We start from the raw sequence: 57671 nt of genomic DNA, 5'->3' as shown, positions 1-57671 counted from the left end.
ATGGCTCATGATGCGGTGTTCCCTTCGAGATACCGCTCAGCGGGTTGCAGGATTCCGCTCCACCATGCGTCGAAAATGTCGAGCGCCCATATATCCCCGCGAGTGCCGCCGTTGTAGTTGTCCTATTCTGCACTCGATGCGGGCGCCTGGTCCATCACGCCCGCTCCGGGTTTCAAACGTCCGATGAAACGGCGCGCCCAGTGGCCTCACAGCCGCCGCTTACGTGCCTGGAAGCAGTTGCGCGCCTGGCCGGCGTTGCCGTTCGCTAGTGCGGCACCTCGGCCGCCACCGCGATCAGTCGGACCGTGCGCGGCAAGGTCAGTTCGTCGATGAGGTCGGCCACCTCGCACAGCGCGCGAAAGTCATACTCGTCGATCTGGTCCGCGTGATTGCGCCGCAACTCGCGCATGGTTTCGCCCAGGCGCCTGAGCGCGTTGGTCGTGCTGTCTATCAATGGCCAGCAGTGCATCAAATACGCAAGCGATGTCACGCTGCGCGTCTCGCACCAGGTGTCGAACAGTCGCAGACATATCGCGTCGATTTGCTCGATGACGTTTTCCCGCTCCGATAGATAGCCGATCATGTTGCATCAATTCGACATTGCATTTCGATGGCTCATCATCTACGAGCAGAATGTGTGTCGCATTCAGCGCAAGCTGGAAAATCAGGGTGTGACTTCCTGATTCGCGTGTCAGGAAATCCTTAGTGCCATTCATGGCGAAAGCCCCCCAGATGGGTAAGAACCCTTAAATGCCGTTCTACATGCTCTTCCGGTTCAGGAAGTCCTGACGGCTGAAACCAGCGATTCCTGAAACGACATTCCGGCCGGCGCCGATTGGACGCACGCACCGATCGCCATAGCATCGAATCATCGTGCATCGCGGGGAAAATCATGGCGGGGAACACATCGCTGCGTTCTCAGGTCGAAAAACTCGTTGGCCCGACGGGGCTCCGAGGGGCGCGCATGCGTCTGCTGAACCGCTCGCGCTCGGGTGGAACATGCCGGGTGTGCATTCGAATCGATCTGCCGACCGGGGCGTTTTCACTCTTCTTCTTTCGCCATGCCGACGGCACATGGCACGTGTTTCCGCCGGGCCAGCGCCGTCCGGAAATGGGGATAGGCCGCATGGCGGCCTGATCGTTCAGCCAGCCGGGGAAACGCACATGCACGACGATGCTTCGAACACACTGCCGCAGGACGTGATAGAACTGCGCGCGTGGCTCAACGACTGGTACGACCATGCATTCGCCGTAGGCTACGTCCATCCGCCCTTCACGCTCGATGAAGCGACAGCCGACCGGCTCGAAGGCTACTTCAAGGCGGGCCTGACGCCGGCCGAAGGCGCAATTCTGTTCTTTGGCGTCGTGCATTGAGAGACGAGCGATGAAGGCGAAAGACGGTGAAGTCAATCAATGAAACATCACATTGTCGGGCGTTATCGCGGATTCGTCATCGAAGCGCACATGGAGCCGCGGACGGCCCGTTTGTCCGATGGAATCGCGCTGACATATCGCGTCACGTGGTCGTTGCGTAGAAGGACACGAAAACAGCACGTCACCGGTGACTTAGCCGATGCCGTTACCTACGAGTCGGAAAGTGTTGCTCTCACGTGCGTCGATCGCAAGGCTCGCGCTCTCATCGATGCCATGCTAGCGAATCTGGAAGCGTTAAAAACCGTGGGGCTGTAACCCTGATGCCTGGAAGGCCCGCGCCTCGCGCAGCATCACGCGGACTCGAACGGGCATGCAAGAAAAACGGCTCGACTAGCCGCAGACATCCCTGCCGAGATACGCAGCGACCGCGCTTGTTACGGCGAAGCCAGGCAATTCCTCCGGCGACGCCAGATGCGCGGCGACGATCTCGCGATTATCGAGCCGCAGTTCGGGTAGGCAATCGAGGCGCAGTTCGAAGAAATGCACCCGGTCTCTTCGCCCGTCCCACATGCCGGCGGCGCTGCCTGCCGGCAGTAAGGGGTGAGACGCAAGTCCGATCTCCTCTTCCATCTCGCGCAGCGCCGCAGCAGCAGGTGTCTCACCGGCCCGGATACTGCCGCCCGGGAACCCCCATTCGGCGCGGTACGACGACTTCAGCAGCAACAGCGACCGACCGACGTAGATTGCTACTAACGCGCCCTCATGGCGAGGGCGTCGAAGGCGCCACCACGCGCGGGCCAGCGGAAATCCGAGGCGAAGCGCCATGCGCCAAACAGAGTCGATCAGCGCAGCCACCCGGGCGCGCTCAACGCTCGGCATGAGGTTTATCCTTTCCTTTCATTGTCAACGGAGCTTCCGATTCGCCAGCACACCCCCCATTTCGCTGCCGGCCGCCGCCGGTCCCACGGCGGGCGACCAGCCTCGTCCCGGCTTCAGATATCGCCGATCGAGAGTGGCAATTGCGGTTCGCTGACGCCCCCGGCGTTGATGAGCCTGACGTAGGTCACATATCTCGACTCAGCGAGCGTCTGAACAGCAGCCAAACTTCCGGGAAGCGGCGAAAGGCTTCGCGAACCGGGCGTGAATCGCTGCGCCTTTAACACGGAGACGATCGGTCAGGTGATGTTCACGCCTGGATACAGTTGTGGAGTTCGAATGGTCGCGCGATTTCGCAACGAACTCGCTCATTTCTATTCCCATCAAAGCTGTTGCGGGGACTGGGCGGCGACCTCCTCGAGTCGCCGCCGCTTGTGCTTATGGCAATGTGATCTGACGGGTGAATTCGGCTGTCACGTTGGGACCTGTGGCAATGCCGAATACCGGGTACACGGTCGTGGGCCCGCTAGCAGTCAGGCCCATGTAATCGCCGAGGAAATGGCCACGCGCCACGGGAGCGTTAAGTATGTTGAACGAGTCTGTGGTCAGGCGCTGCTCTTTGTCTTTGCTCCAGTTGGCGGGTTTCGTGCACGCGGTGGAGGGAGTGCAGAAGACCGCGAAATAGTCGGTGCCCTCGAAGCCGGCAGGTGTGTTCGTGTCGTGACGAAAATCGTAGTAGGTCACCACGATCGTCTTGCCATCGCCCGACGCCACCACCGCAGGGATGAAGGCCTGCTGTCGGCACGGGTTCGCGGCATTCGCCGGCGTCTGGTTGATCATCACCGGCGTCGACCAGGTGGCCCCGCCGTTATCCGACTCGCTGAAGACGATCCCGTCGATCGGGATTTTCCCAGTGGGCGTGGTGCACATGGCTGTCGAAAAGCGATCGTCCTGCCAGGCGAGATAGATTGCCCCCGTGACTGGATTCACAGCGACACTGTAGAGAATGGCGGCATCGCGTACCGCCTGGCCGGTGTCCGGAGTGACCACTCCGGAGTTATTAAAAACCTGAATATCGTTGGCGAACGCCGGCCCGCTCCAGCTCGCTCCCTTATCCGTGGACTTGATATAGCCGATGCTGAGACCCGACGGTGTGACATTGATCCCGGTGAAGAAATCGAGCAGGGTCCCATCAGGCAACACCTGCACGATGTTGTCGATCGTCTGTTTGTTCGTGCCCGGCTGGTAGATCGGGGCGGCCGTGCTCCAGGTCACACCATTGTCAGTGGATCGCGAGAAGAAGCTCGGGCCGGTAAAATTGAACTTGAAGACCGGGGCACCGCCCGCCGTAGCGTTGCGCAAATTGCGCGCGATTACGACACCATCGTTTTCCGCGAGCAACTGGGCGCCGTCCTTGGTGGGCGGGAAAACGCTCAGCTGATCCCACACCGCATACACGTAACCGTTCGCGGTCGGATCGGCCGTGAGCGAGTTCTTGTCATTTAGCACGTGCGGCGAGTTGTTGCGGACCAGCGTCACGGGAGCCTGCCAGCTCGCGCCGTGGTCGACTGAGCGGCTGACCAGCAAGCCGCTATTGCGCGCCCCAAACGGAGTCGTCGGCTTCATCGGGTCCAACACCAACGAGAAGAAGAACGCGGTTCCGTCTTGCGCGAAGTCTACCCACGGATCGGAGGCGCGACGAAATTTGCCCCCGGTGCAATCGGTAACGCCGGATGGGATCGTATTGGTCCATGTGCTGCCCGCATCGGTGGAGACGACGCCGACGAGTCCGCGTGAGCCACCGTCGTCCCAGCGGTCCTGCTGATGGCCGACGAGTAGGCGGGACGGGTTGGTCGGATCGGCCGCCACCCATGGCTCAATCGACGTGGCCGGAAACAGCACGCTCCCGAATGCGGACTCCTGTGCGTTAAGCTGGTCCGCAGTGCATCCGCTGAATGGATCGCCCGCGGCCACCGTGACGAGCGGGCCGACCACTTGCGCCTCGGCACCTGGGACGATCGCGCACGTAAGCGCGATGACGCTGCCACCTGCAAAGCCGCGGGAAGCAGAACGGGATAGCCGTCTGAAAATCGATGTCATGTCATGCCTCGCGAAAAGGGTAATACGCTTGCGCATTGGCGGGCATCCGTCACCGGCACCCATGTGAAAACCGATTGTTCTTGCTACCGCCCCTCGAGAGTTGCATCGATGCACGTCCGATGCCCAACCATGGAGACACACTAGGACGCGGGCGCCGGGTTTGTGTGAAAATTTCCTGACGGATGCTATTTGGGAGGCCCCATCCTTATTTATATTGATGTGGTATGGGGCTTGCAGAAGGACGATGGAAGCATGTATGCGCTTGTAGAAGCAGCATGACGCCTCAAATCAGATTCGATGGCACAACTGCCGCCGACCAGGTTCATGGCAGGAAGGAGGTCACTGCATTGGCGCCCTGGTTTTAGATGACCGGGCCGGACGACATTGACGAGGTGAACTGGCGAGATGTGTCTGACCGGAACGAGCGCCGCAAGGCGGTACTATCGGCGCACGGCGCGTGCCTCGATCCGGGTCCGGCTTCGCCGTTATCAGGTTGGGGAACCCGCAGAGCTTTCGAGCCTGTTTAGAGGCCCGGCAGTCCACGTGTGCGCGATACTTCGAAGAGTCGCAGATGAAATGGCCATTGAGATGGATCGGCGCGATCATGGCAGCCTTCGCGGCCGCTGTCCTGCTTGCTCTACCGCTGCCTGAGTCCGTCGACCTGACGACGAAGATTGTCACCGTGATCTTGATCGAGCAACCGGATTTGGTCGTTTTCGATTACGTGACGACACCGGCGCACTGGCCCGATTGGCACCCGTCTTCACTATCGGTAAGGGGGGCGACCGACCACCCGTTGAGCGTTGGCGAACAGGTCGTGGAAGAATTTCGCGTGGCGGGTCGGCGGGGAAGCGTCGTGTGGACGGTTGCGGTGCGGGACCGTCCGCGCAAATGGGTCATCGTCGGCACGATAGATGGCAAGTCCGCCGGCGTGGTGAGCTACTCCCTGAGGCCCGTAGCGTCCGGGACGCGATTTGAGCGTGAGTTCGTGTACCGCTCCCCGTCACTATGGTTTGCAGCGGTGAATGTCTTGTTCGTGCGCGCGCGAATCCAGCAGGAGTCCGAAGAGGCAGTCGCGCGGCTGAAGAAAACGTTGGAAACGATGCCGTAGACCGGAGTGCACCGGCAATCGGATGGCTCGCCCGCTTCCCGACATGGCAGACGCAGCGCTGGTGCATCGATGGCTTGCCAACAGGTTGGCGGATGGCATGGAAAGGGACGAAAGACAGCCCGCGGGCCTTGCAGCGCCGAGCCGACGCAGGACTGTCTCGTGGTCGAAGTAGACCTTTTCGCAGACCCGATCGGCGCCGTCGAAGACGTGAATCAATGCGCTCTGTACTTCCATCGGCTTGCTCGTATCGCGGTTTGTGGAACGTGGCTAATGCGGCCTTGACGTCATGGCGGACGGCTTCCGCTTCGATGTGATCGTTGACACCCATTAGCGGGCCCGGTGTCAAGTGAGCAAACAAGACCCTCGACTGCCTGAGCGGCCGATTTCGATTGCACTGGCGGATTCAACCGGTCGATGCAACGCAATGAACGCCGGATGAGCGGCTCACGGTGCAAAGGAAAACATGAGCCGACCTACGAGTAGGCGATGGACCTGCTCATGGCCGCGGACTTCGATGTGAAGCTAGTCAGGAAGATTGGCAAGCAATTGGTCGCGCTGGCCAAACGTATCGTTGCAGCTCGCTCCGACCGGTCGGCAAGTTACGATCCACATACGTTTTCGCCCCGGCGCCCGCGTACGAGAGAAAGAGCAGCTTCATCATCGGTTGTGAGCAGGTTTGCTCCCACGAGCTTTTCCCTACACACGGCTTTAGCCAGGCTCTGACCTCGCTTCTGCATGAGCCATCGGATAGGCCACACCCGCGCGGTCTGATCCGCGGACGCAGTTACCACCCGCTGGCCGTCCGGGCTGAAGGTGGCGGAGCTTACCGGTCCCTGGTGCCCGCGGAGCTGCGCGATCACCTGGCCAGTCGCCATGTCCCACACCCGAGCGGTCCTGTCCGCGGACGCGGTCACCACGCGCTGGCCGTCCGGGCTGAAGGCGGCGGAGAAAACCGGTCCCTGATGTCCGGTGAGCTTCGCGATCACCTCGCCGGTCGCCGCGTCCCACACCCGCGCGGTCCCGTCCGCGGACGCGGTCACCACGCGCTGGCCGTCCGGGCTGAAGGCGGCAGAGAAAACCGATCCCTGATGCCCACCGAGCTGGGCGATCTGTTTGCCGGTGGCCGCGTCCCACACCCGCGCGGTCCCGTCCGCGGACGCGGTCACCACGCGCCGATCGTCCGGGCTGAAGGCGGCGGAATGAACCCGATCCTGGTGCCCGCTGAGCTGCGCGATCTGTTTGCCCGTGCTCGCGTCCCACACCCGCGCGGTCCCGTCCCGGGACGCGGTCACCACCCGCTGGCCGTCCGGGCTGTAGGCGATCGAATCAACCGGGCCCTGATGCCCGCTGAGGAGCAAGATCTGTTTGCCGGTGGCTGCGTCCCACACCCGCGCGGTCCCATCCCAGGACACGGTCACCACCCGCTGGCTGTCCGGGCTGAAGGCGGCGAAGCAAACCCATCCCTGATGCCCGCCGAGCTGAGCGACCTGTTTGCCCGTAGCCGCGTCCCACACTCGCGCGGTCCCGTCCCGGGACGCGGTCACCACCCGTTGGCCGTCCGGGCCGTAGGCGACAGAATCAACCGGGCCCTGATGCCCGCTGAGGAGCAAGATCTGTTTGCCGGTGGCCGCGTCCCACACCCGCGCGGTCCTATCACGGGACGCGGTCACCACCCGCTGGCCGTCCGGGCTGAAGGCGGCGGAAATAACTGAGCCTTGATGCCCTCTGAGCAGCAAGATGCCCATCGCCGCGTCCCATGCGCGCGCGGTCCTATCACGGGACGCAGTCACTACCCGCTCACCGTCCGGGCTGAAGGCGGCGGAATTCACCGGCCCCTCGTGTCCGGTGAGCTGCACGATCACCTGGCCGGTCGCCGCATCCCACACTCGCGCCGTCTTGTCATCGGACACGGTCACCACGCGCTGGCCGTCCGGGCTGAAGGCGGCGGCGCTCACCGGTCCGCGATGCCCAGTGAGCTGCACGATCGCCTGGCCGGTCGCCGCGTTCCACACCCGCGCGGTGTTGTCATCGGACGCTGTCGCCACGCGCTGGCCGTCCGGGCTGAAGACCGCGGAGAAAACCGGTCCCCGATGCCCGGTGAGCTGCGCGATCACCTGGCCGGTCGCCGCATCCCACACCCGCGCCGTCTTGTCATCGGACGCTGTCACCACGCGCCGGCCGTCCGGGCTGAAGACCGCGGAGCTTACCGGTTCCCGATGCCCGGTGAGCTGTGCGATCACGTGGCCGGTCGCCGCATTCCACACCCGCGCGGTCCTGTCCGCGGACGCGGTCACCACGCGCCGGCCGTCCGGGCTGAAGGCGGCGGAGAAAACCGGTTTCTGATGCCCGCTGAGCTGCGCAATCTGTTTGCCCGTAGCCGCGTCCCACACCCGCGCGGTCCTGTCCGCGGACGCAGTCACCACGCGCCGGCCGTGCGGGCTGAAGGCGGCGGAATAAACCAGATCCTGATGCCCGCTGAGCTGCGCAATCTGTTTGCCCGTAGCCGCGTCCCATACCCGCGCGGTCCTGTCCGCGGACGCAGTCACCACCCGCCGGCCGTCCGGGCTGAAGGCGGCAGAATAGACCAGATTCTGATGGCCACTGAGCTGCGCAATCTGTTTACCCGTGGCCAGGTCCCACACCCGCGCTGTCCCATCCCAGGACGCGGTCACCACCCGCTTACCGTCCGGGCTGAAGACGGCGGAATCAACCGCATTCTGATGGCCGCCGAGCAACGCAATCTGCACTGATGCTTGCGCGCCACGCATAAGCTCAAGCTCTGCTTCTACCGATCCCGGGGAGAGCCAACCGTTGCCCATCCCCAGCATCGCGAAGCGCATTGCGCGGTCATAAATTCCCGCGTCGTTCGCCGTCGTCGCGGCCGACGCCAACGCAAGGGAAGTCTGGCGTGCGACCGTCCGAGTCTGGTGAATGATCCACCCGGAAGTCACAATTAGAATGAATACGATTGCGCCAATCAGTACCTGGATGCGTCGCTGCGCGCCCTGTCCGTGCCCGCTCTTGCTTGACATGGGCTTGATCCTCAACGATTTGTTGCAACTGCGACTTGCGCTCCGCGCGTGCAACCTCCTTGCGCCCGCAGCAAGTCCATCGATAGGAAAGGTCGTCCGCGCCGAGCCGAAAGCAATTCGCACATGGCCAATTCGCAAAGAAATCGCTCGCCACACACCGTTGCCCAGACGTCTGAGGGCTCCCGGTCGCATCGTCTCACGCCACACCACGCACTCGATTCCAGGAAACAGCACATCAGTGCGCACCAGTGTCCGCTGACAAGGGAGCAAGCTGCCGTTGATGTAGCGTCGGCACCAATGACCGGAGTGGGTGGCGGATTCAACCGGTGAATGCAACACTCCCACTGCACACGCAGCTTTCAGTGTGTTGCATCGACCGGTTGAATCCGCCGTCGATCCCGGCCTCTCGTTGCCACGGCGAAAAGCACGCCGCTCGCTCAACATACGCAATCACCGATCCAGGCACGACGCCGATAGCCACGTCGGTCCCGCCGATGCCCGGCCTTTCTGGCCTAAGATATTTCAAAGGAGCATCCGTGCGAGGGGCATGATGAAAGCACTTATCGTTGCTGCGACATTGGCGGCTGGCTGTTCCATCACCTATGCGCAGAATTACCCGCAGGGAGCGGTGGCTGACCAAAGCATGGGGGCCTATAGAGCGCAATTGGAAGCGCAGAAGCAACAGATCGAACTCCAGAACGAACAACTCCAATTACTGAAACAACAGCGCGACCTGGATTTGCTGAGGCAGCAGCGCGAACTGAATTCGCTGAGACAACAGCGCCAATTTGACTTGCTCAGACAGAAGCGCTAGATCGCTGTGAGGCGCGGCACACGCCTCAATATCCGGCTGAGGCGACTCCCGGCCATGAGGCGTCAATCGCGTGCATCGTTGCTGGGACATTCAGACGTCGGCTCCGCTCAGTAAGCGGCCGGTCCGCTCGCGACTATGAACAATGCCAGGCAGAACATTCGAGCACTCGGAGCTGCACGAGCTTGAGCCGAAGTCGGATTGCGTTCAGTCCGCACGGACATAGGCGAAGATGATGTCGCTGTACGGCTCTTTGAGGGTCGCGACGGCACACGCGTCGTTGTGACTGTTCCCTCGCTGATATGACTCCCAGTGTCAATCTGGATCGGTTTTCACCATTTACTCCATGGTCAAAGCAAATTTCCTGAAGGCGGCGTAGCAGTAAAACTCGACGGTGGATCACGCTGACTGAGGTTGACCCGGTTCGACGGACGGATTTGCAGCCTGCGATTTGATGCGATCTAACCTCCGTTGAGTGTTGAGTCGCGGGTTGTCCACGGGCGGGCGGCGGGTCGCCTCTCACGACCATGACGCTGCCCGCCGGTGGACAACCCGCAAGGCGATACGGTTTGCCTTTTAACGTTGAGGTTTTCGAATTCAAGCGGCGAACGATAGCCAATGCCGCTGTGTAAGCGGCGTACGTTGTACCAGCCCTCCAGGAACCAGAAGATGCGTTGCCGGGCCTGTTCACGAGTCGCAAAGAGTTCTCGCGAGAGTAGCTCCGCTTCAAGCGTGCCGAAGAACGATTCGCACATCGCGTTGTCGTACGCGTCGCCGGCCGTCCCCATCGACGGTTGCACACCGGCTTCGCGGCAGCGCCGTCCGAATGCAATAGAGGTGTATTGGCATCCCTGGTCCGAATGTAGAATTACGCCCTCGTGGCGTCGCTGCAGCAACGCCATATCGAGTGCGCGCAGCATCAGTTCGGTGTACAGATGGCTTGACATCGCCCAGCCTACAATTCGGCGACTGAACACGTCGAGGACTACGGCCAGATACAGAAACCCCTCGCCAGTCGGGATGTAGGTGGCGTCCGCCACCCACAGCATGTTTGTCGCCTCCGCGCAGAAGTGCCGACGCACCAGATCCGGAGCGCGCCGAGCCCCCGCGCGTTGCCGCGTGGTGTGTGGCCAGCGCCGCCGGCTCGCACCATGCAGGCCGGCCAGGTGCATCAGACGTGCGACCCGCTTGCATCCCACATGCACGCCTTCCCACGCGAGCTGCGCATGGATACGTGGCGCCCCATATGTGCCGCGTGAATTCGCATGCAGCGTGCGGATGCGCTCGAGCAGTTGCGCATCGCTACACGAGCGTTTCGATGGCTCACGCACCAGCCATGCGTAGTAGCCGCTCGCGGAGACCCTGAGCAGCCGTGCCATCGTGGCAATGGGCCACCTGGCCCGGTTCGCTCTCATGAATCCGTACCGCCCTTCGGCGGAACGGCTCCCGTCTCCCTCGCGAACCAGGCCGCGGCCTGCGAGAGAATGTCCCTTTCCATCTTCAGTTGCCGGTTCTCGCGACGCAACCGTGTGAGTTCCTGCCGCTCGGCCGTGGTCAGCCCGTCGTGACGCACACCCGCATCGCGATCGGCCTGCGCGACCCAGTTGTTGATCGTCTGTTCGGTCGGCTCGAACTCGCGCGCCAGATCCTCAGGCGTTCTTCCGGCCTTAACCAGCTCGACCATGTGAGCCCGGAATTCCACAGGGTATGGGGTACGATGCCTGCCCATTTTCGACACCTCCTGATCAAAAGCATAGGTGTCCGTTTTCGCGGGTCAACTTCAGACATTCGCGGGTTGGTTGCCGCATTACAGAGGTCCGTCTCATGAGCCTGCCGCTTCCTTACTACGCAAGTCGACTGATGCCGTTGCCAAACGTGGTCGCGGGTTACTCGAATACCGGGCTGCGCCGCCTTCAGGAAACTCTTGATACTGGTTGGTCTTTTTACGTACAGCCCTTTGTTCATGCGGATTGCGCGCTTGGCGGTAAAGCCAGCGTCATTCCCAATCGGCCGACGTCCCAGATGAAGCCCGCCAGCTCGCGTGCAATTGCGATGATGGCCACGTGCGCGGTCTTCCCTCTGGCGACGAGCTTGCGATATCGCCTGCACAGTCTTAGTTGCGCGTCCCAGGCACGGTCGATTATCGGCTTGGGTAGCCCTTCATGCCGGCGCTGGATGTCAATGCTCACGCGGGCAGGATGGCGGTAACTCCAGGCGGATTCGACCAATAGCTTGCGCGCATAACTGTTGCCTGTTTTGGTAATGCTTCCTTGGCGTCGCTTTCCGCCTGAGGAGTGCTCAGAAGGCGTCACGCCGAGCCACGCCATCAGCTGTCGCGGATGCTCGAAGCGCGACAGGTCACCCAGCTCGGAGACCAGGCCGATCGCCGACGTGAAGTTAATCCCGCGCATAGCCTGCAACGCGAGTACGACCGGGTAAAACCGCCAGCTGGTGACAGATTCACGCAATGCCAGTTCCAGCCTTTCACATTGCGCGAGCCGGTCTTCGATCGTGCGCCGGTGTTCATTGAACGCCAGTTGTTGCCATGCGCTGTCGAACGAGAACGTACTTATCCAGCGTCGGTGGGTGGGCCCCCAGTTGGGGTGACCAAGGTAACGAACGCCGTGGGCAAGCAGAAACGATTTGAGCCTGCAGCGTGCGGCCTTCAGATCTTCCCTGGCAGCTGACCAGGCGCGTGCCAGGTCTCGGAACGCTTCGTCTTCAACCGATGGCACATGTACGGCCGAGAGGTCGCCGGCGCGTAGCGAACGCACTAGCTTGATCGCGTCGCGACGGTCTGTTTTGACGCGATCTCCCGGTTTCCGTGGAATGAGTGACGGTGCGCAGACCATGCAGTCGAAGCCTTTATCGATCAGCCTCCTGTACAACCCATATCCGCAGGGCCCCGCTTCATAGACAAAGCAGATGTGCCGCGCCTTTGTTTGCAACTTCTTGCACAACCGGTCGATATCAATATGCATGGCGCCGACCTTGCCAAACAGTTCAACTTCGCTCATGCCGATCGCGTACGCAACCGTGATCGAATCCTTATGGACATCCAGTCCTACGTACAACGTGCTATCGTTTTCCACGCTGGCCTCCGTGTCGGAACAGACCGTTGAGCGGTGGCTCCGTCCCCACTCAATGCGGCTCTGGCAGCAATGCTAACCCGCGCTTAATTCCCCTCGGCGGCCAGCCTTGCCGAACGGGAGTCATACTGACTTACTTAACCGTGATCTGGAGCCTCAAGTGCGCGGCGAGCAAGATGGGAAGCCTCCTTCGTCATTCCGGCATACCCGCTTTGCGAAGTCCATCATAGAAGCGCTCGCGCTGCGCGAGGAATACCGCGTTTTTTGAATGCTCGATGGTCTTCAAACCGCTAATCGTGTGAATTTCGATGAGTTGTTTGTATCGTTCCAGATTCTCATGCGCTTTTTCATCGCGTCCGTGGAGCGCGTCGATGGCGGCCATCCACAGGTACGCGAACCCTACCCGAGGGTTTGCCGTAACCATCTTCTCCAATTCCGCGTAGGCCTGATCGTCGTTTCCAAGGTGGAATTGGGCGATTCCTGCGATCAGATGTGCCGACGCCGCCCGGAATTGATCCTTCGGACCCAGGCGAAGGGCCATATCGACATGTTGCTGCGCTTCTTCAGCGTGCCCGAGTTCGATTCTGATTAATCCAATCCGCACATGAGCGAACACAAAACTCGGATTCAGGGCCAGGCAGGTCTCGAACGCGTCTTGAGCGGCGTCCAATTGGCCGAGTAGGTATAGCACTTTGCCTTGCGCCACATGCGCGTACGGATTGTCCCCGTCGAGAGCCAGCGCTCTGTCAGCCGCATCTTTAGCTTCGCGAAGCTGATCCTGCGGGTAAGGGACATGCCCGTAGAAGATTACGTCCGACAAGGCGAGGCTCAGTCCGGCCCACGCCGAAGCCGACTTCGGAGCTGTTGTCAGTGCTTCACGAAACTCGCGCAAGGCAGTCTCAAACTCCGACCGCGCCGAAGCCCGCCGCAGCGTCGCGAAGCCTCGCATGGTATGTTCGATCGCCTCCCGTGGCTCCGGGCCAGCTGTCCCCCAGCCGCCGATGACGTCCTTGGTCCGAATGTCGAGGGCATACGCGACGCGCGGTCCCACATCGCGTCGCCAGTTCCATTGCGTCTCATTCGGGTACACGAGCGTGTCGGCCCACAGCACGGCACCGGATTCTGCAGACACCAAGCGAACAGCAATACGGACTTCGCCCCCCGAGCGCCATACACTTCCAGTCACGACGAAGGGGACCTGAAGTTCCTGGGCTGCGCGGTGCGCATCTGACGCTGTGTCGCGATACATCTGTGTCGAGTTCTGAGCGATGACTAGCGTATCTGGCAAACGCGACACATCGGCGATTACGTCGGCCGTGATGCCGTCGGCAAAGTAAGCTTGAGATGCATCGCCGCTCAAATTTGTAAACGGCAGCACGGCAATTGTTCGACGGGTCGCCGCGATGTCATTGGCGCGATGTCCCACTGTCGCTTCCCGCGTCCGCCACCATGCCCAGACACCGCCACCTGCGAACGCTGTCAAGCTGCTTGCTAGCACCAATACGAACCGTCGTCGGTTGATGCCGACCGGTGCCGAAGACGGAGAGGGCGTGACGGCCGGCGGTGCAACCGGGTACGATTCACTTACGCCCGTTTCATCAGGTGCCGTGGGTTCCACGGGTGCAAGCTCGAGCATGTAACCGCGACGGGGCACCGTCCGAATCACCTTCTGGCGTTGATCGCCCAGCGCCGCGCGCAGTTCACTGACGCACTGTACCAATGAGTCATCGGTCACAATGACGTCACGCCACACGGACTGGATAATCTCGTCTCTGGCTAGGAGACGACCAGGATGTTTCGCCAGGTATGTCAATAGTGCAAACGTCTTGGGGCGGAGCGGCACCGCCCGCCCGTCGACACGCAATTCGCCCCGGTCGATGTCGACCTCGAATCCCGGGTAGCGCAACACGCCCGGCACCACCGCCCTGTCGGTGGCCAACATCGTTGCCACGTTCGCGGGAATTTCGGCATTCATTCGTCATCGTCGCGCGACCCGACGCCCCACTGGCTGCTATGTGCCCATCAATATTAGGTCGCCGTGCGACGGTTGGCACACGAGATTGATCTCGATCCCCGCCGGGAACTGAGAGGAACGACCAATCCGAACCGAGCGCGCCGTGAAACGCGGCCGCCACCTGGTCAACAGTGGTGATGGGCGGCGATCGGGAGGCTGACGTACAGCATGAGGTTTTGCGCTCATTGGCCGCCCACGTCGTTTGATTGCGGCAATAACCGGCCCGCCGCCGGCATCGCGGCGGCACTGTTTGCAGCATGACTGCGGCAGTTCCGTCGGCATTCGCGCATGCCGAACCGATAGCAGCCATACACCCCTTGGCAAAGGACAGTAGAACTGCCGTTCCGTGAGATTCTCGTCTGCGCATTCGGCCAGTTGTCGAATGACCTCGGGGCGAGACATCGCGTCGTCAGGCGTCGGCTCATTGAGTGCCGCCCATTATTCATCGATGATGGCAATCGCCAGTGGGCGACGACTCGCCCGCGAATGGTGGAAAGCGATCGCCAAGGCGTAAGCTTCCTCGAGCGTAGACCGGTACTCGTCCGATATGGCAGCGCTCGTCAGGTGGGACTCTGTCTTAACAGGCACCTTTCGAGGCGCGAAATGCCGCAGTGAACCACTGGATCTGTGCGACCTCCATATTTGGCCGCGACTGCCGACGCCCGTATCGATCCCCGTACCCTGGTAACCGCGAACCGATTCGCGTCGTATTCCTGACGCTTACGCACCTCATCACTGTCGCGCGCGTCGGCCGCTGTGTCGGCCTCAACGACGATGTACTCGCCGGACCTGAACCATACCACCCATAGTGGCGGGGTATTATCGAGTTTATGACGCTCATCCGTCGACGGCGTGCGTCCAGCACAGCCGCCGAGCCGATCATGAATGAAAGCAGCCTCTTGTTGAATGAAAACATGGATGATTCTCCCGATGGCGAAGGTCAAAGCGGCATAAGCACGTAGCCTTGCGTTTCGAGCGTCGTCACGGTCGTCAGAGCGGACAGCGCCAACGTGACGTCGGGCGCGACCCAGCCGTAGTCGAAATGATGCTCGGCCACTGCTTGCCCGCACACGGCGACCGTCACACCGGCCTTTTTCAGCTCGGCGATCAGCGGCAGGTTCGGGTTGGCAACCCCGTACGCGGCGCGATAGTGCGCATCGTCGAGCACGAGCGGGGTCGCTGCGCCGGAGGCCACCGCGACGAACTTCAGATGTGACACTGGCACGCCGGCTGCCGCATACAGATTGACGGTGCGCGCAACGCGGTCGAGCCCCGGATCGACCGCGTCCGGCGTTTTCGCGGCCTGAGTGAGCGAGAACACGATCTTGTATGTGTGGTCTGGCTGAGGTTTGAACGCGGCATTGGGCAGGAAGTGCACCCGACCGTAGTTCTCGATCGTTGGTGTCGTCCAGTAACCGTCTGGCACCCTTTCCTGCGCCTGCGTCGTACCCGACATAGCCGCGACGCCGATCAGCGTGGCGGCTGCAAAACCCTTTATGATCTTCATCTTCGTTCCTAAAAAAAATTGCACGAGCGGCAGTACGCTCACGATGCGAACGCGCGCTCGACGATGTAGCACCCGGGCGCCGACTGGCTGGCGTTTTCGAGGCCGAATCCTTCGAGCAACGCGCGTGTCCGTCTAATCGGCGATCGCATAGTTATTTCCTCGGACAGTAGCGAAGATCTTGAGCGGCGCGCGACGCTCGTTGGCTAGACCAGCGTAGGTCGCGGGGCGCGGTGCCACACGATCGTATGCCGAACGAATGCCGAAAACGCTCCGAAAGTTGGCTCCGCGACGGTACGGAGCAGATCTCGCGTTCGCAGCGTCACGTACTTGTCTCGGCACGGCGGCGTCTTGTCCAACGTTAGGCAGAGTGAATTGCGGAAACTCGCCGAAACGTGCAGCGACGGAACCATCAGCAGCGCCGCCGCTGGCGTGTTCCACCAGCCGAGATGTGAAGTAGATGTCGACCGCGGGGAGCTGCGTGGCTTCGACGATGGGACTGATAGGCGGCCGCGAAATCGCCGTTGAGTTCGCCGCTGATACCGACGTGGATCTGGGATGCTCGTAACTTCAACGACGAAGGCGCGCTTGTACTGCTACGCAGAAACTTTCGCCATCGTCGAGATGGGTTTCAAGATCCAGATGCTCGGTCGCCTTCGCAGTGAGGGTTCCCGGCTCCGTGGGGAGAATGGGCCTCACGAGCGCATGAATGACTCATGGACCTTGGAGGCTGCCGTTCACGTTACACGGCTCCAACGGCCGGAGAGGGTCGACACTCGACGATGGCGCCGCCATCGAACAGGCTGCGGCGGATGGTCGGTTGAACCGGCTCGTAGTCCGCAACCCAGCGGGACCCGATACCCCTTACATTTCGCTTCTTTTCCCCGGTGATCTGCTGGGTCGCCTCGAAACACTGTGGCCCAGGCAATCCGCAATCTTCGACGACACCTCTGGTGAGGGATGAACTCTTCGTCGTTTGCGCTTGATCAGGCGCCGAACAGATCGAGTCGCGCGGGCGCTTTGGTCAGGGAGTAGAAAAAGCACCCGCTACTTAAGGTCTTCGGAAGGAAATGCGGTGAGGAAATCAAAGTCGCACCCGGCGGCGGCAGAGAGCACGTGATCGTGATAAAGACGCTGGTAACCGCGCGCATATCTCCCTTCCGCCGGACGAATCTCAGCGGCACGACGCGCCAGCTCGACCTCGTCGACCAGTAGATCGATCCGCTTGTCCCGCGCCGAGAGCCGGATCCGATCACCGTTGCGCACCAGCGCCAGCGAGCCACCGAGCGCCGCTTCTGGCGTCACGTGAAGCACGATGGTCCCGTACGCCGTGCCCGACATGCGCGCATCTGAAATCCTCACCATGTCCTTCACCCCTGCTCGCGCAAGTTTCTGCGGAATCGGCAGATAGCCGGCCTCGGGCATGCCTGAAGCACTGCGCGGCCCCGCGTTCTGCAATACGAGAATGTCGTCCGCGCGAACGTCCAGACCGGGGTCGTCGATGCGCGCGGCCAGATCTTCGAGCGAGGTAAATACCACGGCACGCCCTTCATGTTCGAGCAGTTCGGGAGTAGCGGCGGCGCGCTTCAGGACCGCACCGCCGGGCGCCAGACTACCGTTTAGAACAATCAGCCCGCCCTCGGGACTGACCGGTTTCTCCGTCGAGCGGATCACGGCCGTATCGATCGGATCGGCAAGCGGCCTGTTCAAACGCTCCTCGAGACTCTGCCCGGCGATATCGCGACAAGTCAGATCGAGTTGGGGCATCAGTCCGCGCAGAACGCCCTCCAGCCCGCCGGCTGCATGGAAATCCTCCATGTAGCCGTTGCCTACCGGCTTGAGATCCACGAGTACGGGCGTTTCATCAGACAGCCGGTTGAACTCGTCGTAATCGAACTTCAGTCCGATACGACCAGCAATCGCCGCCAGATGAATCACGGCGTTGGTCGAACCGGAGACCGCGAGCAGCACGCGCAAGGCATTGCGCACCGACGCGGGCGTCACGATCTCGGCCGGTTTCGGTCCGCCATTGAGGGCCATTCGCGCAACCAGCGCTCCGGTTTCTTCGCAATTGCGCAGACGATCCGCGTGCACGGCCGGAATCGCCGCCGAACCGGGCAGCATCATGCCCAGCGTTTCCGCGATCAGCGCCATGGTCGACGCCGTGCCCATGACCGCACACGTTCCCGTCGTGACGGCCAGACGCCCCTCCACTTGCCTGATCTCCTGCGCCGAGACTTTCCCCGCGCGGAAATTCGACCAGAAGCGCCGGCAGTCCGTGCACGCGCCAAGCCGCTCGCCGCGATGTCGCCCGGTCATCATCGGACCGGCCACCACCATGGCGGCGGGCCGCTCCGCGGAGATCGCGCCCATCAACATCGCCGGCACGGTTTTGTCGCATCCGCCGAGCATCACCACCGCATCCATCGGCTGGGCACGAATCATTTCCTCGACGGCCATCGCCATCAGATTGCGATAGACCAGCGAAGTCGGCGAAAGGAAGACCTCGCCAAGCGAAATCACCGGAAACACCACCGGCAATGCGCCAGCCGCGAGCACGCCGCGTTCGACCGCCTTGATCATTTCGGGAAAGTGGCGATGGCAGTTATTGAAACCGCTCTCCGAGGTGCAGATCCCGACGATCGGCTTGTCGAGCGATTCGCCGGTGTAGCCCATCGATTTGGCAAACGACCGGCGCAGATAGCGCGCGAAGTCGTGATCACCGTAGTTCGTCAGGCCATTGTCCAGACCACGCGGTTTTTGATTCATGTCCCATTCCTTACGATCAGGCGATGACGAATGTATTTGGGCGTCAGGTAATCCAGTACGCCGAGGCTGCCGCCCTCGCAGCCAAAGCCCGATTCCTTGACGCCGCCGAAGGGAGCCTCGGCCGTCGCCAACAGCGTTTCATTGATGCCGACCCTGCCCGCCTCGAGCGCTTCTGCGGTCATCGCGGCCAGTGCCGAATCGTGCGTGAAGACGTAGGCTGCCAGACTAAATTCGGTTGCATTGGCGCGCGTAATTACCTCCGCGACGTCATCGAAAGCCGCAATCGGCGCAACGGGTGCAAACGGTTCCTCGCACGTGATTCTCGCGTCGTCGGGAACGTCAACCAGCACGGTCGGTTCGATGAAATGCCCTCGTTCGAGATGGGGCGGCCGTCGGCCACCAGCCAATACTCGCGCACCACGGACGCGGGCATCCTCGATCAGCGACAGTGCGCTCTCCACCGCGCGGGCGCGAATCATCGGACCGAGGGTGGTTTCAGGGTCACGCCCATCCCCTATCCGGAGTTCCCTCGCAACGGCCGCAAACGTCTCCGCGAACGGCGTCAGGAGCGAGCGGTGCACATAGAAACGCGACGGCGAGATACAGACCTGACCACAATTGCGAAACTTGGTCGTTGCCAGCTTTTTCGCGCTTTCAACGGGGTCCGCGTCGGCATGGACGATCACGGGTGCATGTCCGCCCAGCTCCATCGTAACCTTCTTCACATGATCGGCGACTCGAGTGGTCGTATGGCTGGTCAGCCCCGGCCGCGCAACGGCTGCGCTTCCTGCTCGACTTCGGCTACGCGACGGGGCTGCGTGCGAGCGAACTCGTCGGTGCGACGCTCGGACACGACGAGACCAATGCGCGCGCGGGGACCACTGGTTGCGCGTGACAGGCAAGGGTAAGAAGCTCGCGCGCGTCGCGCTGCCGCCGCTTGCGCGGGACGCCCTCGCCCGCATGCGCTGGGGCGCGGTGCGGAACTGACCACCGTGCGGGACAATCTGCGGCACGCGTCTGTATCGACGACGTCGATCTATCTGCACAGTGACGAAGTAAAGCGGGCACGGCAGATGAGCGACGTGTTTGCTCTACGAAAGTGAAGTCGCTTCGATGGAAGCGTGCTATCCCGGTGCCAACCAGACATAACGCAGCGACGGCAAGTCGTCGCGGCCGCCTTTGTAAGCGGGTTTTGGGGCGAAGCCCGAGTGTGATGGCAGCATGGCGCCCGACCGTTAGTTGCGCATCCGACAGGAAGACGTTCGGTCATCTGCGCCAACGTATCGGAGACCGCAGTTCGGCGCGAAGCGGACGAAGTTCGCCGGTCGGATGGCTTTACACGGGTCTCGTCATCCCTTGCCGAGCGGCGGCCGACTCGGGAATCCCGCCATATTGCTCAGCTGGGCCAGTTCATTCGCCGCCTCGCGCAGCAGCATCGAATACTCGTGAATCTTCTCGGTCGTCAGCCGCACCCGCGGACCGGCCAAACTGATGACGCCGACGCAACGCGAGCCGCTCACCACGGGCACCGCCACCGCTGACATGCGCGGGGCAAACACCTCGTCGATCATCGCGTAGCCACGCAGGCGCGCAGCGTGCAGGAAGCCCAGCAGCGCCTTGAGCGTCGTCGGCGCATTGGGTCCAAACTCATTGGGCTGTCCAAAACCCTGCTTCAAAACCAGTGCCGCCGCCTGTTCGTCAGTCATTGTCATCAGCCATGCGTGTCCGGTCGACGTGCATGAAAGTCGTGCTGCCTGGCCCATGTCAGGATCGTAGCGAAAGCCGATGCGCTGTCCGTCCGCCTTCCCCACCCAGATGATTGCTTCGCCGTCCACCAACGACAGCCGCGCCAGTTCACCTGTCTGCGCAGCGACGCGTTCGATGATCGGCTGGGCGATATCCGCGATGCCCGTCAGGCTCAGGAATTCCAGCCCGTTCGACGTCATACGCATTGTCAGAATGTAGCGGCTGTGATCGACCAGTTGCCTGACATAGCCGCCTTCGATGAGCTCGGCGAGCACGCGGTGGCACGTGCTGCGGGGCAGGGACAAAGCGTCGGCAATCGCCAGAAGGCCCGCGCCTTCGGCTTGCGTCGCCAGGAAATCAAGAATTCTCAGGCCGTTTTTGAGCGACATTTCGCGTGACTTTCATTATGTGCAATGCAGTTCCGGTGCGGAACGCCTCGCTTTCTGAGCGCAAACAATAGCACTTGTTCGTCGCCAGAAACGAACGGTTCGACATATGAAGAATTCAGGAGACAACATGTCATTTTTTTCTGATTCAGACCTTGCCGCGGAACAACAGTCCGTGCAGGCTCACTTGATGGCGCGTCGGGCGGTGGCAGGCGCAACCGTCGGAACGGCGCTCGAATGGTTCGACTTCGCGCTGTATGGTGTGGTCGCGGCCACGATCCTTCCAAAGCTGTTTTTCCCATCGCTGGACCCGACCGCCTCGCTGCTCGCCTCGCTGGCTAGTTTCTGGGCAGGGCTTGCCGCACGCCCGCTAGGCGCGGTGATCTGCGGGATGCTCGGGGACCGTTGGGGACGCCGCAAACTGATGCTTATCACCGTGTCGGTAATGGGGGCTTCATCGTTCCTGATGGGGCTGTTGCCCACTTACCACCAGGTTGGCATCCTCGCGCCGACGTTGCTGGTGACACTGCGCATCATCCAGGGATTCGCGCTTGGCGGCGAGTCGACGGGCGCGCAACTGATGGCGGTCGAGCATGCGTCTGCTAACCGACGCGGTTTGTATTCGGGCCTGCTTGGCATCTGCTCGCCACTCAGTCAGATTCTCGCCAACTTCTCGCTCTTTACCCTGGCCGCGTTGCTTTCATCGGACGACTTCGACTCCTGGGGATGGCGAGTCCCGTTCCTCGCAAGCTTTGTGCTGGTGCTGCTGGGCATCTACATCCGCAGGAAGGTTAGCGAGACACCCGCCTTCGAGGCGCTCAAGAGGACTGCCGCTCCCACACGCGCTGCCAATCCGCTAGGCACCGTTTTCAAATATCACTGGCGCACCGCGCTTCGCCTGACGCTGTTCTTCTGTGGCCCGGCCGCACTGTTTTATCTGATCGTGGTTTTCTCGCTCAGCTATCTGACGAAACACCTCGGCGTACCAAAACAGACCGGTTTCATGCTGCTGATGGTTGCGAATGTCTGTGCCATCGCGGGAGCGCTGGCGGGCGGTTATCTGAGCGATCGGATCGGACGCAAACGTGCGCTGATGATCGGCTCGTTCTGCACGCTGATCTGCTGCCTGATCTACTTTCCGATTCTCAACCAGAACTCGATCGCCATGACGATAGCCGTGATGGGCGCCTTTCTCGGCTTCACACAGTTCCAGAGCGGCATCCAGCCGGTGTGGTTCGCCGAGTCATTTCCGACCGAGGCGCGCTACACGGGGTCCGCACTGTCGTACTCGGGAGCCAACCTGCTCACCGGCGGCCCGATGCCAATCGTCGCCGTGGCGCTGCTCAATGCCTTTAACGGTTCCCCTTGGGCCATCGTAGCGGTCTGTGGCTCGCTGAACCTGATCTCCTTCCTGATGATCGCAATATCCCGGGAAACCAAAGACACGGCCCTGGAACGCTCTTCTACACACTGACACCATGACTCGCAAACTCTACATCCTCAATGGCTCCAACCTGAACATGCTGGGCGCGCGGGAGCCTCATCTTTATGGCAGCACTACGCTGAAGGAGATCGAACAGAACTGCCTCGCGCTGGCCGCCGCCCTCGAGTTCGACTGCGTATTCCGACAAACGAACAGCGAAAGCGAGTTGATCGACTGGATCCAGGAAGCGTTCTTGCAGGACGCCGCGCTGATCATCAATCCAGCCGGCTTTTCATTTGGTCGGATTCCGGTGCTCGACGCAGTCAAGCTCATCCGCCGACCAGTAGTGGAATTGCATATCACCAACATCCACCGACGCTCGGAGGAATATCGTCACTCGACGATTTCGGTGGCGGCTACCGCGGTAATTTGCGGGGCTGGCGCAAACGGATACTTGCTGGCAATCCGCGCGATTGACGATCTGTGGGACAACCAGACCTGAGCCAGCTCCTCCATTCATGAAGCACGCAGGGCTCCTCGATGGAGCCCGCTTCGGCCGCAGCACCGGCTTACCCTGCGACGCTATCCAACGCGGCGGCACGAATGAGCCGTGTCTCTTGTGCCGTGATCAGATGGCCCGATGCCTTGAGATAGGCGGGGAAATCCGGATGCGTATCGCGTGCAAGGCACCGTCGTTCGTAGTCTGCCAGATCGTCATACCCCCACAGGTGGGTGAACTGGTTCTGCGGCCCGACCAGACTGGTCCAAAAACCGAGCGGATGTCCAAGCGTCTCGAGCAGGATTGGCATGGCGAGCCTGTCAAACACGTCGAGAAACTCGGGCATCTTGCGCAGCGCGATCGTGTAGACCCGGAAATCCAACAGGGGCTTTGCCAGATACATGGGGCGGGTGCTCATGCGTACACCTTCTCTTTGGAGGTCATGGCTTTGGTGGCGATCGCGTTACCGGTGACATAGCCGAACGTCATGTTCGGCCCATGGGTGATACCGGCGCCCGGATAGTTGCCGCCCATCACGCTGCGCCGGTCATTGCCGACCGCGTAAAGGCCCTCGATCTCGCTGCCGTCGGCCCGCAGCACCTCGCCGGTGACGCTAGTCCCGAGGCCGTCGAACGTGCCCAGATCGCCCATCACGACCTTCACCGCATAGAAGGGGCCGGTCGCAATAGGCGCAACGCAAGGATTGGGCTTGTTGTCCGGATCGGCGAGATAACGGTTGAACGATGTGCGACCGCGATGGAACGACGGGTCTTCTCCGCGCTCCGCATCGAGATTGTAGGCATGGACCGTCATCTCAAGCGCATCGGGAACGATCCCGCAATTGCGCGCCAACTCGCCGATCGTCTCGCCCTTGATCAGGTAGCCTTTGCGCAGCAACGGCCCCACTGGCATCGGCGCGGGCTTGGCATATCCCAGTCCATACTTGCCCAGCGCCACCTTGTCGCAGATCAGCCACATCGCCGTCTCCCGCTCACCCTCGCAGGCGCGCATCAACGCCGCGCCGACATCGTGATAGGAGTTCGATTCATTGGTGAAGCGCCGACCGCTCCGCAACACGCCAATCACGCCGGGCTTATAGCGGTCGAGCAGATGCGGGAATACGCCAGTGCGGCCCTTGCCGAAGGGCACCTTTGAGACAGGCATCCAGGCCGCCGCATCGGCGAAGCCGAGCTTCACGGCACCACCCACCTTCTCCGCCATGGTCAGCCCGTCGCCGGTATTGCCGACGGGCGTGGGCGACAGATGCTCACCCCCACGCTTCACATGCGGATAGACCTGCGCGATACGCTTGAGATCGTGCGGGAAGCCACCACAAGCCAGCACGACACCGTGCCGTGCGGTGATCCGAAGGTCGCCGTCCGCTACGGTCGCGCGCACACCGATCACCTTGCCGTCCTCGCTCAGCAGTTCCTTCACACGCGTCGACGTGAGGATCGGAATGTCGATCGCCAGTGCCGACTTCGCGAGCCTCGCGGCGAGCGCGTTGCCGCTCGTGACGTTGATCCCCCGCCGGTAGAGCGCCAACTCCTTGACGTGCGTTGCCAGACGGCGGGCCACATAGAGGAACGAAACAAGGGACCTGGTCGCGCGAAAGAAGTGCTTGAGGTCCGCATTCGAGGAATTGAACATCATTCCCATGAACGTGATCGTCTCGAGCGGCGGCTTGAGGCGGCGCATGTCCTTGCCCAGCCCGCGAATGTCATAGGACGCGGCAAGGATCGAGCGGCCGATGTCGACGCCGCCGGGCGCATCCGGGTGATAGTCCGGATAGAGCGTGGGCACGAACTTCATCTCGGTCTCGCGTTCGAAGAACTCGACCATAGCCGGCCCGTTCTCGATAAAGCACTGGACCGCGGCGGCATCGAAGTTGTTGCCCGTCTCGCTCATCATGTATTCGCGCACGCGCTCGACGGTGTCAGCCGGGTTCTGCTGTCGGCCGTATTTGCTCAGCGGAATCCATAAGACCCCGCCCGACAGCGCGGTCGTACCACCGAACACGGGCTCCTTTTCGAGCACGATCACATCGAGGCCGCGCTTGCGTGCAGTGATCGCAGTGGCGAGGCCCGCGGCACCCGATCCGACCACGACCAGATCGCAAGTGATCTCCTTGGTCATATCCAATCTCCTTATCGTTATGGTGTGATCCAGCTCACGCGGCCGGGGTCGCGTTGAAACCGGGGCGCGGGACCATGTCCATCAGCATGCAATCGAGCCCGCCGTCGACGAGCACCTCCCGCGCCATTGACGTAGGCAGCCAGGTCAGAGGCGAGGAACATGGCCGGGCCGGCGAGATCCTCTGGCTCGCCGATGCGGCGGCTCGCGGTGGCTGCGGCGCGGCGAGCCTCGAAGCCGGGCTCCTCATAGAACTTCGCGGACAGCGCGGTGCGGATCATGCCGGGCAGCACGCAGTTGCTGCGCACCCCGCGTGGGCCCCACTCCGCCGCCAACTGCCGCGAAAGCAGCAACACGCCCGCCTTGCTCGGGCTATAGGAACCGCTATTGGTCTGCGGATTGAGCCCCGCAATCGAGGCAACGTGGACGATACTGCCCTTGCCCGCCGCCAGCATGTCGCGCCCGAAAGCTCGGGCACACAGGAGATAGCCGGTCAGGTTAACGGCGATGGCCTGGTTCCAGTCCTCGATCGAGACCGTCTCGAGAGTTCCGGCGCGCAGAAGACCTGCATTGTTGACGAGCGCGCCGGCTGGCCCTAGCTCTGCGCGAACCTTGTCAGCAGCTGCGGCAACCGAGGCTTCGTCCGACACGTCGCAGCCGATCGCCTGCGCCACCGCACCGGCCTTCCGAAGTTCGGCGGCGAGCGCTTCAGCGCCGGCAAGATTCCGATCCACAAGCGCCACATGTGCTCCGACTTCGGCGAAGGCGCGTGCGATGCCGGCACCAATGCCGCTGCCCGCACCCGTGACCACGCAGACCTTTCCGTGCAGGTTCAGCGCGTACGGGGTCAACGCAGCTGCGCGATTTTCAAGTACCTGTCTCATGTAATTACCTTCCTGAAATTTGTATGCGATTACGCTTCTCTGAAATTCGTATCGCCATTGAACGCCTCGAGCGCATATGGAACAATGGACAGAGATCACATAGAGCAGGACATAACGTGCATCATGGCCTCTGACCAGCAGCGCCGCCGGACCGTGCTGCATTTCGCGCTCTATGGCGCGGAAGCGGACCAACCCTGGGTCGACATGGTCCATTACGAACGCATTCCCCTGCGTGCCGGCCGTTTCGACTTCGACATCGAACCGCACGTCCACGATGCGCTGATCCAGGTGCTCTACGTCACCGCCGGGGGCGGCGAGACCTTCATCGACGGCAAGACCTGGGCGGTCGTTGCGCCATGCCTGATCGTCGTGCCAGCGCGCTCGGTCCACGGCTTTCACTTCCGCAGCGACATCGACGGTCACGTCATCACGGCAGCGCAGTCCGCGCTGGAATCGCTGGCGATGACGGCCGCGCCCGAGCTGCTGGAATTCATCCGCACGCCGACCGTGCTGTCGATCGATCCCGACGTCGAGCGCGGCACACCTCTGGACACCCTGTTTCAGTCGATCGGGCACGAGGCGGAGAGCCACGAGCGCTGGCAGTTCACCGCGGGCGCAGCACTGACGATCGCCCTGTTCGTCAAGATCGGGCGCCTCAGCGAGAGCGCGCGGCTTTCAGCCAGTTCCGAGCAGCGGACAATGGCCGCCCGGATCGAGCGGTTCCGCGCCCTGCTCGACCGACATTGCCGTGAGCGGCGGCCGGTCGCCAGCTATGCCGACGCGATGGGCGTGACCACCGGCCAGCTCTCCCGCATCTGCCGCGCTACGTTCGGGGTCTCGGCAATCGAGGCGATCGATGCACGCTCGATCCACGAAGCCAAGCGGCTGCTCGGCTATTCGACGCTCAGCGTGAAGCAGATCGCCAGTGAACTGGGCTTTCAGGACGAGGCCTATTTCGGTCGTTTCTTCCGCAAACAGACGGGACTCCGGCCAACCGAATATCGCTCCGCGGCCCACGATCGATCCTTGCCGCCAGAAAAGGCGAGAGCGGGCTGACTCGCCCTCGCCCCCTGATCCGCTTCAGGCCGACAACCCATCTAGCCTCACGAACAGGTGCTCCGGCCCGGAGTTGGTCAGATTGTTGCCCCGCACATACTGGATCGGCCTTGCCGGATCGAGCGCAATAGCGCCAATCTTGCGGGCCAGAGCCTTCGTCGCGATCAGCGTCTCCAGCTTGGCGAGCGGCGCGCCAAGGCATTTGTGCATGCCGTTGCCGAAACCCAGATGGCCGCAGGAATCGCGGTCGATGTCGAACGTCTCGCCTTCGGCGAACTTGCGGCTGTCGCGGTTCGCAGCCGACAGCAGCAATCGCACCACCGCGCCCTTGGGCAGATCGACGCCCGCGATAGTGGTCGCCTCGGTGGTGATTCGGCTCACGCGCTGGACGGTACCGCGATAGCGCGCCACCTCCTCGACGAACCGGTCAGCGTCGGCGGGGTTTTCGCGGATACGTCCCAGCAGATCCGGCTGCTCGGCAAACATGCGAAAAGCGTTGGCGACAAGGATAGTCGTCGTGTCGTGCCCGGCGATGAAGACGAACGCGCACAGCTCCTTCGCTTCCTTTTCCGAAAGCAGCCCGTCCTTCCACATGCGCGCGATATGTCCGCCGATCGACTGGCTGTCGGTGAGAGCGAGCCGCTCCAGCGCTTGCTTCAGGTAGGCGAAGAAAGCTTGCGCGCTCTGCTCGTCGGTGCCGGTCCCGGGCGCATTGCGGGCGAGGCGCCCGAAATAGCTAAAGGTCTCGTCCGACCAGAACTTCATCTTTTCCTCATCCTCGTTCGGCACGTCGATCATCGTGGAGATGGTCGAGATGCTGAGCGGGATCGCGAAATCGTTGACGACATCACCGCCGCCTTTGGCAATCATCGCGTCGAGGAGGTCCTCCGCCCTTTGCGCGATCTGATCGATAAAGGGATCGAGCGCCAAGGGCAGGAATGACGGCTGGACGACCTTGCGTAACCGCGAATGGTCGGGTGCATCGAACAGCGTCAGGAACGTCAGCGGCGGCGGGCTGACGACCTCGGAAGAAAACAGCTTCGGGTTGCGGATCGCCTGGTAGACATCGTCATAGCGCGACAGGAACCACACGTCCGAAGTCGACGACTGGCAACGCAGCACTGGCGCACGCTCCCGCATCCAGCGGTAGTGCTCGTAAGGATCGCCTTGCGAGCCGTCATCGACCACCTTGAATGGCTCCAACCCCTCGGGCCAGTCCAGTTCGTGTGAATAGGACGGAAGCGTGCTGCCCGTGAATGGGCAGACTTGCGGCGTGCTCTGCGGCACGGCAGACGGGAGAGCGGGGGCCGCCGCGGCCACGGGTGCCTTCTTGCCCATCGCCATGCGCTCCAGCGCCCGGCTCATCGTGGCCCTGGAATGGAGCGCATGCAGCGCAATCACGTCGCGCGCCGCGTTCAGGTCGCCCAGTTCGAAGGCGGCGACAATGTCCCGGTGCTGCTGGACGATATCGCCGACGATCTCGATCTGGTCGGTCAGCGCGCGAGCGATGTAGTCCTGCACGGCCAGTTGCCGGTAGAGCGCGATCAACTGTGCGTTCCCGGAAGCTTCGATCGTGAACATGTGGAAGGCGTGGTTCGCCTCGATGTAGCGTGGAACGTCAGTAAAGTGCCGCCCGCGCACGAACGGCGCCGTCGCCTCGGCGAGCTGGCGGAAGGTGATCAATTGCTCGCTCGACAGCCGGCCCATGGTCAGCTGAGCCGCCCCCAGTTCGAGAGCCATGCGCAGGTCGAAGGCTTCATCGACATCGACAGGAGCGATGCGCTCCTCGCCGGTCTGGACCACCAGGCCTGTACCGGCGAACTTCTCATAATAGAAATTGCGCGGCGTCAGCCCTTCGGACGACAGAAAATCGCGTACCGCATCGACCATCGGCGGCGGGCCGCAGAGGTAGACATCCGCATCGCCACCGTTGAGCTGGGAAGCGCTGATGTGGTGGGTCACATAGCCCTTGTTGGGATGGGCACTGTCGGGGCTGGAGACGGTGCAGGCATAGGTGAAGTTCGGCAGGCGCTGCGCATAGGTTTCGAGCCGGTCGATGCCAACCAGATCCTCATCGGTGTTCACACCAAGGATCATGTGGATCGGATACGGGCTGCCGTCGTCCTCGACGATCTTGTCCAGCATCGAGAGGAACGGCGCGAGGCCCGTGCCACCCGCCAGAAACAGCACCGGCCGCTCAATGGCGCGCAGGTAGAAGCTTCCCATCGGGCCGCGAAACTCGATTGCGTCGCCTACTTTGGCGGTTTCGCAGAGCCAGGTCGACATCACCCCTTGACGCACATTGCGCACAAGAAAGGACACGTGCGGCTCGGACGGCCCCGAGCTGAAGGAGTAGGACCGTGTCTGGTCGGTGCCGGGCACCTGGACGTTGACATACTGCCCAGGAAGAAAGCCGAGATCCGCGCGGTTCTCGAGCTCGACCGAAAAGGCGATCGTGGTGTCCGACGCTCGTTGGCAGGCGACGATCCGTCCCCTGTGGGAGGAGGGGCCGGTACCCGAGACATCGGAGTTCGTGGCGATCTGGATCACGCAGTCGGAACGTGGGCTCATCTGGCAGGTGAGAACCTTGCGGGCGCTCGCCTCCTCCGGGCTAAGCGCATCTTCCACGCAGTCGCCCAGAACGTACTCGCCGGACTCGCAGTCCGCCTTGCAGGTGCCACACACGCCATCACGGCAATCGAGTGGAATATTGATCTTCCCGCGAATGGCGGCGTCGGTGACGCGCTCGCCCTCCTCGCACTCGATGAAGCGGTTCACTCCGTCCTCAAAACGGAGGGTTATCTGATGGGCCATGGCGGTGTCTCCTCTAGAGCCGCCCGAACACGCCGCTCCGCTGGCGGTATGTTCGGGCGGGGTGGCGCGCGAGGTAGTTTTGTTTCTCGCAAGCGCCAGGTGGGCTTAATGGCGCCAATTTAGAGCCTGAGCCGCGTTCCCCTCAATGGACAGAGACGACGTTCACCCGGACAAAACGTGCATTGTGATGGATGCCGGATGCCCATAGTAGTCCGGACCTCACCTGCTTTCCGCGGCCAGAAAATACGCGTCGACCACATTAAATCCGTTGCGCTGCGGAGCCGGACTCAATCAGGCTAAACGACGCCTATCATCCAGATACCGCCCAGCGGCGCACGCGCAACAGGATGGGCGGGGACTCACGCACTGAACGTGTTCGACGGTCGATCCCGGTTTGGGAGGTCACATGTCATCGCTACGCGCAAACGATCTGCTCCATTCGAAGGAAGGATTCCGCCTGCATGGCCAGGACCTCGACTGCTGGCGCCGCTGGGGGCCTTATCTGAGCGACCGGCAGTGGGGCACCGTTCGCGAAGACTACAGCGACTACGGAACCGCATGGGAGTATTTCCCCCACGAGCATGCGCGCAGCCGCATGTACCGCTGGGGCGAGGACGGCATTGCCGGATTCGGCAACGACCCACTCGACTGGTGCGTGTCGCTCGCGCTCTGGAACGGGCGCGACCCCATCCTGAAGGAGCGGCTGTTTGGCTTGACCAATGCGCAAGGCAATCACGGCGAGGACGTGAAGGAGCTTTACTTCTACGTCGATGGCACGCCGACGCACTCGTACATGAAGATGCTGTACAAATACCCCCACGATGCGTACCCGTATCAGGACCTGATCGAGGAAAACGGCCGGCGCGGCGCCGATCAGCCCGAATACGAAATCCTCGATACGGGCGTGTTCGACAACGATCGCTATTTCGACGTCTGGGTCGAGTACGCGAAGCACACACCCGACGACATCGTGATGCGCGTAACCGTCGAAAATCGCGCGGATCAGCACGCGCCACTCCATGTGCTGCCGCTCTTCTGGGCGCGCAACCGCTGGGCGTGGTCAGGCAAGCCCGGCAAGCCGTCGCTCACGCTCGAGCCGGAGTCCGCCGAGGGCGCGCGCGTGATCGCGCACAACCCCGCGCTAGGCACGATGATCGTCACGGCCTCGGCGCGGCAGCCGATCGAATGGCTGTTCTCCGAAAACGAAACCAACGTCCGCCGCCTTTTCGGCATCGCCGGCGCAGGCCCGTTCAAGGATGGCTTCAACGATTACCTCGTCGATGGCGACGAGCACGCGATACGCCGCGACGCGGGCACCCGCGCCGCCGCGCTTGTGGCCCTGTCGCTCGCGCCGCACGAGCGCGCGGTGCTATATCTGCGCTGGCGTCCGGCGGCACTAACGGGCATCACGCGCGACGACGTGCCGCTCGACTTCGAAGCGCTGTTCGCGCGCCGGATCGCGGAGGCCGATGAGTTTTACGCCGCGCTCCAGCACGACATCAGCGACGCCGATGCGCGGCTCGTGCAACGCCAGGCGCTCGCCGGCATGCTATGGACGAAGCAGTATTACCAATTCGACGTGACGCGCTGGCACGACGGCGACCCCGGTCAGCCGAAGCCGCCGAAAGGACGCCGGCACGGGCGCAACGCCGACTGGCGGCATATGTGCAACGGCGACGTCGTATCGATGCCGGACAAGTGGGAGTACCCGTGGTACGCGTCCTGGGATCTCGCGTTTCATGCCGCCGCGTTCGCAATGATGGACCCCGACTTCGCGAAGAAACAGTTGCTGTTGCTCGTGAAGGAACGGTACATGCATCCGAACGGGCAGTTGCCCGCCTACGAATGGGCATTCGGCGACGCGAATCCGCCCGTTCATGCATGGGCGACATGGCGCGTGTACGAACTCGACCGTGAAGTCACGGGCGTCGGTGACCACAAGTTTCTCGAGGTGATGTTCCACAAGTTGCTGCTGAACTTTTCCTGGTGGGTCAACCGCAAGGATGCAGAGGACCGCAACATCTTCCAGGGCGGCTTTCTCGGGCTAGACAACGTCGGCATCTTCGACCGCTCTTCCCCGCTGCCGACGGGCGGCCGCATCGACCAGGCGGACGGCACCGCCTGGATGGCCTCGTATGCGCTCGACCTGATGCAGATCGGACTCGAGCTCGCGATGACGAACAACGCGTACGTCGAAATCGCGGTGAAGTTTTTCGAGCATTTCCTGTATATCGCAGAAGCCGTCGGTTGCAGCGAAGGTTGCAGAACGGGGCTATGGGACGGTCACGACGAATTCTTTTATGACGTACTGCATCTTCCAGACGGAACCCGTGTGCCGATGCGCGTTCGCTCGATCGTCGGCCTGATTCCGTTGTTCGCCGTGCATGTGCTCGAAGAACGCATATACGGCCACCTGCCCGGCCTGCGGGAACGGCTCGCCTGGTTTCTCGATCACCGGCCCAATCTCGCCAAACTCGTATCGCGTTGGACCGAACCCGGCAAAGGCAACACCACGCTGCTCTCGCTACTGCGCGGATACCGGATGACGGCATTGCTGCGCCGCGCGCTCGACGAAGACGAATTTCTGTCCGATCACGGCGTGCGCGCGCTGTCACGCGTGCATCGCGATACACCGTACGAGTTCGATCATGGCGGCGCGCACGTCTGCATCGCGTATCAGCCGGCCGAATCGGAATCGCGCGTATTCGGCGGCAATTCGAACTGGCGCGGGCCTGTGTGGATGCCCGTCAACTATCTGCTGATCGAATCGCTGTATGAATTCCATCGCTACTACGGCGACGAGTTCCGCATCGAATATCCAACGGGATCGGGCAACCGGTGCTCGCTCAGCGAGATCGCCGACGGTCTCGCGCGGCGTGTCACTACCCTCTTTCTCAAGGACGAGCACGGCGTGCGGCCCGTGATGACGGCTTATCCGCAGTTGCAGGCCGACCCGCGCTCGTCCGATCTCGTGCTGTTCCACGAGTACTTTCACGGCGACAGCGGACGTGGCGTCGGCGCTTCGCACCAGACGGGCTGGAGCGGTCTCGTCGCGCTGCTGCTACAGCCGCGTCTGATGAAGCTGGCCCACGTGGCGTCCGATACCGCTGCCGAAAACGTGCGGGCAGGCGAGCCAGTCGCCGAAGACGCGCTGCCCGCGATGGCGCGATAGACGGGCATCGAAAATCCGGAATCGATCGAGACGCGACTCCCGAAACTCTATGTCCTCGACCTATCGGACCAAAGTCTGATTGACCGACCTGAAGGTCACGTGTCTGATTGTTTTGGGAGGGTCCACGTGGCCACCGGAAGACGCGACCCCACGGGTAAGCGAAGACATGCTCGCACCCCACCGGCAAGTTTCCTCTACATGGTCAAAGGCGAACCGCGAACGTTTCGGCCTCCGCTGCCGTATCAATCGTAGGAAGAGCGCAAACATGGACTGGAACCGCTGGTACAGCTTAAAAAGTTACCTCAGATCTTCCCTGTGGACGGTACCGCTCGTCGCGGTGGCGATCTATGCCGTGGTAAAACCGCTCACTGAAATGCTGGGAAGGTGGCTGATCGGACACGACATCCTCGATCCGAAAACCGGCCTTTTTGCGCTGTCCATGACTGGAGCGCGGTCACTTGTCGGCGACATCGTTTCCGCAGACCTGGCGTTTCTGGTGTTTACCTTCGGTTCGCTGCTCGTCGCAATCCAGGTCGCTGGCGGTCAATATACCCCGCGGATCATCGCGACGACCTTGCTGCGCGATAACGTGATCCGCAGCATCTCGGGATTGTTCGTATTCACGCTTCTGTTTGCCAACAGAACCCTGGGCTGGATGGGTGACAGCGAGGTGCACCAGCTTCAGGTATTCATCGCAGCGCTATTCGGATTCGCTTCTGTCGTCGCATTCCTTTTCCTGATTGATTATGCGGCGAAATGCCTGCGTCCAGTAAGCCTCGTGGCTCGGGTTGGGGAGCACGGGATCGCGGTCATCGAAAGCGTCTATCCCGAGCCAGCGACGGGCCGAATCACCCCGCCGAGACTTGACCACGAGCGAGGCGTACCTGGCCGTATTGTTCGCCATAGCGGTACATCCGGCATCGTTCTGGCCGTGAATCTCGAAAGACTTGTCGCCAAGGCGAGGCGCACTAACTCGGTTATCGAATTCGTGCCGCAAGTCGGCGACTTTGTCGCGGTGGACGAACCCTTGTTTTATTTGTACGGAGACTCTGACGCAATCGATGAAAACCGGCTGCGTACACTGGTTGCTTTTGGGACTGAACGCACGATGGAACAGGATCCTATGTTCGCGTTTCGCATCCTTGTTGATATTGCGCTGAAAGCGTTGTCGGCTGCGATCAACGATCCAACAACGGCCGTATTGGCCATCGATCAGTTGCAGCGGCTATTACGTGTAGTCGGAAAACGGTCTTTGTACACCGAAGAGATAACGGATAAGTCCGGACTTGTGCGCGTCATCTATCGAACACCGAACTGGGAAGATTTCGTGCATATCAGTTTCCGCGAGATACGTCAGTACGGCGCGGGCAGCATTCAGATCGCGCGGCGTCAGCGCGCGGCGATAGAGAATCTCCTCCAGTGCTTGCCGGAGCATCGCCACGACGCCTTGCGTGTCGAGCTGACTCTGCTGGACCGTGCGATCGGCTCGAAGCATCCATTTCCGGAGGACCTGGCGCTGGCCCGTATCCCCGACTCGCAAGGGCTTGGAGGCTCGGAAAGCTCGACAGCAAGGCAACCCATCGTTTGAAAGGCAAACCATGCGAAAACTCATCATGGGCATCGTTGAATTCCGGGAGAAAATGCTGCCGCAATACGCGCAGCAGTTCAGCAAACTCGCGCTCGCGCAGACACCTGATGCGCTCTTCATAACGTGCTCGGACAGCCGGGTCGTGCCGGATCTGCTGGCATCAACCCATCCCGGCGATCTCTTTACGATGCGCAACGTGGGCAATCTGATACCACCGGCGACTGCGGAGGGCGTCTCTACCGGAGATCTTTCCGAGGCAAGCGCGATCGAATATGCCGTGCTGGTGTTGAAAGTCGCGAATATTGTCGTGTGTGGACATTCAGAGTGCGGCGCGATGAAGGCCGTATTCTCCAGGCACGCCAAGCTGAAATCACCAAACCTCGATAAATGGCTATGCCACGCCAACAACGCAGCGTTTCGCCTCGAACAGGAAGGTCCGCTCGACGATAGCTTGAAAGCGCACGATCAATTGTCGCAACTCAACGTACTCGTGCAACTCGAGCACCTGATGACCTACCCGATCGTCCGCCAGCAAGTCACTGCCGGGGCACTCGTATTGAGCGGCTGGTGGTTCGATATCGCGACTGGCGCCATGTATGCCTATGAGCGCACGAGCCGCTCATTCGAAGTCGTCGATCGCACAATGGCTGACCGGATGATTGCGCGCCTTGCCGCACGGGCGAGATGACGGTTTGCGAAGCCCGCGACGGGACCGGCATGTCGCTAGCGACCAATGCAATCCCTGCGTCGCGATGCAGACGGCAAGTTCTGTTTCAATGTTCGCTTCCGCACACTTTGTTGCAGAAGAACATGTCACCGCGAATATTGCTATCTACAGTTCATGCGTCGGATCTTAAGAGGCCCGCGCGCAGTTTTGGTTGTCAGAACGTGGCATGCAGCGCCTGTTGGCAACGGCATTGACTCACACTGACGAGGCCTACATGACCGATTTGAACACGCTGTGGACATACATCAAAAAGCACGCGCCACCCGGCGGCATCGATGGCTTTGACGGCAGTCCCGGAAAATTTCGTGACTTGCAGCAGTACCACGAGAAAAAGGTCTCCCGATGGGAAAACGCGGGAGGCGCATCAGTCAGGAAGGCGGGTGAGTTGATTACCGGTCCTCTGGAGGTTTGCGGTCTACGGCGCGAAAGCACGCTGCTTTCTACACCGGACAATCCTAAGAGAATCGCCGTCGCGGCGATGCTGCTGGCGATGTCGATCGTCCTGAATCTCGATGAGGAAACGCTCAGAAAGGCTAAACCCATTCTGGAAAGGCGCGATATTCTCGACCTCGAAATGCGGTTGAAAATTCTTCTGTCGACGGGCGATGTCTTCCAGTCGAAGCGATTTCCAAGTCTGCAGTTGAAGAACTTCAACAGTGTGTCGATCGGCTTCGAAAGTGTTCAAACGACTTTCCTCCTCGGCGCGGAAAATGCCTTCGAGAGCGCCACCGATCTGCTGACGTTGATGCATCAGCGGCTTTTGCACGCTTCGTCCGGCATACCGGAACAGTACAAGGAAACATTCACCAGCTATTTCGGTAATCCAGACGACAAAGTGGATGTCGCGGCGCTTGGATTCCAAGGCGGCTCAGATCTGGGGTTGTCCGGTAGTCAAACCAGAAGCGCGTTGGTGCGCGCGGTGCTGCAATGCGTCTGGAAGGGCATCCAGATGAGGTCAGTGCGCCTCTATTACGGTGGCGGCAGCGTCATCCCCAATGTCCGGGCCTATGCCCCCGACCTCAAGACAGTTCGCCGCGACGGAAAAATAAACATACACCTGGCGATCGACTTCTTCGGTCTCGAACAACAGGTGATTCATGACGGAACGAGCATTAGCCGTGGCGCGGGCCTTATTCACGAGTTCACTCATGCACTGGCCGGGACGATAGACGTCGACCAGGCATTTATGCCAGGCCGATGCCGGGCGCTCGCAAGGGATAGGAATTTCGGACCGCGCGCGCTCGTCAATGCGCAGAGTTATGCATCGTTCGTTGAGGACGCATTCGGCTGACGGTTGCGCAGTCGACCGCATTCAGCCGCCCGCTGTTTGGATGGCTGAGAAGGGGCTCTTATGCACTTTTGAGCGGCGCATCGAGCGGGTCTCCCGCCTTCAGGCGATCAAGCGAACGGCCAGCGCTTAGGTGCACCTTCCGTTCCATTGATCTGCAAGCCTCTCACTGTTACAGCAAAGGCGTAAGCACTTGGTCAGATAGAACGAGGCTTCGGCGTCGTCAGCACAACGCTGCGATATCGCGAATTGGATGCAGTGCCAGATTATTCGTCATCGTCCCCGTGATGATGATGGTGCTCCCAGCCTCTGTGCCAACCATGGTCATGGTGCCAGTGCCTCTCACGGTCGTCGTTGTATTCGTACCCATAGTCATATGTGTAGCTCTAGTTGGCAGATAAACGTGAAGTGTCAGCCTGCTAACCGTTTGTAAGGCGCTGTGCCCTCCGGTTCTCTGCGTGCTTACGAAGCACTCAGCGAATCGCCATAGACACGCACACGCTCACCAACCTGAACGGTAGGCTGCGTGTCGTAGTTGAAGTTTCGATAACTGCCATCCTGCATTCTGACTTGCACCTGGTAGGTGGCATCTTTGCGTACGGCATGTTCGATACCGTTACCGGCAAGGCCACCGCCAACTGCACCCGCTATCGTCGCCAGAACACGGCCGCGCCCTTGACCAACCTGGTTGCCCAGCAGCCCGCCTGCCACCGCACCGCCTACTGCGCCGAGCCCGGTGGTCGGCTCTTGCGTTTGGACTGCGTTGACCGCGACGACTTCACCTGCATTTGGGTCGACGGCAGCCGGTCGAGGTGGCGGCTGGGTGGCATCACGGTAAATATCGTCGTGCGCGTACCTGGGCGCTGGCGACGGCGCACTGCTATGGTGGTGATGAACAAGGGGTTCGCTCACCGTGTTGGTCCGCGTGCGTTGTTGCTCCGCATACGGTTGAGCCGAGTCGAGCGGCGTGCCGGCTGGCTGCACGGCGACCGCTGCAGTTTGCGACAGCGGCGGCGTTACCGCCCGGGATGTCGGAAGCAGACCGGTCATTGCGGCGATGCCGGTGCCGCTGGCGAGAATCACAGCAACGGCAGCTCCGGCGACCAGAGGATGAATGCGGCTGTGCGGGGACGAATCGGAAGGCAGGTTTGTGTTCATTGCTGGCTCCATGGTATGTGCCTGGAAGAACGCCAATGCCATCAAACCGGTGGACCCTGCTATTGTGAGATTTGTAAGCGGTTGTAGCTAGCCGGGACGCGTTGGCATCACCCGCTCCAACGGGCCACGATGCGTCACGCGCCTGCAAGCGATCCGCGTGCGGTGCGCACCTCCGGTAGAGTCGTGAAAAGGAAAAGTGCTTCGGCTGCTGTAGACCGCATTCGGCAGTAGCCGGCCAGAACGAGACAGTCGATTGAGCCTCCTAAATCGCCGACAATCGGACACGCACAAACTCGACGGGGGTGAAGGTGTCGCTGCACGATGATAACGAAAGCTACATCAGTCGGCTGAGGAAAAAGGTTGGAAGGGATTTGATTTTGAGTCCCTCCGTTGCAGCCGTGATTCACGATCATGAAGGTAAACTGCTGCTTCAGGAGAAATCGTCCGGAGAGGCGTGGAGTTTGCCCGCTGGTGGAATTGAACTGGGAGAAAGCCCGCAAGAGGCCATCATCCGCGAGGTAATGGAGGAGACCGGATATGCAATCCGCATTCACGGCATTCTCGGCGTGTTTGGCGGACGGCCGTTCCGATACACGTATCCAAGCGGCGACCACGTCGAATACGTAGTGACTCTGTTCCAATGCAAAATCATTGGCGGCTCCGGGATACCCAGCGATTCCGAAACCAAGTCAATTCAATATTTCGGAAGGCACGAGATGCCGGAACTGGCACTCCCGTATCCTAAAGATGATTTGTTTCGCCCTTTCTAAGATCACAGTCGGACGCCGTTGTTGCTTGACGTGCCTCCAGATTCGGCCATGAACGGACGGTCGTCGGCGAATACTGAATCGTCGACAATTTCGACGCGGCGAACAGCCAGTAGAATGTGGCGGATTACCCAGATACCCTTTCCCGCGTTCGCCTGGTTGGAAAAAGCAATGACTCATGTGATCCGCATCGTCCGATGGGAGGCGTTAAGCCCGGCCCAGAAAATCGACGTTGAGAATTTGAAGATTTCCGATCAACAGATTGAGTATGCTGGGCCAACTCACCGCGCAGTCGAGGCTTGCATATCCGAGCTGACTGGCGAAATCCAAGGCGCGGCTATCTTCCACATGGAAGTAATTGTAGGTTTTCTCGTTCTGAAGAGGCGAAACGCCGCCCCCAGTTGGGCTTCAATGGGAGCCGCCGTCATTTCGGCCCTACGTATCGACTTACGCTTCCAAGGTCTAGGAATCGGAACGGCTGCGCTCCAGCGTCTGCCGGAATGGCTTTTGACCCACTGGGCCGACACCAAGTCCATTATGCTTTCCGTCGACGAAGAGAATGAGACCGGGCGCCGTTCGTATGCAAAAGCCGGCTGGGTGGATCTGGGAACCCGGGACAAGGGAAGAATCGGGTGGGTTCGCTATATGAAGCGCGACCTGCAAACGGTGTTTGCTGTCTCTGACTGAGCTCAGGGCAAGAACTCGCTTCGGCCACAACCGGTCACGCGGAAAGGCGGCGACAATTTTCGTTCGACGTATCCTTGAGGATCGATGTTCCGACACTCTTGGCCAACGATCCCGATAACAAAACCCGATGCAAGCACATCTCAGAATAGCCAGACCTGTCAGCGACCTTTCGCGGGCAGAATGCATGTATTGCGCAGCGCTCAGCCTCGTTGTGCTGGCGAAATTTCAAGACCATCAGGGGTTCGACGGGTTGATGCTCGGACGTTCCGGTATGGACTATCACTTCGAGTTCACACAGTGCCGCGAACATCCGGTAGCGCCAACACCAACACGTGAGGATTTGCTGGTGTTTTACGCCCCGGATCGAGTTGAGTGGCAGTCGACTTGCGATCGTCTCGCCGAGAGCGGATTTGTTTGCGTGGCGTCGCTCAATCCTTATTGGGACGTGTCAGGTAAAACATTTGAGGATCACGACGGCTACCGAATCGTTTTGCAAAACTCGGCGTGGCCCTCATGATGCATGCGTAATGCATTTGGATGCCGGCTCGATCGCTTTGCAGCAAGTCGCACGGTCGCGTGAGAGGCGAACTCCGGCCACAAGCTGTCGCTCGACAGTGGCTCTCAAAAGCGGCCGCTCACTGACGTTGACCTACGGAGCGGCAGGCTCTAACATGCCTTTCATGCTCGCTTACGCCCATTACCCCTCCCGCCTCGTTCGCGCATGCTGTCACGGCCTGCCAGGGGGAGCTTGCGTCTAGCGCGCCAATCTGCGTCACGTCCAAGCCTCAACTGGCCACCCGTTGCGAAAACGGTGGCCTTTTTGTTTTTCACGATCGCTCCACCACACGAAAATTCCGATGCCACTCGTCCTGTATGACACCTGGTCGCGCGCCCTGCGCCCCTTCAAGCCGATACAAGCCGATCACGTCGGCCTGTATTGCTGCGGGCCTACGGTGTACGACCACGCGCATATCGGCAATCTGCGGACCTATGTGTTCGAAGACGTGCTCCGGCGCGTCCTGATGCTAAACGGCTACCCCGTGCAGCACGTCGTCAATATCACCGATGTTGGCCATCTGGTCTCCGATGCCGATGACGGCGAAGACAAGATGGAGAAAGGAAGCCGGCGAACGGGAGAGTCGGCATGGGCGATCGCCGAGCGTTATACAGAGGCCTTCCTGGCCGACTGGCGAGCGCTCAACTTGCTGGAGCCTTCGGTCTGGTGTCGGGCAACCGACCATATCGCGGATCAGGTCGCCTTCATTGTCACCCTTGAACGCGCCGGCTACACGTACCAGACTGCAGATGGCGTGTACTTCGACACCAGCAAGCAGAACGACTACGGCTTTCTGGCTCGCCTGGACCACGAGGGCCTGCAAGCCGGCAAGCGAGTTGCACCAGGCGAGAAAAAGCGCGCCACGGATTTCGCGCTATGGAAATTCAGCCCGGCTGATTCCCGGCGGCAGATGGAATGGGACAGCCCTTGGGGACGCGGCTTTCCCGGCTGGCACATCGAGTGCTCGGCGATGTCGGCCAGGTACCTGGGGTCCTGGTTCGATATTCACTGCGGAGGTGAAGACCACATCGCCGTGCATCACAGCAACGAAATCGCGCAGACGCAAGCCGCGCACGGTACCCGGCTCGCCAACTTCTGGATGCACGGCCATTTCCTTACACTGGACGCTACGAAAATGTCCAAGGCGGGCGGTGACTTCCTGCGCCTGCAGACATTGGTCGACCGCGGAGTCGATCCGCTGGCGTATCGCTACCTGTGCTTGACGGCGCACTACAGAAGCTGCCTGCGTTTCAACTGGGATGCGCTTGAAGCCGCAAGGGTCGCGCTCGACCGGCTACGCAACGTCTATGCGAGTTGGCCCACCGGTGGTACGGCGGATGAGCGTTTTGTCGCCCGGTTCAACGCTGAGGTCAATCAGGATCTGAATCTACCGCGCGCACTAGCCGTGCTGTGGGATCTGGTGAGGAGCGATTTGCCGCCGGCCACGCGACGGGCCACCGTTGACAGCTTCGATTCTGTATTTGGGTTGCGACTGCCCGATTGGCAGCCTGACAAGCGGGACATTCCCGCAGACATTGCTGCCTTGGCCGAGCAGCGCGAGAAGGCGCGCGCCAACAGCGATTGGGCCCAAGCCGACCGCCTACGTGACACATTGAGAGCCTTGGGATGGCAAATCGAAGACGGTGAGCGCGGGCTACGACTAACCCGGACTGTCAAAGGAATGACGACACTTGGGGATGGCTGCCGGTGACGCTCGAAAGATTGGCGGCTGTGCGTCCTATGCCCTTGTGGGGCGCACAACCACAGGCGAGATGGCACCCGCTCGGCGCGACCGGTTGAACGTCTGCTTCGCACGCGATCGACCGGTTGAATCCGCCGTCGGTCCCAGCCTTTCACGTAGCGCTCGCTCAGTGTGGGTTGACTCTTGCCGAATGACCTAGACTCCGGTGTCTCAAAAAATCGACCGGCCGGTAAGCGTGGTCAACCGTTCAAGCGCCTGGACGCCCGCAAGTGAGTTGCCGTTCGCGTCGAGTCCGGGCGACCAGACGCAAACGGCCATTTCCCCCGGCAGCACCGCGACGATGCCGCCGCCCACGCCGCTTTTCGCTGGCAAGCCGACGCGATACACGAAGTCACCGGCCGCGTCGTACGTGCCGCATGTCAGCATAAGAGCGGACAGCCGTTTGGCCGAACTCGCGTCGAGGATACGTTCGCCAGAGATCGGCGCGACGCCCCCGTTGGCGAGAAAGAGTGCCGCCTTCGCCAGTTCGACGCAGTTCATCGATATCGCGCATTGACGGCAATACGCATCGACGACAGCCTCGGGCGGCATCTCCAGGTTGCCGAAGCTCGCCATGAAATGGGCCATCGCGCGATTGCGGTGTGCGTGCTGCAATTCGGACTGAGCCACGCGCATATCATAGTCGATCGTCGATTCACCCGTCAGCCGCCGCATGAATTCGACGAGCGCTGTCTCCGCGTTGACGAAGCGGCGGCACAGCACATCGGTGACGACCAGTGCGCCTGCGTTGATGAACGGATTGCGCGGCTTGCCCTTCTCGGCTTCGAGTTGCACGAGCGAATTGAAGGCCGTACCCGACGGCTCACGGCCCACGCGCTGCCACAACGCATCGCCCAGCAGCCTGAATGCCATCGTGCACGCGAACAGCTTGGAGATGCTCTGAACTGAAAAGCGCGTATCGGCTTGTCCTACGCGATACACGTCCCCCGCCGTCGTGACGACGGCCATGCCGAAGCTGTTGGCGGGCAGATTCGCGAGTTCGGGAATGTAGTCCGCGGCGCGGCCCGCGGTGCGCCACGGTTCGATGTCGCGATGGATCTGTTCGAGGATCGCTTGATAGTTCTGGTCGGACATTGGTGGCTGCATCCAGGAGCCCTTGAGCATGGATCGCGATGATACCGCAGCCAGGCAGCGTTCGGTGCCTCGCCCACAGTGTCGCGCACCTTTACGAAGAGGCTGGGGCCGGCGATGAGTCATTCCGGCGACAGGGTGTTGGCGCTCCGCGAAAATGAACTGATGTACGGTCCTTCGGCAATGACCAGGAAGGCGAACGCCACGTCGCCTTCGACGGCTGGGATCGGCCCAATGTGAGACGTTCGATCCTGAAGCCTAGGTCGTTGACAGTTGCCGTTCAGACTCCTCGCTTGCTCCGCGGGTGACATCGCAGTCGTTGAAAATCGTCATGTTGTGCCGACAATCGAGTCAATAGCGATACTAGGAATTCGCGTCATCAAGAATCCATTTTGCGCGCGACCAGATCGTACCCGTTCTGATGCAGCGTCAGCTTTTCGGCGATCCCTTGATCGTCCATTTCGAAGGTGATCTGCGCGTCAATCAACTTCGCAAAAAATCGGTGTTCGGCCTCGGGATACAGCGCGATTCTCGGTTGCCCGGTACCTTGGGTGAAAAGTTGTCCCTTATCGACCGTCATCGTCAGGATGAAGTCCGGACGCAGCCAGAAACGCCCTGCATAGGATTGCAAGCGGACGGGATCGACGTCGATCTCGTTTCGAATCTTGACCGGTTGCCGTAGGGGTTTTTCGGGTTTCAAGAGATGCAAGCCAATGTCGCCGACGTCGAACGCCGCGTTCGCCAACACCACGACGCCTCGTGATGCGCGACGATCAAACCCGATGAACGACCGGCACCCCAGTGTTCCTCCGGTATGGCCGAACCATTCTGGTTCGCCATCTGTGCTGCCGACGCCCATTCCCCAACAAAGTGGAATGACCTGGTCTCCAAGCTGCCGACGTACGTCGAGCGTATTGCCAATTGCTTTATCGAGTGCGGACGGCCGATGACCCATCACGGCGTCGAGAAATTGCAGTTGATCACCTACCGTGGACACCAACGCCCCTGCCGCTCCAAACACCTGACCGAGATCCATCCGCTGCGCGAAACGCAGGTCGAGGTCGTGACCAGGGATGCACCTCCTTTCAATCTCGTCAGGTAGTGCGATGGCCGTACTCGCCACTTGCAGCGGTGTGAGGATGCGAGCCCTCAGCACGGTTTCGTAATCCGTTCCTGCCCGACATGCAAGCGCATAGCCCAGCAGGCCAACGCCGAGGTTCGAATACTCGAACTCCGAGCCGATGTCACGGGTCAGTTCGTAGCGGGCCAGGAACGCGTAAAGAAGATCGATCGTGTAACCCGAGAACGGGTCGGGTGAACCGTTTCCGGCCATGTTGTCGGGGTGACGGGGCAACGCGGATGTATGCGTCGCAAGGTCATGTAGAGTGATAGTCCTGCCGTTGCGTTCTGGTACGGCCGGATTGCCGGGCAAAAGACGCTGAACTGGCTCATCAAGCGAGACTTCGCCACTCGCGATCATGTCCGCGAGCAGGATCGCGGTATACACTTTCGTCACTGATCCAATTTCGAACGCAGTGTGCTGGTCGGGGATACGGGCGTCGTTCTGATCGAATCGGCCATAGCCGACAACGCGCCGCTCGCCGTCGCCCACCATTCCAACGACGATTCCCACGCCTTCGCGGCGGGTATCGATCCGGTCCGAAAGGATGCGTCGGATTGCGTTGTCATCGAGAAAGCGAGTACTGGGTGTAAGGGGATCTTTCGATGGCATGGGGCTCCTCTGTGTAGGTCGGATTAATCACGTCGGAACTGAAGTAGGTGGCAGCTTGCGTCCACGTGGTCGTCAAATGGAAGACAAAACCTCACTTTCATTCGCTTGGGCTACGCAACGAAAAATGGATAAGGGGCGAGTTGGGGGCGGTGCGCCGCTCCCGTTTGTCGCGTGGCCACCATCGCACCAAAGATTGCAGTAGTGGTAAGGCAATTCCGGTAAGTCGACACTCCGAAGTGAATCTGCGCCGTCCTGGAGAGTTCAGCCTCTCAAGGGACAGTGGCAAGTTCATCGGTCTAGCGGCGGTTAGTGTCTATATAGGCCAGACGATCACGTTCAAGCAGGCCATACAACGCGCTATCTGACACCTCGTCGCCAACTATCCAACGATCACGCAACAACCCTTCACGGATAAACCCGAGCCGCTCGAGAAGACGCGCCGAGGCTGAATTCCGTGGGTCGATATCCGCTTCAATCCGGTGTAAATTCAGCGTGCCGAAACCATGCTCGATTAGCGCAGAAGCCGCCTCTCGCATAAATCCGTTTCCCCAATGCTTGCGTTTCAGACTAAAGCCTATCTCCGCGCGCCGGCATTGCTCGTTCGCATTAAAGAGAGCGCAGTCGCCGAGCACTTCACGGGTCGCCCGCAATTCAACTACGCAGATGAAATCCTGGCCGTCGGCTGACGTCTTCAATTTGCGTGAGACGCGATCCATTGCCTGGTCTAGCGATGTCATTGCTCCAAACGGAAAATAGCGCATTGCCTCAGGATCTGACCAGATCGCAAACAGCCCTTGCGCGTCCTCATGACGCAGCGGCCGCAGAATGAGACGCGTGGTAGTCAATGTGACCGGTTCAAAGGTTGTCATGACGAAGGCGGTGCATCGGGAAAGGATGGTTCTATTAAAGCACGTGGGCAGGCGACGTGTCTGGGCAGTTAGCTGTACCCACAGCCGTCTGCCGGGAACGCCAGGCTAACTCTTGAGCAGCCCGTCGCTTTCGAGCGCGTCAGCGGGGATGGAGTCGTCGATGCGCGGCCACTCCAACTCGACATGTGCATTCCAGTGGTGAAGCGCTTTCGCACGACCGTCCTCATCGAGAACGAATTCAAACGTGATGTCCGGGAAATCGCTGCTGCGAAATTGCAGGCCTTTGAATGGCTTTAGGACATCGGCCGGTTCGCCCGGATGAAACAATGCAATATCGTTGTCTCGACTCAGCTTGACACCGACCTTCCTGCCAAGAGGCGTTTCGTACGTGCCGACAAGTCTTGCAAGGACGTCCGCATCGGGTCGCGTTGGCAGGCGAACGAACACCGCTTCCGCCTGATCAAGCCGTATCGCCGCGCGATCTATATCGCCGAGCATGCTCGTGAGGAACGAAACCGACCACGCGCCATTCGTCTCGTCATTAGCCGTGTCGAAGCGGTCGTAATGGAAATGGTTAAGGGGCAGCTTGACCTGACGGAATGCGAACTGGAGTTGCGTGCCGTCAGTTGTGATATCCAACGTTCCATACGCCGGGTGCTCGTACGAGCCGGCGTAATCCGCTAAGTTGTGCGACGGCTGTGTGTTCGGAACCGCACGTGGCACGGCCCGTTCTCGGGCCTCGCGCATTGTCGCCTTTGCCTTCTTGCGAAAGTCGAGCAGGCGCGCCGTCCAGTCGGTCTCTTTGAGGCCAAGCGCGCGACTATAGATATCGAAGCCGATTGCGTTGCTTAGCGGGGCGCAATGGTCGCCTATCACGAATACAGAAACACCGATCTTCTCTTCCGGCAAATATGACACCTGCGAATGAAACGCACGCAGCGTGCCGCCATGACTCGTCAACAGATGACCCCGAAACGCGGCCGTCATGCGTCCCATGCCGTAGATGCCGTTAAGATCGGTTTTAAAGCCGAACACGTCACTCATTTCGGTTGGCCACGGCAAGCCGAGAGCGAGCGTCGCTTTTAGAACGCTCTCGGGTATGACTTGCTTGCCGTCGATCCGTCCGTCGTTCATCAGCATGATCGACCAGCGCGCGATGTCCTCCAGGCTGGAGACGATGCTGCCCGCCGGACTGCACTCGTCATCTTTCGGCGCAGGTGGTTGCCAAAATTCAATACTGTCGCGTCGTTCAGAGAAAGGTAACGCGTAGTCTCCCTGGTCGTCGGCTTTTGCGTCGCCATACGTGAACAAGGTTCGGTGCATACCAAGGGGCACCAGAATCTCGTCGCTGATGAATTGTTCCCATGGCTTACCGCTTATCAGCTCGATGATATGACCGACCGCTTCGTACATCATGTTGTTGTAGATGAGCCGCGAGCGCATCGGAGCAATCGGCTTCATGAACCGGATGCGATCAAAAAGATCTTTCGTCGAGTAATCCGATTCGTACCAGATCATGTCGTAACGCGGCACCCCGGTTTTGTGCCCGAGCATGTCGCGTAATGTGACTGCCGCATCAAGTGATTGATCATAAAACCGCAGACTGGGTACTGCATTACGAATCGGTTCATCGAAACTCAGCAGGCCGCGTTCAACCAGCAAACCTGCGGCGACAGCGGTAAAGAGCTTCGTATTCGACGCGATTGGAAACAGTGTCGAGGAAGTAAATGGCCGCGCGTTCGCAACGTCACGATGGCCGTACCCCTGCGTCATCTCGACCTCGTCATTCCTGACAATACTCACACCGACTCCCGGCACGTGCCAGTCACGCACGAGAGTTTCCATATACCTCCCGAAATCCCCCAAATCCAGTTTGCTCGAATCGCTTGACATAGAGTCTTCCTTCTAATCAAAAGTGGATTGTTAGAAAAGCCGAATGTATCGGGAGCAGCGTGACGAAGCGGTTGGCAGCCGGTGATTCTAGCGAGAAAAATAAAGCAGCAACGGAATGGCGCACAAAGTCGCCTGAATGACGATTCAGGGTGATTGCCCGCTTCGCGGTCAAGGCCGCGCGTGAAATTGGCCTCGGTGAATATTGAAGGGCCGCTATATGCAATTCGAAAGGCCGTTCAGAGTCGCGTGCTAGCGGTCGCAGCCTTGCGAGGTTCAAACGGCGTATGCGCACTGCATGAGGGGCGCCCGGCCATGAAGAGGTACTCAGGCTTGTCACTCAAATGAATGCTCTCTGCGGAGGTGACCGTATCACTGCCGCGTGTCTACTCTAGCGACACTCGGCGCGGAATTCCCGGAAGTATCAGAGCGGACGCTGCGAATCCGATTGCCCCAGCGCCGCCGAATGTCGACCATGTTTCGAGCGATGTTCCGTTCAAGATGAGCCAACTGCCGGTGTAGTAACCAGCGGCGCCACCTAGTGCCCCTGCGGCACTCAGCGCGCCAAAAAACGTTCCTTGACTTCCGTCGATAGCCAACGATGCGATCATGGTTTCCAGTGCCGGGAGCATGATTGTTTCGATGATCGTGTATCCGGCGATAAATAAAAGGAACCAACCGAGACTGTCGAATACAGCCACGCTTGTGAAGGCAATTGCGGCAGCCAGGTACGCATACATGGTCGAGGTCGCTGGATTTATCCGGACCAGCCAGCGTTTCGCGGACAGCATGAATGTAAGTCCGATTACGCCGTTCACAACATAGACTGCAGATGCCGCGTGCGGACCTATGCCGGATCACAACCAGACTGCACCGGGAGAGCTTGAAGCCGTGCGACGGTTCATCAACACCTGGTCGATTCCAAACGACACGCGTGAAGAAACAGACGCACTGCCCGCATTGGCTCGTGCGCCCGAAGTGTGGCGGAAGGCGTTTCCGCACCAGTGCCTATCGCGAGCCGACACTCCGGTCAGGCTGCAACGGACGTGCTGATCTGCGCAGTGCATGCCAAGGAGAAGGTTCCAGTAACGACGCACTGAATGAATGGTTCAACAGCGCTGCACTACGTGTGAAAACCCGATGGATAGGTGGCGCTATGAAGTTGATTATCGAATCGTCGGAAGCGAGCTTTGTCGGTTATATCGTAGCCGTAGTGACAAATGCCATTGCGTCGGGCGAGTGGGCACGTCTGAAGACGATCACACACGCAACGGCAGCAAACGCTGGTGCAGTATGACAAAAGGTGGTCCAGACGGACGGGCGTGCGGGACAATTGCGAAAGTCGCGGCGTATCGCGCCCGTGAAGCAACGAAGGCCAACGCTACCTGATGCGATGCTTCCGACTGATGGTCGTTACTCGGCACCTCGTCTGGCAGACCACATCAATCATTTTGAATGTCCGCTTCGCGGAAAGTTGACCGTCCCTTGTGGGTCGCCTACGGAAGTTCGACGCGGCGGTGCGGCCGACGATCACCGGAGGCCGCTCGATTTCCGGGATCGGCCACATCCGGTCATTCAAGCTATATCGCGCAATGACATTCAAGCGTCCGGGGACAGCTCTTAGCGGACCTGGAGCTGCGCCAAGCGTTGAATACTGCTGGCGCGCGCAGCCAATTTCATTGGCTTGTCTGATCATTCGGTACTACAACAACAGAAGCAAGCGCAAGCGGCTTGCTTCCGCGACTTCAATACTTGCCGTGTCAATCTCTAGAGGGGGCACGCAATGCAGATAGAGGGATGCACGAAAGCGGCGCAATCCTGGCCATCGCTGACCGAGCACGGCGTCACGGTCCAGGCCCTATGCAGATTGCTGGCACGGCAAGTTCCGCCAACTCATGCAACGCGGTCCGATTGCCGCGGCAGCGTCGCCGAACCAATCATTTCCATTTCAGCGTCCGACCACATTGGGCAGCAAGGCATTCAGGTCAGGCGCACCGCCGTCTGCCTTCGACAACTTCCCGTATCACCCGGCTAAGATAATGCGGGTCGGGATGGCAAACCCCGACGCGTCAGACGAAGGCGCACCGAAAAGCGCTCTAACAACGTTCCGGCTTGTAGTTTTCCCCCTTCTGGCTGCCCTGGGCGCTACCGGCGCTGCCGATCTCGCTCATGCACAGTCAATAACGACCACGGGCAACGTGACCCCCACGGCGCAATTGCCGTCTACCTCGACCATCACGGGCCCCGTCCAGGTGCCCGCGGCCGTTGGCGTCGGCAACGGCGCAAACGGCAGTCTCACCATCGAAGGCGGCGCAAGCGTCACATCCAACACCGGGTCCGTCGCCAGAAACATATGGGGCGTGGGTGCCGGAAACATGGCCACGGTGATCGTGAACGGTCCGGGGTCGACTTTTACGAGTTCGCCGGCCAACGCCAGCAATCTGGAGCTCGGTCAGAACGGGGGGATGGGCAATCTCACCATCGAGAACAGCGGGACAGTCAACGCAGCATTTCTGCGCGTTGGTTCCGGCGTCAACGGACCGCCCGACACCACCGGCGGCACGGGCTTCATCGCGATCACCAGCGGCGGAGCGCTCAATATCACGGGGGGCCCCTTTGCCACCGCCGATCAGATCGGCTGGCTTTCCAACTCCGTGGGTACGGTGACGGTAAACGGCACTGGCGGCGGGGCCACTTATACCAGCGGCCCTCAGATCAGTGTCGGCTGGGCGGGGGTGGGCACTCTGAACATCATCAATGGCGGACTGACTACGGCCAACGGCGGAATGGACGTCGCAGTTCTGGCCAACAGCACGGGCACCGTCAATGTGAATGGCGGCGGCACAGTGGCGACGACGTTCCTGACAGCCGGTTGCGATCCGGTTCGCATCGGCCAGCAGGGATGCACCATCGTCCAGAAGGGCAATGCACAGCTTAATTTCAACGACGGCACCTTGCGTGCGCTGACGAACAATTCAGGCTTCCTCACTGCCTTTTCCGGCACAGAACTCAACATCATGGCGGGCGGCCTGAGCATCGACAGTCAAGGCTTCACGGTCGCCACCGATACCACCTCGGCCTTCACCGGCGCGGGCGGGCTGACCAAGATCGGCAGCGGCACGTTCATTACGAATGCAGCCAACAGTTACAGCGGTGTGACAACGGTGACGGGCGGCACGCTTGCAGCGGGCGCGGTCGATGTCTTCAGTCCGAATTCCGCGACCGTGGTCAATCCTGGCGGAACGCTCGCCCTGCAAAGCTTCAACCAGACGCTCCCCAGCCTTTCGAACGCGGGCACGGTCGTGCTCCCGGCAATTGCGGGTGAATCCAGTCCAGCCACGACGCTGACCGTCAACGGTAGCTACTCCGCTAGTGGCGGCCACCTCGTGCTCAACAGTTTTCTTGGCGGCGACGGCTCTGCGTCCGATAAGTTGATTACTGGCTCGGCCTCAGGCACCACGAGTATTTTCGTCAACAATGTCGGTGGACCGGGCGCGTCGACCCCGGGGAACGGCATCCTCGTAGTGCAGCAAGCAACCGCGGCGACACCCGGTGTCTTTGACCTTGATAACCCGGAGCTGCGCGCGGGCCTGTTCGATTATCGCCTGTACCCGGGGGGCCGCAACGGTACGGACCCCACCAGCTGGTTCCTGCGGTCGTCCTTCATCGTGCCCCCGCCACCGCCACCTGGCCCACCACCCGAGCCTCCAGGACCACCTGGACCACCTCAACCGCCGGGGCCGGAGGAGAACGTCGGCACCGAACCGCCGCCTCAACCTTCACCGCCGGGCGTGTGGCCCATCATTGGACCGGAGCTCGCGACCTACGGCGTCGTCCAGCCCATCGCCCGCCAGATGGGCCTGACGATGCTCGGCACGCTGCATGAGCGCATCGGCGACACGCTTACGGCTGCCGGTGGCGGCACGGACGGTTCGGGCTGGGCGCAGTCCGCCTGGGGCCGTGTGTTCGGTCAGCAGGTCGATAACCACTATCAGGCGTTCGCCGATCCACGTGCGAGCGGTTGGGTCGGGGGGCTGCAGACTGGCCTCGACCTGTGGCGCGGCAGCATCTGGCCGGGCCATCGCGACACCGCCGGCGTGTACTTCGCCTATGGCTATGGCAATGTCGACGTCGACGGTCTCGTCACCAACGCGGCGGCCACCGGCTACGTCCTTGAGCACACCGGTTCGATGCACCTGAATGCGTATTCGGGCGGTGGCTACTGGACGCATTATGGCCCGAGCGGCTGGTATCTCGATGCGGTGCTGCAGGGCACGTACTACGACGGCAACGCGGGTACGCAGTACGCCAGCCTGCCGCTGCGCGGCTCGGGGTTTGTGACCTCGCTTGAAGGGGGCTATCCGGTGCCGTTGCCGCTAGGGCCTGGCTTCGTGCTCGAGCCGCAGGCGCAGATCATCTGGCAGCACGTATCGTTCAGCGATGAGAACGACGGCCTGGGGCCGGTTGCGCTGGGCTCGACTTCGGGCGCCACCGGGCGGCTCGGCCTGCGAGGGCAGTGGACCATCGAGGGCAGCAACGGTGCCGTATGGCAGCCGTACGTGCGGGCCAACCTGTGGCGGGACTGGGGCGCGCAGGCGAGCACGGCCTTCGGCACCGACCCGGTGCCACTGAACGTGCAGGCCACGCGCGTGGAGTTCGCCGGCGGTGTCACCGCGAAGATCAAGGAGCGTTTGAGCCTGTACGGCCAGCTCGGCTATCAGTTTGCCGTGAGTGGAGACAGCAACGTCCGCCGCAACGGCGTCGTCGGAGATCTCGGCGTGCGCTACAGCTGGTAGGCATCGCGGTGCGGAACGGCGTAGTCAGGGCCTTTTGCTTATTCGATCGCTTGCCAATGCTGCGCGAAATTGCGTCGCTGCAACGTTCCCGCAGCATGGAGTGTGACGATAAAACCATTCAGCAGCAAGCACTGCCGCGACCAGAGCAACGGTGCAAAAGGCCACGTCAGCTAACGGCCGTTCCAGTATTCAAAGCGGCCGTTGTTTGTGTCTTTGATCGAACGGCAGAAACTGGGCTGGCTTCTGCCACAGCGTGGTCTATGGTATTGCCACGTTGGTGGAAAACGTTCGAGCATGACGTCGTCTAGTGTCGTGGGTAGAAAAACGCGAGCTTGTCTACACCATGATGAATCCGTGCCGCATGCCGAGCATCACCGCTTCGGTGCGGTTGGTCGCACCGAGTTTGCCGAAGATTGACGAGAGGTGGAATTTCACCGTGTTGTCCGAGATGTCGAGGTGCCGCGCGATCTCCTTGTTGCCGAGTCCGTCGGCGAGCATCGCCAGCACTTCGATCTCTCGTAACGTCAAGGCTTCGAACGGTTCGCCGGATTCCTTCTGGCGCGACGGTCTTGTTTCGGCCAGTAGCCTTGCGAGGATGTCGGGCGTCAGCACGCAAAGGCCAGCGGCGACGGCTTCGATGGACACGACGATTTCAGCTGGCACCGCGTTGCGCGGCAGGATAGCCACCGCATCGGCCGGCAACGCATCGAGGATACAGTCGCCGTCCGGGTCGTCGCTCAACAGGACGAGCGACGGCGACACGGGCGAGAGTTCGAGTAGCGTCTTGAGCGCATCGCTCGCCTCCGGCGCGATGTCGGTGACGACCACATCCGGCACCGATCCGGCGAGGCAATCGACGAGCTTTTCGGCGTCGGGCGCGCTACCCAGGAACTCAAGTGCCAGGTTCGCCTCGACAAGCGCTTGCAGGCTTGCGCGCTCTTGCCACGATGCCGCAATCACTACGACCCGTAAAGGTGCCCTCCGTATCGTCTGTCCATCCGACATTTGGTCGCTTCCCGGACGTCACCTGCACGAATTCCGTTGGGGCCGTTCGCCCACCGTTACCGAACACGCGTGCCGTTCGCCGCCTCGGATCAAGGCGATGTGCAACTGCTGCCCAATGCTTGCGGAGCCCAGCGCCGCACTTACGTCACCCATGTCGCGGCAAGGCTTGCCGTCCAGTTCGATCAGTACATCGCCTATCAGCACGCCCGCCTGCTCCGCAGGGCCGCCCGGCGCAAGCGAATTGATCAGCAATCCACTGCTGAACGACAGGTTCATTTTATTGACCCAGGCGTCCAGCAGGCCGACCCGCTGCGTGCCGACACCAAGGTAGCCCCGCGAGACGCGCCCTTTAGCCAACAGTTCATCGGTGACGCGCTCCACGGTCATCCCCGGAATCACGATGCCGGCGCCGCGCATCAGTGCCGAGGTGCAGATGCCGATGACCTGCCCGCGCATGTCCGCGAGGGCCGCCCCGGAGAAACCCGGGCGCAGACCGCCGTCCAGTCGCACGAACGCATCGAGTTGTCCGCCTTTCCACGTCCGCCAAGGACCACCTATGCTGCCGATCACGCCAAAATCAGCGCTGACGCCGGAATCGTCCGCACGTGCGACGGCGAGCGCAAGATGACCCGGCTTCAGTGAGTGGGCGTCGCCGGAACCGATCGGGTCGAGGTCCACGCCGTCCAGTTTCAGCACGCCGACGTCGGACCCCAGATCCAGGCCCGCGAGGACTGCGGCGACCGTACGGCCGTCGGTCAATGTGACTTCGATGCCGTCCTCACGCCTGAGCGTGTGTGCAGCCGTCACGACGACGCCACGTCGCCAGATTACGCCACTCGACGGCATGCGATGTCGGCCGTGTACTGCGACGACACTCCGCCCGACTCGCGCGACGATGTCCGCCAGATTGTCCGAGAGATCCATCAAAGGATTTCCGCTCGAGGATGTGGTTTCCATTTCAAGCCCCCTGTCAATTGCGTGCGACCTGCCAGTGCTTCGCGTCGACGTTTGCTCGCCTGTCCAGCTAGCGTTATGACGACGGGTTCACAATGACAGAACGACGGGGGGCGCACACCACCCAAATGGGTAGCCGGGTGGATGCAGCGCGGACTTCACGATGCAACGAGTCTGGTCTGCGACCAGCACGTCCCTGATCACACTGCGGTTAGCGCCGCCCGCTACGGCCCCATACATAGCGAACCCACCGCTGCCAGCGGCTTTGCGGTGGAGCGGGTGCGTGGCGCGCAGTCTGCGCATCGCGGTCGCGCTGGACGGACTTCTGAACCTGTTCGTGGATCTGCCTCAAACTCATGCCGCCTGGGCCTTTCAGTTTGTCGGGATCGGGAGCAGGATCGCCTTCGGGATCGTCTGTCATGAGAGTCGCCTGTTTGTCATGAGGCGACTTGATCTTGATACAGATGCTCAGTAGCAGCAAGTTGGACGCGGATCGCCGACCGGCGCATATTCCGACAGTCCTTGCCCGCGTGCCGTTCGTGAAGTAGATTTTTCTAATGAGGTCCGTGCCGGGAGGGATTGCCATGGAACTGAGCGTGGAACGTGTCGAGGTGTGGGCAGCGCCCATCGACGACAAACCGGGAGGTCTTGCGAAAGTTTTAAGCGTCTTGCGGGATGCTGGTGTCGACTTGCAGTTCGTCGTGGCACGTCGAACGCCAGAGGCATCGGGTAAGGGAGTCGTGTTTGTCGCTCCGCTACAGGGAGACAGTGCGATCCGTGCCGCCACACAGGCGGGGTTCAGCGTCAGCCCGAGCCTTCACTCCATCCGTGTAATGGGTCTGGACCAGTTGGGCATCATCGCGCAATTGACCCAGATATTGGCGGATGGGGGGATCAACCTTCGCGGCGTCTCGGCCGCTGTACTTGGCACGCAGTTCATTGCGTATCTCGCGGTCGACTCCTTGGACGATGCCGAAAAGGCGATTGACCTTCTACAAAGGGCCTGAAGTACCCGTACCGGACCGCGAACCGGCTTGGCTCTTGCTGACGAGGCAAGGGGGCCGCTCTGTCTGATACGACTGCCGTCGACCATCTGAATTCCGTTGCGACAAAGCCGAGCGGCCATTTGAATGGCGAACGCAGCGCCGGGCATGGCGGCGAATCCGGATGCCGGTAGGAGGTCGACAGTGATGAAGACACCGACGACCAGAAGGCGGGTGCTTTGGGCGCTCTCGCTTTGCATTATCGCGACTTGCATGGCAGTTGGCGGGGGATTGCTGTTCGAGCTGTTGGTGGTCGGCCATGCCGTGAGCGATTTCCGCCGGGACGCGGCCCTGGCACAAGCGGGCATCGCACAAGGGGAGCCGGCTACGCCCGAGGAGCGCATCAACCCGCCCTATCTGAGGCGATACGGGTTGGACCGTAACCTGTACAAGGACATTCACGGAAACTTTTCGCCAACAGGTGCTGACTGGCGCCAATGGGGGCTGCGAACCAAGGTCGCAGCCACTGTGTTGTGGCTGGGTCACGATCCACCGGGAACGTGGTGGACCTACGTTCAGATCAAGTGCGTTGATCGGTTTCCTCAAGCTCACGCCGACAGCGAGCCGATCGTCGATGTTGCCGACGCTTGCCTCGGCGAGCCGCATTGATTGTCCCGTTGGTCACTTCCGATCATCGGAGCGGCCAGCGCCGAGTGCCTCGAGCAACGGCCGGAGGGTGTCCAGTTCCGCGCCGAAGCCGCTCCAGTCTCCCGCCTTCAGTCTCTCGATGGCGCGGTCATAGTGGACAAGTGCCTCTCTCGCGCGAGCGTCCACTGTGCCTCGGGCTGGCGATGCCGCTTGTGCGGTCTCACTGAAAAGCGCCGCCAGCGCCTCATCCAGAGTGTTCTCCATCACCACACGGTCCCCATACGCGGCAATCACCCGCTTCAACTCCGGCAACTGACCGGACGCCGCGCGCAAATAGAGCGGCGAAATATAGAGGATCGAGTTCTCGATCGGCACGACCACGAGATGACCGCGAATGACGCGTGAGCCCATCTGGTTCCACAGCGAGATCTGCTGCGAGATCTCGGTATTCTGCTGAATCCGCGCTTCGATCTGAAACGGCCCATAGATCAGCTTGTCCTTGGGAAAGGTGTACACGATGAGCTTGCCGTAGCCGGGCGGATCGCAACGCGCCGCCAGCCAGGCAATCATGTTCTCCCGCTGGCTCGGCACCATCGGCAGCATGAGGATGAACTCGGCGCGTGCGTCGCCGGGGAGTCGCATGATCGTGTAATACGGCGGCATCGTGCTGGCGGTGCTTCCGCCATCCATTCCGACCAGCTCCTGGGGAAACTGCCACAGATCCTCGCGGTTGTAGAAGACCTCCGGCGCATCCATGTGATAGGCGCGGTAGAGCTGCGCCTGGATCAGGAACAGATCTTCGGGATAGCGGATATGCTTTCGCAGCTCCGGTGGCATCACGTCCAAAGGCTTGAACAAACCCGGGAAGATGCGCTCGTATGCGCGCAGGAGCGGATCGGCGGGATCGCTGACGTAGAAATCGACCGTGCCGTTATACGCGTCGACCACGACCTTGACCGCGTTTCGGATGTAGTTGGCGCCGTCCCCGAAACCCGGCCGGGAGTAAGGAAACCACTGACTGACGGTGTAGGCGTCCTGGATCCAGAACAGGCGCCCATTGCTTGCGACGACATAGGGGTCATGGTCGAGAGTCAGGAATGGCGCGATCGTACGCACGCGGTCCTGAATGTTGCGATGAAGCAGGATCCGGCTCTGGTCTGTGATATAGCCGCTCAGCAGGATGTTCGGATCGTCGAGCTGCCAGGCGAACAGACTGCGGCGCGCCACACTGCCGATGCTGACGCCATCGCGCCCGCTATACGTCGTGTAGGCGTTAGTCGGCCGTTGGGGAAAGTCGAACTCAGCTACGTTGCCGTTCACGATGACGTAGTCCTGCCGGCCTTCGCTGAAATAAAGACGTGGTTCGCGAATGGCCGGGCCGCCGTTGGAGACTGGCGGAATATCGTGCAGATAGAAAAACGGTAAGCCTTCGGTCGATTTCTCGGTGACTGGCGACATCACGACGCCGATGCCGTGAGTAAAGATAAGGTGCAGGTTCACCCAGGTTTGGGCGTTGGTCTGAAGCATCGCCGGTTCCAGCTCACGCGCCGACAGCATTACCTGTCTGTATCCGGCGTCAAGCTGATAGCGGTCGATGTCCACCGAAATAAATTTGTAGTAAGTCCTGATCTCCTGCAACTGTGCATAGGTATCCATCAGCGGTTGCACATCCCATAGCCGGATGTTGTCGATGGTCGCCCGATTGGCCTGCAGCGAGTCGAGAGTCAGTCCCTGCTCGGCCTCAAACGGTTTAACCTCAATCTTTGCGAGGCCGTAAGCCTGTCGCGTTAGCGCGATAGTGTGCTCGATATAGGGTGTTTCCAGTTTCAGCTCGCTCGGTTTGACATAGAAGCGCTGAAACAGCGATGGATAGATCACAGCGAATACAAACGAACTGCCGAATACGAGCAGCGCGAGAACGACGGGTTGCAGATGGCTCCGTCGGCGCATGTTGATCCAAAGGGCAACGGATGAGGCCGCGGCAAGGCCGACAAGCATCCACAGGACCGGCAACTCGACGTGGACATCGGTATAGCTGGCGCCGACCACGACGCCGTTGTCGCCATAGAGCAGCAGAAAGCGGTCGAGCCACCACGCCCAGGCCTTCACCGCAAAGAACAAACCGAGCAGTGCCGAACCATGAGTGATGGGGGCGGCCGAGAGCGTGCGTGGTGGCCGCTCCAGCGCGATGTCACCGCGCAGCCCGTAGACAGTACCTGCCACGATCGCGCTCCAGAAGATTAGCTGCAGCAGCCAGTTCTTGAGTGCGACATACGCGGGGAGCGAGAACAGATAAAAGCCGATATCCCTGTCAAAGATCGGATCGCGTTCGCCAACAGGGACCTGATAAATGAAGCGAAGCGCGAGGTCCCAGCTCGAGACTTCGCTAGCGGCAAT

Annotated in this window: 44 protein-coding genes and 3 pseudogenes (2 of these 47 only partly in view); 21 read left to right on the top strand and 26 right to left on the bottom strand. The window is 60.9% G+C overall.

Translation table 11 applies throughout. The features are described 5' to 3' along the window. Positions 1 to 9: the start of a response regulator gene (locus tag OKW41_RS19895; RefSeq protein WP_429573712.1), read on the bottom strand. It extends 1617 nt beyond the left edge of the window; the window shows 9 of its 1626 coding nt (coding positions 1-9); the start codon lies at positions 7 to 9; its stop codon lies off the left edge, out of view. Between the two features lie 256 nt (positions 10 to 265). Then, positions 266 to 583 (bottom strand): hypothetical protein, encoded by a 318-nt coding sequence (locus tag OKW41_RS19890; protein ID WP_429573711.1) that lies wholly within the window; start codon positions 581 to 583, stop codon positions 266 to 268. Positions 584 to 892: 309 nt separating this feature from the next. On the opposite strand from OKW41_RS19890, the gene OKW41_RS19885 reads away from it, so the two are divergent. The 3 genes from OKW41_RS19885 to OKW41_RS19875 are packed head-to-tail and all read left to right on the top strand — an operon-like array spanning position 893 to position 1689. Then, positions 893 to 1138 carry a hypothetical protein gene (locus tag OKW41_RS19885; protein WP_429574347.1) on the top strand — a complete coding sequence of 82 codons (246 nt, stop codon included), beginning with the start codon at positions 893 to 895 and terminating at the stop codon, positions 1136 to 1138. 26 nt (positions 1139 to 1164) lie between these two features. Continuing rightward, complete coding sequence (locus OKW41_RS19880; protein ID WP_090811076.1) at positions 1165 to 1374, top strand: hypothetical protein; 210 nt, start codon at positions 1165 to 1167, stop codon at positions 1372 to 1374. 39 nt (positions 1375 to 1413) lie between these two features. Beyond that, positions 1414 to 1689, top strand: coding sequence for a hypothetical protein (locus OKW41_RS19875; RefSeq protein ID WP_429573710.1), 276 nt, complete (start codon positions 1414 to 1416; stop codon positions 1687 to 1689). Between the two features lie 75 nt (positions 1690 to 1764). Here OKW41_RS19875 and OKW41_RS19870 read toward each other — a convergent pair whose 3' ends face one another. Next, positions 1765 to 2253, bottom strand: a complete 489-nt coding sequence (locus OKW41_RS19870) for an NUDIX domain-containing protein (protein ID WP_429573709.1) — start codon at positions 2251 to 2253, stop codon at positions 1765 to 1767. Positions 2254 to 2688: 435 nt separating this feature from the next. Continuing rightward, entirely contained in the window at positions 2689 to 4386 is a 1698-nt protein-coding gene (locus tag OKW41_RS19865; protein ID WP_429573708.1) for a sialidase family protein, read from the bottom strand. A gap of 535 nt (positions 4387 to 4921) precedes the next feature. Here OKW41_RS19865 and OKW41_RS19860 point away from each other — a divergent pair. Beyond that, a complete protein-coding gene (locus tag OKW41_RS19860) occupies positions 4922 to 5461 on the top strand; it encodes an SRPBCC family protein (RefSeq protein WP_429573707.1) in 540 nt (179 codons plus the stop codon). Between the two features lie 599 nt (positions 5462 to 6060). Here the strand turns inward: OKW41_RS19860 and OKW41_RS19855 are convergent. Continuing rightward, positions 6061 to 8493 carry a WD40 repeat domain-containing protein gene (locus OKW41_RS19855; RefSeq protein WP_429573706.1) on the bottom strand — a complete coding sequence of 811 codons (2433 nt, stop codon included), beginning with the start codon at positions 8491 to 8493 and terminating at the stop codon, positions 6061 to 6063. 550 nt (positions 8494 to 9043) lie between these two features. Here OKW41_RS19855 and OKW41_RS19850 point away from each other — a divergent pair. Further along, positions 9044 to 9307, top strand: a complete 264-nt coding sequence (locus OKW41_RS19850; RefSeq protein ID WP_429448306.1) for a hypothetical protein — start codon at positions 9044 to 9046, stop codon at positions 9305 to 9307. Between the two features lie 587 nt (positions 9308 to 9894). Here OKW41_RS19850 and OKW41_RS19845 read toward each other — a convergent pair. From OKW41_RS19845 to OKW41_RS19820, 6 genes and pseudogenes are all read right to left on the bottom strand, one after another. After that, a pseudogene (locus OKW41_RS19845) lies at positions 9895 to 11033 on the bottom strand (IS3 family transposase); the annotation flags it as partial. Between the two features lie 232 nt (positions 11034 to 11265). Next, a complete protein-coding gene (locus tag OKW41_RS19840; protein WP_429573705.1) occupies positions 11266 to 12396 on the bottom strand; it encodes an IS110 family transposase in 1131 nt (376 codons plus the stop codon). Between the two features lie 190 nt (positions 12397 to 12586). Then, positions 12587 to 14368, bottom strand: a complete 1782-nt coding sequence (locus OKW41_RS19835; protein WP_429573704.1) for a winged helix-turn-helix domain-containing tetratricopeptide repeat protein — start codon at positions 14366 to 14368, stop codon at positions 12587 to 12589. A 979-nt stretch (positions 14369 to 15347) separates the two neighbouring features. After that, complete coding sequence (locus OKW41_RS19830) at positions 15348 to 15914, bottom strand: DsrE family protein (RefSeq protein ID WP_429448311.1); 567 nt, start codon at positions 15912 to 15914, stop codon at positions 15348 to 15350. Between the two features lie 1044 nt (positions 15915 to 16958). Further along, positions 16959 to 18680 (bottom strand): dihydroxy-acid dehydratase, encoded by a 1722-nt coding sequence (locus tag OKW41_RS19825; RefSeq protein ID WP_429573703.1) that lies wholly within the window; start codon positions 18678 to 18680, stop codon positions 16959 to 16961. Then, complete coding sequence (locus OKW41_RS19820) at positions 18677 to 19405, bottom strand: aldehyde dehydrogenase family protein (protein ID WP_429573702.1); 729 nt, start codon at positions 19403 to 19405, stop codon at positions 18677 to 18679. The genes OKW41_RS19825 and OKW41_RS19820 overlap by 4 nt, the downstream gene beginning before the upstream one ends. A gap of 11 nt (positions 19406 to 19416) precedes the next feature. On the opposite strand from OKW41_RS19820, the pseudogene OKW41_RS19815 reads away from it, so the two are divergent. Beyond that, positions 19417 to 19783, top strand: a pseudogene (locus tag OKW41_RS19815) (hypothetical protein); the annotation flags it as partial. 246 nt (positions 19784 to 20029) lie between these two features. On the opposite strand, the gene OKW41_RS19810 reads toward OKW41_RS19815, so the two are convergent. Further along, positions 20030 to 20815, bottom strand: a complete 786-nt coding sequence (locus OKW41_RS19810) for an IclR family transcriptional regulator (protein ID WP_429573701.1) — start codon at positions 20813 to 20815, stop codon at positions 20030 to 20032. A 187-nt stretch (positions 20816 to 21002) separates the two neighbouring features. Between OKW41_RS19810 and OKW41_RS19805 the strand changes: the two genes are divergently transcribed. Both OKW41_RS19805 and OKW41_RS19800 read left to right on the top strand, forming a co-directional pair. Beyond that, positions 21003 to 22286 carry an MFS transporter gene (locus tag OKW41_RS19805; protein WP_429574346.1) on the top strand — a complete coding sequence of 428 codons (1284 nt, stop codon included), beginning with the start codon at positions 21003 to 21005 and terminating at the stop codon, positions 22284 to 22286. 4 nt (positions 22287 to 22290) lie between these two features. After that, the gene (locus tag OKW41_RS19800) at positions 22291 to 22737 is read left to right on the top strand and encodes a type II 3-dehydroquinate dehydratase (protein ID WP_429573700.1); all 447 of its coding nucleotides are present in this window, start codon (positions 22291 to 22293) and stop codon (positions 22735 to 22737) included. Between the two features lie 67 nt (positions 22738 to 22804). Here the strand turns inward: OKW41_RS19800 and OKW41_RS19795 are convergent, their stop codons facing one another. The 3 genes and pseudogenes from OKW41_RS19795 to OKW41_RS19785 form a co-directional block, all read right to left on the bottom strand. After that, positions 22805 to 23152 carry an NIPSNAP family protein gene (locus tag OKW41_RS19795; protein ID WP_429573699.1) on the bottom strand — a complete coding sequence of 116 codons (348 nt, stop codon included), beginning with the start codon at positions 23150 to 23152 and terminating at the stop codon, positions 22805 to 22807. Continuing rightward, positions 23149 to 24870 (bottom strand): FAD-dependent oxidoreductase, encoded by a 1722-nt coding sequence (locus OKW41_RS19790; RefSeq protein ID WP_429573698.1) that lies wholly within the window; start codon positions 24868 to 24870, stop codon positions 23149 to 23151. Before OKW41_RS19790 ends, OKW41_RS19795 begins: the two co-directional genes overlap by 4 nt. Positions 24871 to 24904: 34 nt before the next feature. Beyond that, positions 24905 to 25751: pseudogene (locus OKW41_RS19785) on the bottom strand (SDR family NAD(P)-dependent oxidoreductase). Positions 25752 to 25874: 123 nt separating this feature from the next. Between OKW41_RS19785 and OKW41_RS19780 the strand changes: the two are divergent. Beyond that, positions 25875 to 26807, top strand: a complete 933-nt coding sequence (locus OKW41_RS19780; RefSeq protein ID WP_187637452.1) for a helix-turn-helix domain-containing protein — start codon at positions 25875 to 25877, stop codon at positions 26805 to 26807. A gap of 24 nt (positions 26808 to 26831) precedes the next feature. Here the strand turns inward: OKW41_RS19780 and benC are convergent, their stop codons facing one another. Next, positions 26832 to 29621 carry a benzoate 1,2-dioxygenase electron transfer component BenC gene (gene benC / locus OKW41_RS19775; protein WP_429573697.1) on the bottom strand — a complete coding sequence of 930 codons (2790 nt, stop codon included), beginning with the start codon at positions 29619 to 29621 and terminating at the stop codon, positions 26832 to 26834. A 406-nt stretch (positions 29622 to 30027) separates the two neighbouring features. Between benC and OKW41_RS19770 the strand changes: the two genes are divergently transcribed. The 4 genes from OKW41_RS19770 to OKW41_RS19755 all read left to right on the top strand — a co-directional run bounded on the left by OKW41_RS19770 (position 30028) and on the right by OKW41_RS19755 (position 36399). After that, on the top strand, positions 30028 to 32793 hold the full coding sequence (locus tag OKW41_RS19770; protein ID WP_429573696.1) for an MGH1-like glycoside hydrolase domain-containing protein: 2766 nt from the start codon (positions 30028 to 30030) through the stop codon (positions 32791 to 32793). A gap of 265 nt (positions 32794 to 33058) precedes the next feature. Then, positions 33059 to 34381 (top strand): DUF2254 domain-containing protein, encoded by a 1323-nt coding sequence (locus OKW41_RS19765; RefSeq protein ID WP_429573695.1) that lies wholly within the window; start codon positions 33059 to 33061, stop codon positions 34379 to 34381. Positions 34382 to 34391: 10 nt separating this feature from the next. Continuing rightward, positions 34392 to 35069: a carbonic anhydrase gene (locus OKW41_RS19760; RefSeq protein ID WP_429573694.1), complete on the top strand. Its 678-nt coding sequence runs from the start codon at positions 34392 to 34394 to the stop codon at positions 35067 to 35069. A gap of 205 nt (positions 35070 to 35274) precedes the next feature. Then, positions 35275 to 36399 (top strand): hypothetical protein, encoded by a 1125-nt coding sequence (locus OKW41_RS19755; protein ID WP_429573693.1) that lies wholly within the window; start codon positions 35275 to 35277, stop codon positions 36397 to 36399. A 459-nt stretch (positions 36400 to 36858) separates the two neighbouring features. Here OKW41_RS19755 and OKW41_RS19750 read toward each other — a convergent pair whose 3' ends face one another. After that, complete coding sequence (locus OKW41_RS19750; RefSeq protein ID WP_429573692.1) at positions 36859 to 37554, bottom strand: glycine zipper 2TM domain-containing protein; 696 nt, start codon at positions 37552 to 37554, stop codon at positions 36859 to 36861. A 308-nt stretch (positions 37555 to 37862) separates the two neighbouring features. Here OKW41_RS19750 and OKW41_RS19745 point away from each other — a divergent pair, with 308 nt between their 5' ends. The 4 genes from OKW41_RS19745 to cysS all read left to right on the top strand — a co-directional run bounded on the left by OKW41_RS19745 (position 37863) and on the right by cysS (position 41275). Next, on the top strand, positions 37863 to 38324 hold the full coding sequence (locus OKW41_RS19745) for an NUDIX domain-containing protein (RefSeq protein WP_429573691.1): 462 nt from the start codon (positions 37863 to 37865) through the stop codon (positions 38322 to 38324). A 168-nt stretch (positions 38325 to 38492) separates the two neighbouring features. Next, the gene (locus OKW41_RS19740) at positions 38493 to 39008 is read left to right on the top strand and encodes a GNAT family N-acetyltransferase (RefSeq protein ID WP_429573690.1); all 516 of its coding nucleotides are present in this window, start codon (positions 38493 to 38495) and stop codon (positions 39006 to 39008) included. A 127-nt stretch (positions 39009 to 39135) separates the two neighbouring features. Beyond that, positions 39136 to 39525: a VOC family protein gene (locus OKW41_RS19735; RefSeq protein WP_429573689.1), complete on the top strand. Its 390-nt coding sequence runs from the start codon at positions 39136 to 39138 to the stop codon at positions 39523 to 39525. A 340-nt stretch (positions 39526 to 39865) separates the two neighbouring features. Then, complete coding sequence (cysS, locus tag OKW41_RS19730) at positions 39866 to 41275, top strand: cysteine--tRNA ligase (protein WP_429573688.1); 1410 nt, start codon at positions 39866 to 39868, stop codon at positions 41273 to 41275. Between the two features lie 201 nt (positions 41276 to 41476). On the opposite strand, the gene OKW41_RS19725 is transcribed toward cysS, so the two are convergent. From OKW41_RS19725 to OKW41_RS19705, 5 genes are all read right to left on the bottom strand, one after another. Beyond that, positions 41477 to 42400: a glutaminase gene (locus OKW41_RS19725; RefSeq protein ID WP_429573687.1), complete on the bottom strand. Its 924-nt coding sequence runs from the start codon at positions 42398 to 42400 to the stop codon at positions 41477 to 41479. Positions 42401 to 42776: 376 nt separating this feature from the next. Beyond that, positions 42777 to 44129, bottom strand: a complete 1353-nt coding sequence (locus OKW41_RS19720; RefSeq protein WP_429573686.1) for a serine hydrolase — start codon at positions 44127 to 44129, stop codon at positions 42777 to 42779. A 296-nt stretch (positions 44130 to 44425) separates the two neighbouring features. Continuing rightward, positions 44426 to 44998, bottom strand: coding sequence for a GNAT family N-acetyltransferase (locus OKW41_RS19715; RefSeq protein WP_429573685.1), 573 nt, complete (start codon positions 44996 to 44998; stop codon positions 44426 to 44428). A gap of 105 nt (positions 44999 to 45103) precedes the next feature. After that, positions 45104 to 46843 carry a serine hydrolase gene (locus OKW41_RS19710; RefSeq protein ID WP_429573684.1) on the bottom strand — a complete coding sequence of 580 codons (1740 nt, stop codon included), beginning with the start codon at positions 46841 to 46843 and terminating at the stop codon, positions 45104 to 45106. 431 nt (positions 46844 to 47274) lie between these two features. Further along, positions 47275 to 47679: a hypothetical protein gene (locus OKW41_RS19705; RefSeq protein WP_429448347.1), complete on the bottom strand. Its 405-nt coding sequence runs from the start codon at positions 47677 to 47679 to the stop codon at positions 47275 to 47277. A 313-nt stretch (positions 47680 to 47992) separates the two neighbouring features. Between OKW41_RS19705 and OKW41_RS19700 the strand changes: the two genes are divergently transcribed. Both OKW41_RS19700 and OKW41_RS19695 read left to right on the top strand, forming a co-directional pair. Next, a complete protein-coding gene (locus tag OKW41_RS19700; RefSeq protein WP_429573683.1) occupies positions 47993 to 48277 on the top strand; it encodes a CGNR zinc finger domain-containing protein in 285 nt (94 codons plus the stop codon). A gap of 662 nt (positions 48278 to 48939) precedes the next feature. Continuing rightward, a complete protein-coding gene (locus OKW41_RS19695) occupies positions 48940 to 51684 on the top strand; it encodes an autotransporter outer membrane beta-barrel domain-containing protein (protein ID WP_429573682.1) in 2745 nt (914 codons plus the stop codon). A 336-nt stretch (positions 51685 to 52020) separates the two neighbouring features. Here OKW41_RS19695 and OKW41_RS19690 read toward each other — a convergent pair whose 3' ends face one another. The 3 genes from OKW41_RS19690 to OKW41_RS19680 form a co-directional block, all read right to left on the bottom strand. Next, positions 52021 to 52689 (bottom strand): LuxR C-terminal-related transcriptional regulator, encoded by a 669-nt coding sequence (locus tag OKW41_RS19690; RefSeq protein ID WP_429573681.1) that lies wholly within the window; start codon positions 52687 to 52689, stop codon positions 52021 to 52023. Between the two features lie 18 nt (positions 52690 to 52707). Then, positions 52708 to 53613, bottom strand: coding sequence for a S1C family serine protease (locus OKW41_RS19685; protein ID WP_184039521.1), 906 nt, complete (start codon positions 53611 to 53613; stop codon positions 52708 to 52710). Between the two features lie 241 nt (positions 53614 to 53854). Continuing rightward, positions 53855 to 54064, bottom strand: a complete 210-nt coding sequence (locus tag OKW41_RS19680) for a hypothetical protein (RefSeq protein WP_429573680.1) — start codon at positions 54062 to 54064, stop codon at positions 53855 to 53857. A 163-nt stretch (positions 54065 to 54227) separates the two neighbouring features. On the opposite strand from OKW41_RS19680, the gene OKW41_RS19675 reads away from it, so the two are divergent. Further along, a complete protein-coding gene (locus tag OKW41_RS19675) occupies positions 54228 to 54650 on the top strand; it encodes an ACT domain-containing protein (protein ID WP_429573679.1) in 423 nt (140 codons plus the stop codon). 183 nt (positions 54651 to 54833) lie between these two features. Beyond that, positions 54834 to 55295 carry a hypothetical protein gene (locus OKW41_RS19670; RefSeq protein ID WP_429448356.1) on the top strand — a complete coding sequence of 154 codons (462 nt, stop codon included), beginning with the start codon at positions 54834 to 54836 and terminating at the stop codon, positions 55293 to 55295. 12 nt (positions 55296 to 55307) lie between these two features. Here the strand turns inward: OKW41_RS19670 and OKW41_RS19665 are convergent, their stop codons facing one another. Further along, on the bottom strand, positions 55308 to 57671 hold the 3' portion of the coding sequence (locus OKW41_RS19665; RefSeq protein WP_429573678.1) for a UPF0182 family protein. Its footprint extends 390 nt past the window's final position; only the last 2364 of its 2754 coding nucleotides appear in the window; its start codon lies beyond the right edge, outside the window; its stop codon occupies positions 55308 to 55310.

It is taken from the genome of Paraburkholderia sp. UCT70 (assembly GCF_050434085.1).
GTDB classification, from domain to species: domain Bacteria; phylum Pseudomonadota; class Gammaproteobacteria; order Burkholderiales; family Burkholderiaceae; genus Paraburkholderia; species Paraburkholderia tuberum.
Note: the sequence above shows the minus strand (reverse complement) of the source record. Positions and strands in the feature narration are given on the sequence as shown.

Bases quoted from the DNA above. Each gene is read 5' to 3' on its own strand.
- OKW41_RS19890 (WP_429573711.1), bottom strand. From the start codon at position 583: ATGATCGGCTATCTATCGGAGCGGGAAAACGTCATCGAGCAAATCGAC.
- OKW41_RS19885 (WP_429574347.1), top strand. From the start codon at position 893: ATGGCGGGGAACACATCGCTGCGTTCTCAGGTCGAAAAACTCGTTGGC.
- OKW41_RS19880 (WP_090811076.1), top strand. From the start codon at position 1,165: ATGCACGACGATGCTTCGAACACACTGCCGCAGGACGTGATAGAACTG.
- OKW41_RS19875 (WP_429573710.1), top strand. From the start codon at position 1,414: ATGAAACATCACATTGTCGGGCGTTATCGCGGATTCGTCATCGAAGCG.
- OKW41_RS19870 (WP_429573709.1), bottom strand. From the start codon at position 2,253: ATGCCGAGCGTTGAGCGCGCCCGGGTGGCTGCGCTGATCGACTCTGTT.
- OKW41_RS19865 (WP_429573708.1), bottom strand. From the start codon at position 4,386: ATGCGCAAGCGTATTACCCTTTTCGCGAGGCATGACATGACATCGATT.
- OKW41_RS19860 (WP_429573707.1), top strand. From the start codon at position 4,922: ATGAAATGGCCATTGAGATGGATCGGCGCGATCATGGCAGCCTTCGCG.
- OKW41_RS19855 (WP_429573706.1), bottom strand. From the start codon at position 8,493: ATGTCAAGCAAGAGCGGGCACGGACAGGGCGCGCAGCGACGCATCCAG.
- OKW41_RS19850 (WP_429448306.1), top strand. From the start codon at position 9,044: ATGAAAGCACTTATCGTTGCTGCGACATTGGCGGCTGGCTGTTCCATC.
- OKW41_RS19835 (WP_429573704.1), bottom strand. From the start codon at position 14,368: ATGAATGCCGAAATTCCCGCGAACGTGGCAACGATGTTGGCCACCGAC.
- OKW41_RS19830 (WP_429448311.1), bottom strand. From the start codon at position 15,914: ATGAAGATCATAAAGGGTTTTGCAGCCGCCACGCTGATCGGCGTCGCG.
- OKW41_RS19825 (WP_429573703.1), bottom strand. From the start codon at position 18,680: ATGAATCAAAAACCGCGTGGTCTGGACAATGGCCTGACGAACTACGGT.
- OKW41_RS19810 (WP_429573701.1), bottom strand. From the start codon at position 20,815: ATGTCGCTCAAAAACGGCCTGAGAATTCTTGATTTCCTGGCGACGCAA.
- OKW41_RS19805 (WP_429574346.1), top strand. From the start codon at position 21,003: ATGGCGCGTCGGGCGGTGGCAGGCGCAACCGTCGGAACGGCGCTCGAA.
- OKW41_RS19800 (WP_429573700.1), top strand. From the start codon at position 22,291: ATGACTCGCAAACTCTACATCCTCAATGGCTCCAACCTGAACATGCTG.
- OKW41_RS19795 (WP_429573699.1), bottom strand. From the start codon at position 23,152: ATGAGCACCCGCCCCATGTATCTGGCAAAGCCCCTGTTGGATTTCCGG.
- OKW41_RS19790 (WP_429573698.1), bottom strand. From the start codon at position 24,870: ATGACCAAGGAGATCACTTGCGATCTGGTCGTGGTCGGATCGGGTGCC.
- OKW41_RS19780 (WP_187637452.1), top strand. From the start codon at position 25,875: ATGGCCTCTGACCAGCAGCGCCGCCGGACCGTGCTGCATTTCGCGCTC.
- benC (WP_429573697.1), bottom strand. From the start codon at position 29,621: ATGGCCCATCAGATAACCCTCCGTTTTGAGGACGGAGTGAACCGCTTC.
- OKW41_RS19770 (WP_429573696.1), top strand. From the start codon at position 30,028: ATGTCATCGCTACGCGCAAACGATCTGCTCCATTCGAAGGAAGGATTC.
- OKW41_RS19765 (WP_429573695.1), top strand. From the start codon at position 33,059: ATGGACTGGAACCGCTGGTACAGCTTAAAAAGTTACCTCAGATCTTCC.
- OKW41_RS19760 (WP_429573694.1), top strand. From the start codon at position 34,392: ATGCGAAAACTCATCATGGGCATCGTTGAATTCCGGGAGAAAATGCTG.
- OKW41_RS19755 (WP_429573693.1), top strand. From the start codon at position 35,275: ATGCAGCGCCTGTTGGCAACGGCATTGACTCACACTGACGAGGCCTAC.
- OKW41_RS19750 (WP_429573692.1), bottom strand. From the start codon at position 37,554: ATGAACACAAACCTGCCTTCCGATTCGTCCCCGCACAGCCGCATTCAT.
- OKW41_RS19740 (WP_429573690.1), top strand. From the start codon at position 38,493: ATGACTCATGTGATCCGCATCGTCCGATGGGAGGCGTTAAGCCCGGCC.
- OKW41_RS19735 (WP_429573689.1), top strand. From the start codon at position 39,136: ATGCAAGCACATCTCAGAATAGCCAGACCTGTCAGCGACCTTTCGCGG.
- cysS (WP_429573688.1), top strand. From the start codon at position 39,866: ATGCCACTCGTCCTGTATGACACCTGGTCGCGCGCCCTGCGCCCCTTC.
- OKW41_RS19725 (WP_429573687.1), bottom strand. From the start codon at position 42,400: ATGTCCGACCAGAACTATCAAGCGATCCTCGAACAGATCCATCGCGAC.
- OKW41_RS19720 (WP_429573686.1), bottom strand. From the start codon at position 44,129: ATGCCATCGAAAGATCCCCTTACACCCAGTACTCGCTTTCTCGATGAC.
- OKW41_RS19715 (WP_429573685.1), bottom strand. From the start codon at position 44,998: ATGACAACCTTTGAACCGGTCACATTGACTACCACGCGTCTCATTCTG.
- OKW41_RS19710 (WP_429573684.1), bottom strand. From the start codon at position 46,843: ATGGAAACTCTCGTGCGTGACTGGCACGTGCCGGGAGTCGGTGTGAGT.
- OKW41_RS19705 (WP_429448347.1), bottom strand. From the start codon at position 47,679: ATGCTGTCCGCGAAACGCTGGCTGGTCCGGATAAATCCAGCGACCTCG.
- OKW41_RS19700 (WP_429573683.1), top strand. From the start codon at position 47,993: ATGGTTCAACAGCGCTGCACTACGTGTGAAAACCCGATGGATAGGTGG.
- OKW41_RS19695 (WP_429573682.1), top strand. From the start codon at position 48,940: ATGGCAAACCCCGACGCGTCAGACGAAGGCGCACCGAAAAGCGCTCTA.
- OKW41_RS19690 (WP_429573681.1), bottom strand. From the start codon at position 52,689: ATGTCGGATGGACAGACGATACGGAGGGCACCTTTACGGGTCGTAGTG.
- OKW41_RS19685 (WP_184039521.1), bottom strand. From the start codon at position 53,613: ATGGATCTCTCGGACAATCTGGCGGACATCGTCGCGCGAGTCGGGCGG.
- OKW41_RS19680 (WP_429573680.1), bottom strand. From the start codon at position 54,064: ATGACAGACGATCCCGAAGGCGATCCTGCTCCCGATCCCGACAAACTG.
- OKW41_RS19675 (WP_429573679.1), top strand. From the start codon at position 54,228: ATGGAACTGAGCGTGGAACGTGTCGAGGTGTGGGCAGCGCCCATCGAC.
- OKW41_RS19670 (WP_429448356.1), top strand. From the start codon at position 54,834: ATGAAGACACCGACGACCAGAAGGCGGGTGCTTTGGGCGCTCTCGCTT.